The organism is Paenibacillus sp. 1A_MP2 (assembly GCF_052244825.1).
Lineage (GTDB): Bacteria > Bacillota > Bacilli > Paenibacillales > Paenibacillaceae > Paenibacillus > Paenibacillus vandeheii.
Map to the genome: position 1 here is coordinate 805,046 of NZ_JBQQCS010000001.1, position 57,671 is coordinate 862,716.

Genomic DNA, 57,671 nt, shown 5'->3' on the forward strand with positions numbered 1-57,671 from the left:
GTCTGGCAGCGTGAATTCCCTTACGTAGCTACCCGTTGGATTATCATTAGGTACATGAGGAGGATCGACAGGGAATGGATAGTACAGGTCCGTGTAATGCGGATTTCCGTAGCCTTGCAACTGCCAGTGGCCAGGGACAGGGATATCATCCCAACCTGAGGTGTCGTATTCATTTTGATGAAAATCCGGGGGTGCCAGCTCTGGCCCCTCAGCAAATTGGAATTTCCAAATGCCATTCAACGATTTGAACCACGGAGAGCTTCCTCTGTCATAGCTCAGAGCACTTTCTGCATTAGAATGAGGAATAAAATAGGAGCGACTCTTCGCACGGTTTCTCTCCAGCACGCTGAGGTTATCCCAGTCGCGCTCAATGTTTATAACATTCATGATCGTCATCCCCTTCATCTATCTATGTGTCCTATCCTTTAATACCTGTCGTGGCAATTCCGCCGACAATGTAACGCTGGGCGAAGAAGAAAATGGCAAGCGGAGGAATCGAAATTAAGCAGGTGATGGCCATAATGGACTGCATATCAACACCGTACATGCCCTTGAATTGAGATAGGCCAAGCGTTAACGTATATTTCGTCTGATCATTCAGGAAAATGAGCGGTCCCAGATAGTCATTCCAACAACTCATGAACTGGAATACGGAGACCAGAATCAGTGAAGGTCCCATTAGAGGCACGATGATTCGAAGCAGAATCGTCATTTTACTGGCGCCGTCAATCGTCGCTGCTTCATCCAGCTCCCGGGGCAGGGTCATAATGAACTGCCGTAACAAAAAGATATAATAGGCAGAGCCGAACCACGACGGAATAATCAGCGGTTTGAGTGTGTTGATCCAACCCAAATAGTTGAACTCCATATACTGCGGAATCATCGTTACTTCCCACGGGATCATCATAGTCGCCAGGACGACAAGAAACAGGAAATCACGCCCTTTGAACTGGAATCTGGCGAAGCCGTAAGCGACGAGTGTGCAGGATATCAGCTGACCTATGGTGGATAAAACCGTAACGAGCAGTGTATTTTTCAAAAATAGATTAAAGGGCTGGATGTTCCATGCTTCTGCGAAGTTACTGAATTTCCATTCGGACGGAATCCATTTGGGAGGAAACAGATAAAGCTCCTGCGGTGATTTCAGCGCCGTGGTCACCGCCCAGAAGAGTGGGGCGATGAACAGCAGTGAGAACAAAATCAGCAACGCGTAAGCAAATACTTTTTTCATCAGGACCGCCCCCTTTTACTGGCTTTAAGCTTCTTCTGCGGATTCTTTTTCATTTCACCTTCATAGAACACCCAGGCTTCCGAAGATTTGAATACCAGAAACGTCAAGGTAAGCACAATCAGGAACATAAACCAGGCGTTGGCGGCAGAGTAACCCATCTTGAAATATTTGAAAGCGTTCTCATACATATACATCGCATAGAAATAGGTTGATTTCATTGGCCCGCCTCCCGTGAGTAGAAGAGCCAGGGTTAGCTGCTGGAATGCTGCAATAATCGATGTGATGAGATTGAACAGAATGGTTGGCGTAATCATCGGAATGGTTACACTCAAGAACTTTCGGATTTTACCTGCTCCGTCGATTGAAGCCGATTCGTACAGGTCCTTAGGAATGCCTTTAAGTCCAGCTAGGAAAATAAGCATCATGGATCCTTGTCCCCAGAGACTGGCGACGACCATCGCAACGAGTGACCAGTTCGTATCATTTAGCCAATCGGGCCCCTGAATGCCAAGGACAGATAAGAAATAGTTCAGGATTCCATAGTCTCCGCTGTATACCCAGGACCAGATCATAGCAAGCGCCACACCTGAGATTACAGAGGGGAGATAAAATGCCGTACGAAAAATGGCGCTTCCTCTAACCCTTTGATTTAGCAGCATGGCAAGTCCTAGTGCAACTACAATATTGAGCGGGACGAAGAGGGCTGCAAATTTCAGTGTTACAAATAAAGATTTCCAAAAAAGTGGATCATTCGAAAACATCTCTACGTAGTTGTCTATCCCGATAAAAGTTACTTTACCGACAATTGGCCAATCAAAAAATGAAATGACCAGTGAAAATAGCAGAGGTCCTAAAGTGAAGAAAACAAATCCAAATATCCATGGGAAGATAAAGAGGTAGGGGCAAGCCCACCCCATTTTCGTTTTTTTAAGGCCTTAAGGGTAGCTGTCGGTTCCGATGTATTCTGCAGGTAGGTCTGAGCCATCTCCCAACCTTCTTTCTACAAGTGTTATTTCAAATATCGCTCGCTGTCCTTAACCGCCTGATTCAGCGCTTCTTGGGCATTGCTACCGTGCATGACGGCTTCCACCGCAGCCGACAGCTGTCGGTTCACTTCATTCCACTTCGGATTGAGTAGAAATGCAGGTGTGTTGTCCGAACGCTCAAGCATCGTGTAATAAGGTTTGTAGAGTGGGTCCTGATCCTTCTTGAGCTCATTTACAACACTTTGTCGTACCGGCAGGTCAGCAACGCGCATTTTGATTGATTCATTAGAGACATAAAATTTAACGAATTCCCATGCTAGATCTTTGTGCTTGGAGTCTTTGGCAATAGACAGCGCAGATTCGGCCAATACACCTTTAACCGGTTTGCCTGGGAAAGCTGGAATTTCGACCGTACCTACATCAATTCCCGCTTGTTTGAAAGATTCGAGCGGCCAGATTCCGCTCTCCCACATAGCAATCTTACCGCCTTTAAAAATATCATCACCGCTTTGCTGGCCTTTACCACCTGTGAGCACGGCGGTGCCGTTCTTCACCATATCACCAAACATTTGGATAGCTTCAGCAGTTTCCTTACTGTTCATGTAGCCTTCAATGGTTTTACCATCCGGGGAAATAAAGGAGCCACCGTTGCTCCAGACGAAGCCCTGCAAGTCATACGTATCATTCTCGGCACGGGCACCAAAGCCGTACTGCTTCTTGGAATTGTCCGTCAACTTCTTCGCGATATCCTGAAATTCACTCCATTCCCATCCGTCTTTGGGATAAGGGACACCAGCAGCATCAAAGAGCTTCTTGTTATAGTAGACGACACGAGTCGTGAAGCCTGCCGGAATGCCGTACAGCTTATCGTCAATTTTTCCGTAGTTGAACAATCCTTTGTAAAAATCATCTATCTTCAGGTCTTTGTCCTTTTCTGCGAAGCTATCCAGGGGTTCAAGAGATTGATGGTAGGTAGGGAAGTCCCACATATACATGACGTCTGGCGGGTTACCGGCTCCAAATCCTGCGGCAAGCTTCTGGTCAAATCCGTCCGCATAGGCCTCAACCTGCACCTTTGTGCCGGGATGTTCCGCTTCAAACTTTTTGGCGATATCCTGCTCAATCTTGAGCGCGTCCCCGTATCCCAGGTTGCAAAACGAAGCGTCTTCGTCTGATCCGAACCGCCGTTCTCCGGATTGGCTGTTCCAGCGTTACCGCTGCATGCAGACAGCATAGATACCATCAGCGTCGTTGCAAGGACAATGAGTAAAGTTCTCTTTTTCATATTGTCAGCTCCCCTGTCAATGAGGTTTATAATAATTGAACCGCTTTCATCGTAACTCGAATGAAAGCGGTTCAAAACGTGTATCTATTTGAATGTTGTTGTGATTTTGTTCGATTTATTGAAGCAGGTGTCAATCTGTTCGGGACTCGTCGTCTTTTTGTTGGGCACGGTAATGGCTCGGGGTCTGACCCGTACAGCGTTTGAACCATTTGCTAAAATATTTGCTATCTCCAAGTCCTGTCCGCTCCGCAATTTCCTGCATGGTTAGATGTGTATCCCGCAGTAAACCATAAGCAAGGCGCAATTTACGTTTATATTGGAAGGCAATGAAGCTATCACCGACAGCCTTCTTAAACAGAATGGAGAAATGACTGCGGCTGAGCCCAACCTCTTCCGCCAGTTCGCTGGCTGACCAATCTGCTGCGGGATTAGCATATAGTAGATTCACGGCTTTCCAGATCGGATCTGGCCAATGATTTACGGATATCCCATACAGCCTCTCTAGCTCAGCTTCTTTATGAAGGTTCTGGAACGCCTGCTTCAGATCATCACTGTGGAGCAACGATTCTTTGCGAGTCCATTTCAGCTGACTGAATTTGCTCTTGCTCTCTACCAAAAGGCTGTCTGCAGACCCTCGCAGCGAATCAGGAACGATCCAATAACAGTATTCTTCTCCATATGGAATGATCGTACCCTCGCACATACTACGGTCATTCTTCTCAGCACCCTGTAGTAGACCGGTCCAAGAGGCTCCGCATTCTATTGTTCGAATCAGATATATCAACAGCGGCTCACCATTAAAATGCCATGGACCGCCATGCAGCTTCTCCAGCTCCTCTGGAAATTTACAGCTATGCCCGTTCAGCCATGCAAAGAGCAGCGTTTCCATGCGTTCTTGATCCTTTGGAGAGGGCGGAGGGGAGACCGACAGCTCCTGCTGGAACTTATTTAACATTTCTTCAAGTTCTTCGTCCTCAAAAGCGGTCTTCAAGAGATATCCGGATGCCCCAAGTTGAATTCCCTGTTGCGCGTATTCAAAATCCCGGTGGCAGCTGAGCAGAATTATTTTGGTCTTTGCCGCTATCTCCTTTATCTTGCGAGACAGCTCAATGCCATCCATCTCTGGCATTACAATATCTGTAATGACAATTTCAGGCCTATGCTCCAGAAAGGCTTCCCAGGCTTTTTGTCCATTGGGTGCGTCAGCTACAACTTCCATCCCGAATCTCTCCCAAGGTACGGTCGAGCGTAGACCTTTTCGTACAATGCTCTCATCATCTGCAATCAGCACCTTAATTTTCTTTGCTGTATCCATCCGGACGCTCCTCCTCTTTGGGCCAATGAATGACAATCGTTGTACCCTCACCCTTAGTCGAATGTACCGTAAGCCCGTACTGTGGGCCGAAATGCAGTTTGAATTTCTGGTCTGCGTTCTGTACGCCTAACCCTCCGCGTCCACGACGATTCGGATCTGGCAAAAGCAACCGCTCCCGTTTTTCTTCCGTCATCCCCGCTCCATCATCCCTGAGAGTCAGCAGAAGCTCATCCTTCTCTACGATGACATCCAGCTTGATTGTACCTATCCCATCCGTGAAGCCGTGGAAAAATATATTTTCAAACAGCGGCTGCAGCGTCATACGCGGGATCAGATATTGCTTCAGCGAGTCTTCACAACTTAGCTCATAGCTAAAAACATTTCCGTACCTGATCTCCTGAATTTTCAGGAAATGCTCAATCATGCGTAGCTCTCTGCCCAACGTGATCAGTTCCTGCGATATATCCAGATTTCCTTCCAGCACCATCGTTAAGTGATATAACATCTGACGAATATCATCAGCACCTTCCAGACGGGCCTTCCACTGAATGGAGTTCAACGTATTGAACAGCAGATGGGGGTTAATCTGATAATGGAAAGCCTTCAGCTCCGCTTCCTTCTTGAGTCGTTCGCTCTGTTCCACTTCTTGCACGAGCGATTGGACACCGCTTACCATCCGGTTAAAGCTCATATCAAGGCTGCCCAGCTCATCTCTACCTTCGATTGGCATTCGTGTATCCAGTTTACCGAAGCTGACCTTCTGCATTGAATCCTTTAGCGTACGAATACGCGCTGTAAACCTCGATGAGAACAGATAGGCGAGTCCAAAAGCAAGCAGACATGAAATAACTGCCACGACAATGGTATTCGACCGAATAATGCTCGAGGACAGGTAGAAGGCTTTGGCAGGCAATCTTGCTTCTATGGTCCACTGGTTCACGGCAAGGGTCCGGTTCCATGTAATGTCACTATCCTGCTTCGTAAAAGCTGAAGCGCTCTCATATACAAGCCTTCCGTCCGAAGCTTTAATGGTCAGATGTGACTTCGTATCTGTCTCAAATAGTTTGAACATATGAATCAGTTCCTGCGCATTCTCCTCTATGAGTATGGTACTGCCGTTTTGCGTTCCGTTGGAATTATGGATCGGAACAGCGAGACCAAGGACGGGGAGATTCGAATCGCCTGAGCTGCTCATTTCATGATTTTGCATATAAAAGCCGAGCCAGTATATTCCTTTATAAGAAGCGGGTTTTGTTTTCCATTCTGGAATATTTTTTAGTTTCTCAACATTCAAATTGTTCTCTCCATAATAATAGCCGGAGGGTGTAATGATATAGATTCCTGCGGTTAGATCCGTCCGCAGCGATTTGAGTAGGGCTTCAAAGTCATTCTTCTCAATGATTTCACTATAGCTCACAGGGGCCTGATTCCTTAGATCTGTATGGGCGGGATCAAGTAAATACGAGTAGATCGTTTCACTCATTTGTTTCATTCGGCTTAAAGATGAACTTGTTTGTTGCTCCAACTGTGCTACGGCATTTTCTCCATATTTGCCAAACTGGGAATTAATAATTTTGGCAGATTGGTAATAGGACAACGCACCAAGAGAGAGTAGAGGAATCAGAGTGACGATGAGAAAACAGAAGAGCAGCTTGGTCCGTATACTGCGGTAGGAACCAGAGAAAATACGTTTATTAAGCTGCCTGAACCACTGGACGTTCATAAACGACTTCCCCTCTCGCTATAACTATATCTACCTGCATTCTAGCATGGACAGGGAGCCTATAGAAGAATCCAATCATTTCATGGTAACGCTTTCAAATTACTGTGTGCAATAAAATTTTTCGGGGAAAAGGGAAAAGCACCTCCCCGGAAAGCTGTTTAAAACAGCAGCCGAAGACGTGCATTATTCGTTTTAGGTTGTGTACTCGTGCCCAAGGATCAGGAACACACTTGATGTCCATGTGAATGCCCTGTCGCGTAGGCCTTCACCACTCAGCGCGTCGAAGTTCTCCGCCATACCACTCCGGCTAAGCATATTGCAGAAGCGGCGTGATACTTCCTGAGCAAGCTCCAGGTCGCCAGCTGCGGCTACGCCTTCCACGAGCAGCATGGTCGAGGGTGCCCAGATCGGTCCGCGCCAGTACCCGTCTGGTATATAGTAAGGGCTGCTTATGCTCTCGGTCGCCCAACCATTTTCCGTCAGGAAGCGATTCTCCTCCCCGAGCCCTTTCAGAAGAACATCTCTGATTGGTTCCGGCAGGCGTTTACCAAGTAGAATCGGAACGAATAACAGCAGACTGTCTCCAGCTGAAGGCTCATGTGTACCTGAACGTAAGGAGATAAATCTTCCATCTTTCCAGAAGTGGCTGATCATCTTCTCCAATGTATCATCCGCCAGCTTTCTCCATTCAGAGGATTCCTCGGTAAGCCCAAGCAACCCAGCAATTTCAGCAAGAAGCTCTGTCTGGATAATCAGAAAGGCAGCTAAATCCGGACTTTCTACGGGAATTCCATTATTAAATGCTGTACTGTTATCCCAGCCGGAATCATTACCGTGGTTATATTGGGGAATCCCATCACCATCATCATCACGATACCGGAACCACCATTTCGTCCACTTGGACAATGGACCATACACTTCACGAAGCTGTGCCTCGCGGATATAATCCGTACGTTTCATCATCCAGGCCAGTGTCCATCCATGAATAGGAGGTTTGTTGCAGTTCCAAAGTTCATATTTATCGTTCACAAAGTCAGGAATCAAGCCGCTCTCATCTTGTCGATCAAAAAAGATCATGAATTGGTCCCATGCAAGCTTTGGATCATGGCGAACAAGCGCCATCGCATTGAAGCAGTGGTCCCAGCTCCATATATTCGTCATCCAGTTCTTCGACATATACATGGCAGGACGCGTCAGACATCCCTCCGCCGGAACAAGGCAAGACCAAGTAATGTAAGCCGCGAGCTCCCGTGCATCCTGCCAGCGATCAGGGATCGCAAGACTACTGTCAAGCCACTGGCTAAATTCAGTACGGATCGCCTCTACGTCATCATCAAAGGATTTCCATTTTGGCCGAGGCTCCCATACTGTGCGGAACTCCTCAACGGCAAACTCCGCCGTATTTGTGTCCATATCTACGGTGAACTCTGCAATCACACGTGAGCTCTTGATCTTATCCCACGGCACTTCCATCTTCATTCCGCCCACAAGTCCAGTCAGCATAAAACGGCATTCATGGGTAAAGCTGTTCACTTCCCAGCTATTCTTATTCACTTCATATGCATAATCATAGGCTGCCGGGATAAAGGTTAACCGGATCCCGCAGCCTATTGAACGGAATCGGACGGTATGACTATCCGAAATACAGATTTCGGCAAAGATCGGCGTCACTGGTGAATTCAGCCGGACGATTTCGGGAGAAGCTTCTGCCGTGAATGGAATCGTCTGATTCTGCTGATCCAACAGTTCAATACGGAACGCCTCACCAAATTTATCATCTCCACCCCGCACAGTTCGTAGGTAGAGGCCCTGCTGTCTATTCTTGCTTTCAGGCAGAAGAGAGACAGCAAGGAACGATTCTCTGCGGCTGAAAGGTACAAAGTTGAGGTCAAATTTCATAATGCTCCTCCTTCAACAAGGAATAATACGCTTTCATTGTAAACCGCTGCTCAAGGAACAGGAACGTCCAGGTGTCTTCACTAAAGAGGGGAATTTGTTGGCAATGGATAATTCGGGTGATTATAGGTGTCTTTTTGTTAGAGGATTGGGGGAGGAAGTGTTAGATTATAAAAAAATAGCTGACCAACTGGAATTATTTCTGAGGTTAGATGGAATGGAAAGAGCCCATGAATCAGGCCGTATCAGACCTTTCCATGGGCTCTTGTCTTTTTTTATCATTGATTGAATAGTAAAAAATAAGTTCATTATGCATGTTGGATCATTTTACTGTATTTTGATTCGGTAACTGACTCAGATAGCTGTTGGACAAGTGTAGAAGATCCAAAGCTCGTTCGTACTGTTCCTTCGTAATATATTCGGAAGAGGTCGATTTCTCGTTCTCTTCTGTTGGCATGACGGATGCAGGTACTGCGGGTTCATCCTTCAGATTGTTCGAATGTGTCTCCTGATCACGATCTGCCGAAACGAAATCCTGTCTCCCGGCATCGGCAAGAGAGTAATGCGTACCATCACCGTATCCCGTCTCTGGAACGAACAGTGAAGCATCGTTTAATACGGAACCGGAGGGCAGATAATAGCGCTCTGGCAGCAGATTATTTCCCTCACGCAGCAGATCCTGCCCAAAATACAGTTGGTTCTGGAGAGAGGCACCGGTTAACCCGGCGATCGTTGGCAGAATATCCACCTGTCCTCCGATCTGCTCCAGCTGAGCTGCCGGCGTGATGCCAGGAGCCGTTACAATCAGTGGAATATTGATCATGTCTGCGGACGTGTACTCCCGACCGTAAATTTCCTGCATCAGTGTCTCATCGGTCCGATCCAGTGAGTAGATGGGCAGACCCAGATGGTCACCGTAAACAACAAGCAAGCTATTTTCCCATAATCCGCGTTCTTTCAGTCCCTCAATAAATTGCCCCACCGCCTGATCGGCATAGTGCTGGGATACAAGATAATCCCCAGGCAACGTATTATTGAACCGTTCTGGCAGCGTCAGACTGACCTTATCTTCTGGTAAATGGTAAGGGTGATGCGCCGACATGGAAATAATTTGTGCATAGAAGGGTGACCCTGTGTCCTGCATGGCCTCGAGTTTATCGAGTGTCTTGCTGTACAACACCTCATCCGATGCTGAGAAAGCGATGGAATCCTCTGTTCCGAAATATTTAATATCATAATAATGGTCGAATCCAAGCGCCTTGTATAACTGATCGCGATTCCAGAAGTGCACATCATTCGTATGGAATGTGGCTGTCTGGTAACCGTTTGCGGACATTAGTCTGGGCAGACTTGGAAGCTCCTTATTGGCATAGACGGTAGTTGCGGCTCCGTTGGGTGGTGTATAAAACGACGTATTCACCACAAACTCGGCATCCGACGTATTTCCCTGTCCCACTTGCTGATAAAAGTTGGGGAAATACAGGCTTTGTCCGGCCAGCTCATTCAGATGGGGTGTAACTTCCTGGCCGTCCACCTGCAATCCGATCAGAAAGTTCTGGAATGATTCGAGCTGGAGGACAATGACGTTGCGCCCCTTGGCTGCGCCCTGCTCCACAACAGAAGGTAATGCGGTCGTTTGTTTAATTTCGTTGATATGATTCTGATCAATTTGATCAAGGGGCACGGGTTTATCCGGCCGATCCGCCAGGATGGTGTATGCTTCATATCCGAGAATCCCCATTTGCTCCGCTTGTGTGATCTCGCTCATGCTTGCGCGATTGGGGTATATATTGAGCATGCACAGTACCATCGACAGGATCAGAATGACCGAGGCAATTCGTCTTCTGGCGCTTCGTTCAAGCGGCACTCTTCCTGGACGTTCAGTCCCGCCGAGCTTGATCCGGCGACGAATCAATATCCCTGCGATAACCAGAATATCTGCAAAAATAAACAAATAATACGGATCAAGCAAAGAGAACATGCTGCTCTTGACTGAAGTTACCTGATTAACCTGTGCAAGCGCGTGATAATTGACGATAACACCATAATATTTGTAGTACATGATGGCTGCGAAGAAGATGCCCGATAGCACCAGATTTAATCCGAGATATAGCCACATCCGGCGTTTGGCTGCGAACCACTCAATCAGACAGAAGCAGATCCAGATCAGCGGCAACTCTGTCAGCAGCGGTTTCCAGACGGGGATGTCATCGAAGATCACAATCCAGGCCAGAGAGCTTTTGATCATCATAATAACGGTGAACACTATAAACGGTCCGCTTAGAAACCGGGTGAGTGAATTGCGTGACAAGATACCGCCTTCCTTCCTTTCCGAAGTTTCATTTAACAAGTATTATGCTATCTCATGGCATGTCGTGTCAAAAGTAACGAACTTCTTAATTGCTTGTAGCTTGCAATTATTGGAATAAAAAGAGGTGGGCTTGGGTCATTCAGGACATAGCATATCCAAAAAAGCCCCTTCCTATTAAGAAAGAGGCGGGAAGGGCTGTCATTTTGAAGTGCAAATGAACCTTGCCCAAAGCATGATCACAATACATTTGAAACTTGTACATCGTGGAGCATCGTTTCAGGTTTGCTCCCCGTTCATTTACTCTATGGTGAATGTCGTGACGAATGATGGTCTTGGAAACATGGTGGGCTTCTGTGCTGTCAGCCCTTCACTACTGCTGCGGTTGCGGTGAGCATGGTTATAGGCTTGGGACTGCTGCCAGTTTTTGAAATGATCTTCGGACTGCCAAAGAGTAAGTACGACATACGTATCATCCTTCAGCGGACGAAGCACACGAATACCGACAAAACCGGGTTCGTCTTCCACTTTGCGTGCACGTTTTTTGAAGCGTTCCTCGAAGTCGTTCCGTCCATCTTCGGTTACGGGTATGTTGTTCAGAACAGCGTAACCGCCGCCTGTCCAGGAGCCTGCCGTATCGAAGGCCTCATATGCCGCTACGTTGTCATCGGACTCGATGTTCATCAAACGTTCTGTTGATTCAATGGCCAAACGAACCTGTTCCTCGCTGCGCAAAGTCAGATGCGGATATGCAGCAAGTGCATCCGGAATCGGTGAAGGGACCAAATAGATATACATAGAAGCTGCCTCCTTATTTACGTACATTCTTCCTCAAGATAGCATATGGGAGGGGGCGAGTCCAATCCGCTGATTGGCTGGTTTGAGCACGGCTTTTCGTGATAAAGTATAGAGACTACAAACAGAACGGGTGATCGCATGACAACCGCAATTCGAATATCAGTCAGGCCTTTGGTGGAATATGTGTACCGCAGTGGCAGCATACGTCCAGGGTTTCGCACCAATGCATCAATGCAGGAGGGAACCCGGATACACCAGCGGGTGCAGAAGGATTACACAGAAGAGGATCTGAAAGAAGTGGTTCTCGAAGTGGAGCTGCAGCATGGAGACTTGACCTACGTGGTAGAGGGACGTTGTGACGGGCTGATTCGTCTGGATGGTCAGCTGACGGTGGATGAGATCAAATCCACTGCGGGAAATCTGGACGATCTGGGCGATGGAGCCCCGGTACACTGGGCTCAAGCCATGATGTATGCCTATATGTACGCGGTTCAGCATGATGAACCCCGTATGCAGGTACAGCTTACGTACGTGCACACAGTGAACAATGAAGAAAGACGTTTTCGGCGGATGCTGGAACGGCAGGAGCTTGAACAGTTTGCAGCAGAGCTGGTTGCTGGTTATGCGCCATATGCTGAGATGATTGTGGCTTATGAAGAGAAGCGCGATATAAGCGTGCGAGAACTGCCTTTTCCTTTTCGCAAATACAGGGAGGGACAGCGCAAGCTGGCAGGAGCGGTATATAAGACGATTCGCGAGGGGCAGGGACTGATGGCGAAGGCGCCAACGGGTATTGGCAAAACGATGTCGGTACTCTTTCCCACCGTCAAGGCGATTGGTGAAGGGGAAGCCAAACGATTGTTCTATCTGACCGCAAGAACAACGACGCGTGTTGCGGCAGAAGAGGCTTTTGCCCGGATGCAGGCGGAAGGGTTGAAGATGCATGTGATCAGTCTGACCGCGAAGGACAAGATCTGTTTCAAGGAAGAGGAAGCTTGTGATACGGGACAATGCGGCATGTGTGAAGGATACTATGACCGTATTAATGGAGCTGTGCTGGATATGCTGGAGCATGAAACGTTGATGACACGCCCGGTTATTGAACAGTACGCGCGCAAGCATCGGGTGTGTCCGTTTGAATTTTCACTGGATGCTGCGTATGCAGCGGATGCGGTGATCTGCGACTATAACTATATTTTTGATCCGCGCATCTCTCTCAAACGCATGTTGGAGGAGCAGAAGCGTAAGACGGTTCTACTGGTCGATGAGGCGCATAATCTGGTGGATCGGGGCCGAATGATGTTTTCGGCAGAGCTGGAGAAGGCGGTCTTTCTGGATGTCAAAAGGGAATTCCAGACGCTGGGCAGCAGTGTGACCGCTGCTAAAGCTATTGCTGATCGTACGGGTGCCATCGACAAATATTTGATCACGCTTCGCAAGAATGGCGGGGAAGAGGGCAAATTGCTGCAGCAGGAGGCGCCAGAGGAGCTGATTGAACTGCTGGAGCCTTTTGTCATGGTTGCGGAGCAATGCCTTGTCGAAGGCGGTTCGGGAAATGCGGAGACGGATGAATTGCTCCTGGAAGCCTATTTCACCGCACAGAATTTCCTGCGCATTGCCAAGCTGTACGATGAACGCTTCATTACCTATGCTGAATGTGTGCGAAGTGAAGTACGAGTGAAGCTGTTCTGCCTTGATCCATCCGTGCTGCTGCGACAGACTGCCAAAGGGTTCCGTTCCACGATTCATTTCTCTGCGACATTGTCACCCCTTGGTTATTACCGGGATATGCTAGGTGCGGAGGAAGAAGATTATACTCTGCGTATTCCTTCGCCTTTCCAGCGGGAGCAGCTGGATGTGAGATTGCTGCCATTATCGATTCGCTATCGGGACCGTGAACGTTCCAGACAGCCAATTGCCAATATGCTGCGCCAGTTGGTTGCGGAGTGGCCTCATAGCAATCTGCTCGTCTTCTTCCCTTCCTATCCGTATATGCGAGAAGTACATGGGACGTATATGGAACAGCCGGGGGAGGCAGAAGTCGTGATGCAGGAGCAGGGTATGAGTGAAGAGGAACGGGAGGCGTTTCTGAACGCGTTCCAGCCCCATCCTGAACGAACACGATTGGTGTTTGCCGTTATGGGCGGTGTGTTTTCTGAAGGTGTGGATCTGCCGGGTGATCGTCTGAATGGAGTTGTGGTCGTCGGGGCCGGACTTCCCCAGATTGGTCTGGAGAACAACGTACTCCGCGATTATTATAGTCGGACAGGGAGAAACGGATTCAATTATGCCTATGTTTTCCCGGCATGAATAAGGTATTGCAGGCAGGCGGCAGGCTGATTCGTACGGAAGAGGACAAGGGCGTGTTGGTGCTGGTGGATGATCGTTTCACCGAGGAGCCGTATCGCTCATTGCTGCCTGAGGAATGGCAGGACTACACACGGATTTCACCCCAATAATTCATGATATTTATATGAATTGAACTAAACATTTACACGAGAACGGAGAGGGCAGAAATAACCTGAAGAAGCGAAGCTACAAGCTTTCTGTAAGAAAGCTACTTCGGAAGCAAAGGCTTCGCCTTTATCCCCGGATTTTCCCCTTGAAAAAGGAATCCAAAAAATCTGGGGATAACAGCGATCAGAGGGTTGTTCTGTCATCGGAGTGGCAAGTGTAAATATTCTTTAGTTCGATTTATAGCTAAAGAACGATCGCAGACTTTTTCAGCTTTCTTTTCTGTGCATGATTGAAGCATAGGCCGAAAAGGGTATTACTTGGATAGCATACGAAGAACGAACAAGGACGATAGAGATCCGTGCCATGGTCCGCTTCGAAAGCAATCAAGGAGGTCGGTTGGGAATGAAGAGAAATCATACGATGATGCAATTTTTTGAATGGCACCTGGCCGCAGACGGAAACCACTGGAAGCGATTAGCTGAAATGGCGCCAGAGCTGAAAGCCAAAGGCTTCGACTCCGTGTGGGTGCCTCCGGTGACCAAAGCCGTATCTGCCGAGGATACTGGTTATGGCGTCTATGACCTGTACGATCTAGGTGAATTTGACCAGAAAGGCAGCGTACGCACCAAATATGGCACCAAGCAGGAACTGGTCGAGGCGATTGCCGAGTGCCAGAAGAATGGTGTTGCCGTTTATGTGGATCTGGTAATGAACCATAAGGCGGGTGCGGATGAGACGGAAGTCTTCAAGGTGATTGAGGTCGATCCCAATGATCGATTGAAGGAAATCTCCAAACCGTTCGAGATTGAGGGCTGGACGAAATTCACTTTTCCGGGCCGTGGGGATCAATATTCCTCTTTCAAATGGAACGCTGAACACTTCAACGGCACTGACTATGATGCCAAGGAAGAACGGAGTGGTGTGTTCCGCATTGCAGGGGAGAACAAGAACTGGAATCAAAATGTCGACGATGAGTTCGGCAACTATGATTACCTGATGTTCGCCAATATTGATTACAATCACCCGGATGTCCGGCAGGAAATGCTCCAATGGGGAAAATGGCTCATCGATACGCTGCAATGCAGCGGTTTTCGTCTGGATGCGATCAAGCATATCAACCACGAATTCATTAAGGAATTCGCTGCTGAGATGCTCCGCAAACGGGGCAGGATTTCTACATTGTAGGTGAGTTCTGGAACTCCAATCTCGATGCATGCCGTGAATTTCTGGATACGGTGGACTATCAGATTGATCTGTTCGATGTGTCCCTGCATTATAAACTTCATGAAGCCTCTCTGGCTGGCCGGGACTTCGATCTTTCCAAGATTTTTGATGATACCTTGGTGCAGACGCATCCAACACATGCCGTAACGTTTGTTGATAACCATGATTCCCAGCCGCATGAAGCGCTGGAATCCTGGGTGGGCGATTGGTTCAAGCCGAGTGCATATGCGCTGACGCTGCTGCGTCGCGACGGCTACCCTGTAGTCTTTTACGGTGATTACTACGGCATTGGGGGTCCCGAACCTGTTGAAGGCAAGAAGGACATTCTGGACATTCTGATGTCCGCCCGTTACGACAAAGCGTATGGAGAGCAGGAGGATTACTTCGACCACGCTAACACGATTGGATGGGTACGTCGTGGGGTGGAAGAAATCGAAGGCTCCGGTTGTGCAGTAGTTATCTCGAATGGTGATGATGGTGAGAAAAGGATGTTTGTTGGCGAACACCGCGCTGGCGAAGTCTGGACCGATCTGACGCACAGCTGTGAAGATAGCATTACCATTGAGAAAGATGGCTGGGCAACCTTTCATGTATGTGGCGGGGGTGTTTCCGTATGGGCTCTCCCGGATCAGGGTGAGAAATCTGCCGCTCAATAGAACGCTAAGGGTCATTAAGTTTTCATATTGACTAGTATACCACCTGAACTGGCAATCATCTGCCAGACAGGTGGTTTTTTATGTTAGGTGGACTGATCTTTTTCGTGTTATCCTTATATGGAATAATAAACCAATATATCGAATGCTAATAACATCGAATATTGACCATCTTAGATAGATAATACCGAGGGGGAAATCGGGTGAATAGATTACTACATTTGGGGTTGTGGCTGCTGTTGATATCGATTTGTCTGGGGGCTTGCAGTTTCGGAACAAACAAAGGGCCAAGGGGCGAACCGAAGCGAACGGATAATTATACGCTGAATACTGAGCGAAGAGATCTGACCCAGCGTTTGCTGAAAAACCCGGATTCCTTTCAGAAGCGTTTGCCAGATGACTATAGCTTGACTGCTACTGTTAGAGTTAATCATGAATCTGATCTGGACCGCATTATATATGAGATTTCTGTTAAAGAGGCCCGGGTACCAATGGTCAATGTGATACAGTCTTTTACACTTGATCCATCCTTGATGAATAGCATCAATGCCACAGAGCTCCTTAACTCCAATACTGCAAATACGCACGAGATTACACTGGGGCCTGGAAAAGAACCGTTGGGATTGAGTTTACTCAGAGATTATATTTTGAAGCCAAAGGCGGAGATCCACAGCAATATCATTAAAACCTATCAGGATATGTATATCAAAATTTCCTACGGACCAAATGATCAGCGAACGGAAGATTACATTCATGTTAAAGCTGACCCATCTCCTGAAACTATTGAATTTATGAAGTCATGGAGCGAAGATCAATAAAAAGGCAGCACCCGATCAACTCTTTCAAAGGAAATTGAATGGATGCTGCCTCTTCATTTTGGAGCTACATATGGCTCAAGTTGCGTGTTACACTCCCAATTCAAATGACTCCAGCGTGCCCGCCATTCTTAGATCATGCTCTTGATTGAACTGTGCCCGTTTGTCCGCATCGGCGTATTCATCATGATAATGCATGAGCACGGTTTTCTGTCTTATTTCGGCAGGCAGCTGTTGCAGATCTTTTAGTGAGGTGTGTGATTTGATCACCAGATCATGCATATGACATTCATGGAAAATCAGCTGTACGTCTGCGGTGGCCTGCTGCACCCGCTCCTGATCCAGTGTGCTATCCGCGCTATAGTAGAAGTAGGGCTTCGCAAGCAGGCCATTGCTGATCATGCCCGGCACGTGTTGTGTTCGAAAAGTCTCAAACGTCAAGCCCCCAGCTCAAATATGCCTCCATCCGGTAAAGGTACGATATCGTAATAGTCGTTCATCGTACGCTCTCCATCGGTTGTATAACGCATGCCTGGGGATAAAATATTCCATAACGGATCAACCAGTTCTTCGTGGATAAACAGACGTGGCTTGCGGTCGCCCACAATCTGTGAATAATATCCAAGCATCTGTACTCCGTTAATATGGTCTTCATGCAGATGGGTAATAAACACATTGTGAATATTCGTCATTGGAAACCCGTATTCTTTCAATGCTTTCGCATTCGACTCTGGAAAATCAATCACCAGATGGGTATCGCCGAATTCAGCCAGCATACTGTTGTGGTGCTGCTCTACGCTGAACATGTCTCCTGTACCGAGAAATGTAATTTTCATTGAATTCATCTCCTTCTCACAATCTTCAAATCAGCATAATTGCAATTAAAAACAGTATACCTTGTTCCAGGATATATGCCTAAATCAACCTTTTGTGATAACGCTATCATTTTATATTGAACTTTGTGGGCAAACAGTGTAGCGTAAAGATCGGGAAGTGAACCCATATGAACGTAAACTCACCTAAAGGGAGCGTGCGAGGCGAATGAAATCTTTTCTGGATGAACAATTTTTACTGCATAATGAAACGGCGATCAAGTTATATGAAGATTATGCGAAAGACATGCCGATTATTGACTATCATTGCCATCTCAGTCCACAGGAAATCTACGAGAATAAGACCTTTGGCAATATTACAGAGGCTTGGTTATACGGTGATCACTACAAGTGGCGGCTGATGCGCGCAAACGGAATTGAGGAGCAATACATTACGGGAGGAGAAGGCGTAACGGATTACGATCGTTTTCTGGCGTATGCCAAAACCGTACCCATGATGATTGGTAACCCGCTGTACGCGTGGTCTCATCTGGAATTACAGCGTTATTTCGGTGTCTATGAAGTGTTGAATGAGACGAGCGCCCCCGCCATCTGGGAAAAAGTAAATGCAAAATTGAACAGTGCCGGGTTTGGTGCACGTGATCTCATTACCAAATCCAATGTCACCGTGGTATGCACAACCGATGATCCATGTGATTCCCTGGAATATCACCTGAAGATTCAGGAGATTGAAGGATTTGATACGGCCGTACTGCCTTCATTCCGCCCAGATAAAGGGCTCGAATTGAACCGGGATACCTTCTCGGAATGGGTGGGCAAGCTATCACAGGCAGCTGGAACAGCGATCTCCGATTATGATTCATTCCTTGCTGCCCTTGAATCACGGGTGGAGTTCTTCCATTCTGTAGGAGGCAGAGTATCGGATCATGCACTGGATTATGTACCTTTCGGTGCGGCTACACAGGAGGAAGCAGGGGCTATATTTGCCAAGGCTCTCGCGGGGCAGAAGGTTAGCCGGGAAGAAGAGGACAAGTACAAGACGGTAACGTTGACTTTCCTCGGCAAACTGTATGCAGATCGTGGCTGGGTGATGCAGTTCCATATTAATGCTGCCCGCAACAATAACAGTCGGATGTTCGCCCAGCTTGGCCCGGATACCGGATATGATGCGGTGAATGATACGCCACTTTCCTCGGCAGTCATCGGCCTGTTGGATGCACTTGATCAGGAGCAGGCGTTACCAAAAACAATCCTGTATTCCCTGAATCCTCGGGACAATGAAGTGCTCGCAGCGATTATGGGCAGCTTCCAGGGCGGCGGCATTCCAGGCAAAATCCAGCTTGGTGCGGCCTGGTGGTTTAACGATACGAAGGACGGCATGCTGGCTCAAATGAAGGCGCTGGCGAATGTAGGTCTAATCAGCCGCTTTGTTGGCATGCTGACCGATTCCCGCAGTTTCTCTCGTACACAAGACATGAGTATTTCCGCCGTCTGGTCTGCAACCTCATCGGTGAATGGGCCGAACAAGGCGAGGTACCCCATGATATGGAACTACTTGGACAGATCGTACAGGGCATTGCCTACAACAATGCGAAGGAGTATTTCCCTTTTGCATCTGCATTGAAAACGGTCTCTGCTTCGCAGTCCTGATTTGTCTATATTGGGTTCGAAACCGTGGCTTTCAAGTCACGGTTTTTTGGTGTGAATTTGTTGTTTGACTTTCAATTTGCACAGGAATATACTTAGTGCACCTAATTAATTGATTGGCTATTTAATTGGAATACTATTTAATAGATATCCTATGATGTTGGGTCTCTATGGAATGATAATAAAAAGGGGGGGACATCGATGACTGGTATAAATCCGGTCGCCCAGAAGGTTTTATACTCCATCATGCAGTTTAGTAAAGGCAAATGGAGGCAGCATAAACCTCATGGGCGCAATCATAATGAAATTATGGTACTGGGCAGTTTGCTTCACGGCATGCATCCGGGAGAACGGTTGAACTGGAAGGACAATCCGCCTGATTTCAATGACACAATCCAATCGAATCATCCAGGATTGAAAGTATCGGAAATTAGTGCTTTATTGCGCGTGAAATCACCGACGATTACTCCTGTCATTCGTGGGCTTGAGGACGAGGGATTGGTTAAGCGAACCATGGACCCGGAGGATCGCCGCGCAGTTCGCATTACGATTACTGAAGCAGGCCGTGAAATTATTCGGGCGGCTCATCAGGAGCGCATGGAGATTTTCAATAAGCTTGTTGAGCATCTGGGTGAGGAAGACAGTCTTCAATTAGCAGAGTTGTTAACCAAGGTGTACACCTTTTTTGATACACGAGTTTCTCAACAGACAGATACGTCTACAGAAGGAGATGATAAGCCATGATGAAACTGTTTCGCATGCTTAAGCCATACCGAATCCCCATTTTCTTCATATTGGGTCTGGTGCTGTTACAGTCATTAGCTGAACTGTACTTGCCGACCCTGATGGCGGATATCGTGAATCACGGTATAGTAAAAGGGGATGTGCCATATATTTGGCAGATTGGCGGCTGGATGCTGTTGATCGCGATTGCAGGTACAGCCTGTTCCATAACAGCCAGTTATCTTTCTTCCCGCACAGCGGGCGGATTTGCCAAAAAACTGCGCAGCAGAGTGTTCCGCCATGTGGAGAACTTTTCACTGCAGGAATTTGATAAATTAGGTACAGCCTCGCTGATTACCCGTACCACAAATGATATTACACAGGTTCAGAACGTATTAACGATGATGCTGCGCATGATGGTTATGGCTCCAATGATGTGTATCGGTGGTATCTTCATGGCGGTATCCCAGGATGCCAAATTATCGACCATCTTCCTGGTTGTTTTGCCTGTGCTGGCGGGAGCCATTGCACTGATTGGTGCGAAGGGTCTGCCTTTGTTCAAACAAATTCAGAAAAAGCTGGACCGACTCAACCTGGTCCTACGTGAGCAATTAACAGGGATTCGTGTCGTTCGTTCCTTTAATCGTGGGGAACATGAACGTGCCCGCTTTAATGGAGCCAATACGGATCTGCGAGACGTATCCATTAAAGTGAATGTGCTCATGGCGACATTAATGCCTGTCATGATGCTGGTCATGAACTTTTCGATGATAGCCATCCTTTATTTCGGTGGACAGCGTATCGACAGCGGGCATATGGATATCGGTTCACTGATTGCGTTTATTCAGTATGCGATGCAGATCATGTTCTCTCTCATTATGGTCTCCATTATCTTTGTCATGATTCCAAGAGCATCAGCTTCGGCAGAGCGGATCAACGAAGTCTTGGATATGCAGCCGGATCTGAGTAACCCTGAGCAGCCTCGCAGCATGAGTGCACTGCAAGGTACGATCGAGTTCGATAACGTGACATTCCGTTACCCGGGTGCAGAAAATGCTGCATTGTCAGGCATTTCATTTACAGCACGTCCAGGTGAGACCACGGCCATTATTGGGGGTACGGGCTCAGGGAAATCTACATTGCTCAGTCTCATCCCACGTTTCTATGATGTAACAGAGGGCAGTGTACGGTTGAATGGAACAGATGTCCGTGAGCTTCGGCAGGAAGATCTGCGGGCCAAAATCGGGTTTGTACCGCAAAAGGCGGTCCTTTTCACCGGAACAATTGCGGAGAATATCCGCCACGGGAAGGATGACGCCACGATGGAGGAAATTGTTCATGCCGCTCAAACGGCCCAGGCAGAGAACTTCATTACGGAAATGAAAGACGGTTACGACAGCGTCATTGCGCAGGGAGGCAACAACGTATCTGGTGGACAGAAGCAGCGTTTGTCCATTGCACGCGCACTTGTACGCCGTCCGGAAGTATATATTTTTGACGACAGCTTCTCGGCTCTCGATTTCAAAACGGATGCCAAGCTTCGTGCTGCCCTGAAGTCCGAAACGACGGAAGCAGCAGTGCTTATTGTGGCACAGCGCGTAAGTACGGTTATGAATGCCGATCGCATTCTGGTTATGGATGAAGGACGGATTGTCGGTTCAGGAACACATAAAGAGCTGCTGGAGCACAATGAAGTGTATCGCGAGATTGTATCCTCCCAGCTGACAGAGGAGGAGATCGCATGAGTGAACGTACAGAACGCAAGTCACCTCGTCCCCCTGGCGGACCGGGTCATCCGGGAGGCGGAATGGGCATGCGGCCTCCGGTGGAAAAAGCGAAGGATTTCAAAGGTACACTGCGGCGCTTGATGCGGTATCTTCAGCCCCACAGCTATCGTTTGCTGGGTGTGCTGGTCGCAGCCATTCTAAGCACCGTGTTCAGCATCATCAGTCCGAAGGTGATGGCGGAAGGAACGGATATTCTCAGTCAAGGCGCTATTGCCATCCTTCGGGGTGTGCAGGGGGCCGGAATTGATTTTCCTGCGTTGATGAAAGTCTTGTATCTGCTGGTGGGGCTCTATCTGTTTAGTGCAGCTTTCATGTACATTCAGCAGTACCTGATGGCTGGTGTAGCACAGCGAGTTGTGTATGACATGCGTGAGCAGATCAGTGCCAAGGTTGGGCGTCTGCCACTGAAATATTTTGACTCCCGTACCCACGGGGAAACATTGAGCCGGGCAACAAACGATGTGGACAATATCAGTAATACGCTCCAGCAAAGTTTGGCGCAGTTCATTACATCTGTCGTCACCATTGTCGGGGTTATCATCATGATGCTGACGATTAGTCCATGGATGACCCTCATTACCATTTTGACACTGCCGTTAAGCGTAGTTGTTGTGATGTTGGTGGCATCCCGTTCGCAAAAACACTTTGCCGGCCAGCAGAAATCACTTGGTGAATTGAATGGTCATGTTGAGGAAATGTACACCGGACACAAGGTGGTTAAAGCCTTTGGCCGGGAAGAACATTCGGTAGAGCAGTTTGAAAAAGTGAACGAAGAACTGTATGAGTCCGGTTGGAAAGCCCAGTTTATCTCGGGTATTATCATGCCACTGATGACGTTTGTAGGTAACATTGGTTACGTGCTGATCTGTGTGGTCGGCGGGATTTTTGTTACGCGTGGTGCCATCTCCATCGGGGATATTCTTGCATTCACTCAGTACTCCCGTCAGTTCACGCAGCCGATTAACCAAATTGCCAACATCTCAAATATCATTCAATCCACGATCGCTTCGGCGGAGCGGGTATTTGAATTGCTGGACGAAGAGGAAGAGGTTCCAGAGTCTTCGAAACCGGTACAATTGCAGCAGCCACAGGGTGCGGTTGCATTCCATGGTGTGAATTTTGGATATAAAGCGGATGAGTTACTCATTCAAAACATGAATATTGATGTAAAACCGGGGCAGACGGTAGCCATTGTTGGGCCGACTGGAGCGGGTAAAACAACGCTGATCAATCTCCTGATGCGTTTCTACGAAATTCAGGATGGTCAAATTACGATTGACGGTGTGAATATCGTGGACATGGAACGCGGCAAGCTGCGCAGCCTGTTTGGGATGGTGCTTCAGGACACCTGGCTGTTCAACGGAACGATCCGTGACAACATTGCCTACGGCCGAGAAGGCGCAACGGAAGAGGAAGTCATCAAGGCAGCCGATGCGGCCCATGCCGATCACTTCATTCGTACCTTGCCTGATGGATATGACACGGTGCTGAATGAAGAAGCATCGAACATTTCCCAGGGTCAGAAGCAATTGTTGACGATTGCGAGAGCGATTCTGGCGAATCCGGCCATTTTGATACTGGATGAAGCGACGAGCAGTGTAGACACTCGGACCGAAGTGTTCATCCAGAAAGCGATGAATGATCTGATGAAGGATCGCACCAGCTTTGTCATCGCCCACAGATTGTCTACCATTCGCGGAGCCGACCTGATTCTTGTCATGGATCATGGTAACGTAATTGAGCAGGGCAATCATGAGGAACTGATGGAGAAACAGGGCTTCTATGCTGATCTGTACAACAGTCAGTTTAGTGAGCAGCAGCCACAGGCGATCTGATCGCAGTTGATGGTGAAATAGTAAAAAAAGCCGGGCACCCTCTGGGTGATCCCGGCTATTTGTTTGTGAATGGTGTGATTTGTGGGCAGCAGGCAGTGTATCATGCGATGCAATGCACGGTGCAAGGTATGGTGTCTTGTCTCCCGACGCTAACGAATCGAGGACACCTTATATCGGGGAAAAGCGTGGAATGTCAAAGCAAACTGGAGACACGCTAATTCGCAGAAGAGTAGTAAAAAGCAGCGAAAGTCGCACCGAATGAGGAAATAAAGTGTCTGAGGTTCGTTACAACACTGGAATGGTGGAATTGGACGAAATAGAGCGTGCTCGATTCGTTAGATGCTTATCCACTGCTATCACAAATCATTTATTTATTTCTTACTGATCGTCAGTCTCTTTCGCAGGTGCATCTGCGTTGTCGCCGGATGACGTCTTTACTTCCAGCTTCGCATCTTCGTCTGCTTCCTCAAGCGCAGAAGGTGCCGGCTCACCCGGTATCAGTTCACGCTGCTCGATCATGCGTTTCACGACCTCATAACAGTCATCAACATGTTTGTTGCCGACATAACGCATGGCTGTGAAGCTGAGCGCGGCAGCCAATCCCTGCCCTGCAAACGGAACAAATTTGGCGACCGATTTGGTGGCTACGCGTATCCCGACTCTTTTCAGTACCTGTACCACCAATTCCTTGGTGACCATACGTCCGATGATTTTGCTTCCAATCGACATGACGAATCCGTAAATCATGGATTTGGTCTCAGGGTCCATACCATCGAGCTGCTTTTGAGATAATCCGAATTTATTATTTATGGCAGGCAATAGCTGCATGAGCATCCCCACATCGGCCAGTACGTCTGTACCGGGAAGAGGAACGAGTGTTGTACCAGCGGAAGCGGTGGCTCTCTTTTTGACCATGGTGCGGCATTCCTTGCGAACTTGCTCCAATTGTTCCAACGTTGCCGGAATCATAGGGAATCCCTCCATTCGTATATGGTATAGATATAACCGTTTTGAGTCGTTTTGAATGGTGTTTTCTACAGTAGAAATTGATGACCTTGGCATATGAATGTAAAGTAACCTTTTTTCTCAACCGTACGTCTAGTAAAAAAAGGAAATAAATATCGCTATGACAGGTATCTTGAGTATTACGGATGAGGGGGGATTACGATGCATACAAGGTTAGGAGCGCTACTGTTAGTATGTTGGATATGTGGGCTAATCATTACAAGCTGTTCGGCAAAGGAGGACCCGAATAAGATGCAATTCAATTCGGATCAGGAGCTATCCGAGTCAGAACGAAATGCTGCTCTGAAAGAGATCGAGCCCGAAAGAATCCAAGCGATGAACACCATGGGGCTGCACATCCTTCAACAGATGAGCGCAAAAGAGGAGGGTGACGGAAATAATCTGCTGATCTCCCCTTACAGCATTTCGGCGGCGATTGGCATGGCCTATAACGGTAGCGTAGGTGAGACTAGGCAAGAGATGGCGGAGGTGATGGGTTGGTCGGGGCTAGAAATGGAGCGAGTGAATGCTTCTCAGGCTGCTTTACAGCAGTTGTTGACCCATCCGGGTAATGGAATTGAGATTGGCATCGCCAACTCTATGTGGATGAAGGACGGAATTCCAGTAGAGGAAACGTACAAAACTACCATACAGCAAACTTATGAAGCTGAGCTCAGGACACTCAATGGACAACCAGCACAAGCAAAAGAAGAGATCAATCAATGGGTGAAGCAGCACACCGAAGGCATGATTTCAAACCTGATGCAGGAGCCGCCTGAAAAAGAATCTCTAATCTTTCTGGTGAATGCTATTGCATTTGATGGAAAGTGGATGGATGAGTTTGACCCGGAGTACACGACGGACGACGAGTTCAAGCTGGTAAATGGAAAGGCACTATCTGTGCGGATGATGCATCAGAAGAAGCAGTTCCAATACTCGGAGAATAAGGACTGGCAGGCGGTTAGGCTGCCTTACGGAGAAGGGCAGATGCATCTGCTCGTTGTCTTGCCGCGAGAGGGACGTACGCTGGATCAGGTTCAGCAGCAGTTGCTGGAAGACCCGAAACGGCTTGATCGTGGCTCCGAATACAGCCTAGTTGATCTGTCCTTGCCGCGTTTTCGTGCGGAGTATGGCGTGAACCTGAGAGAAACGCTGCAACAGCTGGGTATGGAAATGGCCTTTGACCCTTATGCTGCTAATTTCACGGGAATGATTTCTCCCGGGCCGAACTTGCAGGCATACATTGGTCAGATACAACATCGCGCCGTGATGGAGGTTAACGAGCAAGGTACCGTAGCCGCTGCTTCAACAATGGTGGGAATGGCGGCTGGAAGTGCTCCGCCAACAGATCCGGTGAAGATGAATATGAATCGTCCATTTATGGTCGCTGTAGTAGATGAGGCTACAGATGCATGGGTATTTGCAGGATCTATTTACAACCCGGACCCGCTTGAGGAGAATTAAGCGCAGCCCGAAGCATTCCTTCCAAATCGTTCTTTGATAAGATGGATGGGACGGGGGCAGACAATATGAATGGGACTTGAATATAAAGACACCCGCCCGCCGAGCTTTGATGCAGGCGGGTCATCTTTTCTAACCGGGGATGGTTGTTGATCCGCGGTTTTTTCTTTTTGAACAGGTAAATGGACTAATCGTTAGCTCTCCGCTACCTGATTGCTAGCAATACTGACGTGCCGTTCCCGGAATTCATCCTCCAGTATGCTCATCTGAATGGCATCGTGATATTGATGATTGTAAAACAAGGCATCTCGCCGTACACCTTCGCGTTGAAATCCGAGCTTCTCATATGTACGAATCGCACGCGGATTGAAGGCATACACTTCAAGCTCGATTCGGTGCAGATTGCAGATACCGAAACCATAATCCAGCATAAGCAGAAGTGCCTCGCTTCCATAGCCTTTGCCTTGGTGCTCTGTGTTATCGATAGTGATCCGAATGTGCGCACTCCGATTTTTGGTATGCATGTCCATTAGGGCAATATCCCCGATGACCTGGTCATTTTCCTGCAAGGCAATTAGCAGCATTAGTCGCGAGTCATCTTGTGCTGCGTTTTCAATGTAACGTTCTACTTGAGGACGGGTGAAGCTGTTTTGTGTCCCGGTGAGTCTGCGCATCTCGGCGTCAAACAATCCGGGGAAATAGCCATCAACGTCTGTCGATTCAAAAGGACGCAGATAGATGCGCTTCGTTTCCATTAGACGTGGAATGCGTGGGGATGGTGTGGGTTGGGACATAGGTTATTCCTCCTGTGAGTACAAATTGCTGCCGAGACGCGAGACGATCGAGCGGATCGCCGCATTGGCAAAAGCCTGGAAAGATGTTTACACCTTGTGAGCGGCTCCGTCCAGAAATAAAGCGACCAGCTCACGTGCCAGATCGGCAATCGTTTCATGCATGTCGCGCACGCCTTCTCGATTTGCCAGCATCAGCAAGGACGTGAATGCGTGAGCAAGCAGCATGGGATTGGCAGAACGTAAATATCCGCTATCCATCTCCCGTTTGAAGTGGGTGGCGAGGACTTCATAGATGCGGACCTCGGCTTCCCGGATCTGGGCCAGCTGATCTGCATCCAGATACATATTGGCTTCACGCATCATGGTCTCGGTATCGACATGGGATTGCTGCATCCGTCCTTCCGCGACTTTCTCCAGCCTCTCTTGCAATGTACCGGGTGCATCCATACGAAGAGCTGTTTGCTGCATGCCCATGGCCATCATGCTGGTGATGGCGACGGTGAATAACTGTGGTTTGCTGGAAAAATGATAATAGATCGATGCCTTGGTCACACCGCATAGCGAGGCAATTTGCTGAAGGGAGACGGGTTCATATCCGTATTCCATAAATAACCGCGAGGCGGTCATCAAAATTTTTGACTGAGCTGATGCCTGATCGGCACCGGCTTTGGGTCTGCCCGGCGAGCGGGGAGGGTTCGTTTTATTGCTCATGGCTGCATACCTCTTCACTTATTCATGTTGGCTGTACTAAAAGTGTTCACAAAATTAGTATTTGCAATATTAACCTTCCGGTATATATAATTAAATCAATTATACTATGACCCGTGGTTCATTTCTATATTTATCACATAAAAACGGCTTCATAGAACCAGAGTAGGGAGATGAAGAGACAATGCAAGAAGGTTCGGGCTACGGCCGCTGGGTTGCCGGCAAACGAAGCAAATGGATTACACTGTTGGTATGGATCATCATCGCGGTTGTTCTTGGTGTGGTGTGGCCTGCAGTAGGTGAACGTGAAACGAATAACGCGCAGGATCTGAGTGATTCCAAGCCATCGGTGCAGGCGGCAGCAGTTGCCCAGAAAGAATTTCCCGGCGGCGAAGGCGTTCCTGCTCTCATCGTATGGCGTCAAGCCGGCGGGCTGACGGATGAACAGATCGAGAACATTCAAGCGTTAACCGAGCGACTGGATCAGGATCCGGTCGAGCAGCAGCAATCTGTGGTACCTCTATATCAGCTGCCGCCACAGGCTCTGAAAGGTCAGCTTTCGGAGGACGGAAGCACCTTGGTTATGCCGCTCTTTTTAATAAGGAAGCTGATTCGTCACAGTTGAAGGAAGGCATTGAAGCACTGGAGCAGAAAACGAAAGATATTTTCGGTTCCAACCCATTTGACGTTGCCATCGATGATGCCAGCGCACTAAGTGCACGGGTCACGGGTCCGGTTGGGATATCGATTGATGCGAGCGGACTGTTCTCATCCGCGGATGTATCCTTGCTGATTGCAACCGTTGTGCTGGTACTTGTGCTGTTGCTGCTGATCTATCGTTCGCCAGTACTGGCGATTATCCCGATTATTGCAGTTGGGTTCGCCTATATGGTCACCAGTCCGATTCTCGGATTTATGGCGGATCAGGGCTGGATTACAGTGGACGCGCAGTCCATTTCTATTATGACTGTATTGTTATTCGGTGCAGGAACGGACTACTGCCTATTCATGATCTCCAGATTCCGTCAAATTCTCTATCATGAGCCGGATAAAAAGAAAGCACTCTTCCAGGCGATTACCGGATCGTCCGGTGCGATCGCCATGAGTGGATTTACAGTTGTAGCAGCGCTGCTGGTGCTGCTGTTCGCTGAATACGGTGCATATCACCGTTTTGCCGTACCATTCAGTTTATCCATCTTCATCATGTTTATTGCGAGCCTGACCCTGGTTCCGGCATTGCTGGCAATCTTCGGTCGGGGTTCCTTCTATCCGTTTGTACCGCGTACACACGACATGGAAGTGGAGCGTGCCAAGAAAAAGGCAAACCGGCTCCTGCACCGCGCAAAATCAAGGAAAGCTGGATTGGACGTACGGTGGTAACCAAACCTTGGACAGTTCTTGCGATTACGCTGGTGTTGTTGGGTGGGCTGGCTGCTTTCTCTAGCCAAATCAAATTCACGTATGACTTGCTATCATCCTTCCCCGAGAATGTGTCTTCTCGCGAAGGCTTTAAGGTCATTGGGGAACAGTTCTCGGAAGGTGAATTGGCTCCTGCCAAAGTAATGATCGACACCGAGGGCAAAGAAACGGATCTGAAACAGCGTCTGGAGTCGCTGGATTATGTAAGCAAGGTAGGTGAAGCGCAGCAGGGTGCCGAGAATGCGAACATCACTGCTTACGATGTAGAGTTCAATCTCAATCCATACTCCATGGAAGCGATGCAGCATATCCCGGATCTGCGGGCAACGGCTGAACAGGCGTTAACAGATGCAGGGATTACAGGTGTGGACAGCCATGTCTGGATCGACGGTCAGACGGCTGAGCAGTATGATATCGAAGTCACCGGAGAGCGCGATGCAAGCATCATTATTCCAGTCGTAATTGGGATGATCACGTTGCTGCTCCTGTTATATTTGCGCTCGGTTGTAGCGACGGCGTATCTGATTGCCACAGTAGTCCTGTCCTACTTCTCCGCACTGGGTCTGGGTTGGCTCATTATTCACTATGGACTGGGAGCAGACGCCATTCAGGGAGCGATTCCGCTGTATTCCTTCGTATTCCTCGTGGCGCTGGGTGAGGACTACAACATCTTCATGATCTCAAGCATCTGGCAAAACGCAAAACGATGCCCCTTCGCCAAGCGATCAAGGAAGGTGTGGGCGAAACCGGGTCTGTTATTACTTCCGCAGGTCTGATTCTTGCAGGTACGTTTGCCGTACTGGCAACACTGCCGATTCAGGTGCTGGTGCAATTCGGTATCATCACGGCTGCGGGTGTTTTGCTCGATACGTTCCTCGTTCGACCATTTATGGTGCCTGCAATTACAGCTTTACTGGGCAAATGGGCTTTCTGGCCAGGCAAATATGCGCCTGTAGCAGAGAAGGCCAAAGACAAACAAAATCAATCCATGTAATCAATGGATGGATTCAGACAAGGACAGTGAGGCCACAAGCCACTGTCCTTGTCTTTTTACCATTTTCAATAGTGTAGATGGGGCGGCAAGGTCTGAGATGGAATGGTTAAAATGTAAAATATCCGTAGAATCAGGCGTGTTTCCTGCTTTCTTTGTGTGTGGAAGGTTTACGTAGCCAAGGGTTATGGGACATAATAGTGGTAACGTCAGCTACAAGCAGACGGACGGGATGAACATCAATGGGACAACCAGGGGAAGGATGAAAACAAGCATGACGAACCAACTTAATGTGTATTTTAACCATGACGGCGGCGTGGATGACCTCGTATCGCTGTTCATGCTTCTGCAAATGGACAATGTAAATGTAACCGGTGTATCGGTTATTCCGGCAGACGGATATCTGGAGCCAGCTACAGATGCCAGCCGTAAAATTATCGATCGCTTCGGCACATATTCCGTAGAGGTATCCAAATCCAACTCCAGAGGGAAAAATCCATTTCCTGCGGCGTGGAGATTGCACTCCTTCTATGTAGATGCACTTCCAGTACTGAATGAATCCGGCAAAATGGACGCTCCTCTGTCTGCTGTTCCGGCTCACCAGCATCTGATTGAGAAAGTGCGCAGCACCGAAGGCAAAACGCTGCTCCTGTTCACAGGACCGCTGACGGACCTCGCGCGTGCACTGGACGAAGCACCGGATATTGAAGAGAAAATCGACAAGCTTGTGTGGATGGGTGGCACGTTCGAAAGAGGGAACGTCGAAGAGCCTGAGCATGATGGTACAGCAGAATGGAACGTATTCTGGGACCCGGAAGCGGCTTACCGTGTATGGCAGAGCGGCATCCAGATTGATCTGGTTGCGCTGGAAAGTACGAATAAAGTACCTCTGACACCTGCTGTGCGTAACCGTTGGGCTGCAGAGCGTCGCTTCGAAGGCGTTGACTTCCTGGGCAACTGTTACGCAGGATGTCCGCCACTGGTGTACAGTGAAACGAATTCCACATACTACCTGTGGGATGTGCTGACTACAGCTTCGGTTGGGCGTGAGGACATCGTGAAGAAGAAAACGGTGAACTGTATCGTTATCCCGGATGGTCCAAGCCAAGGCCGTACAGTGGAACAAGCAGACGGACGTCCAGTACAGCTCGTGTATGATACTGATCCGGAAGCGTTCTTTACGTACATGACGGATTTGGGCAAAAAAGCTGCTCCGCAGCGCTACTAATTCAGGCAGCCGCGAGGCCAGCCTCCATTAAAGGTACAACATTAAAAAGCCGCAGGCAGTGTAGCCGGGATACCCGGTTTCCGCCATGCGGCTTTGTTGATGTTACCCTGGTGCCTATTAGCTCGCCCCGCTCTACAACGAGATGGCTGATTTCTCGTGTTCAAATGTTGAAGCAATCAGCGGAAGTGCTCGTTACATCGTTCCACCGCCCTGACGAATGGAAGCAGGAATCTTCTCAGGCCCCTGATTAATATATTTATTAATAAAAGTACCTACTTTGGCATCATCGAATTGGTCCAGCTTCATGGTTTTGGTCCATGCCGTCACAACGACCTCACTGCCCTCGGGGATGTCCTTGTTCGGTACAGCGAGGATACCTGATCCAGCTTTGCGGAACTTGGCAAGGTATTTCAGATGCTCTTTCAGCTCATCACTTGCATTCTCACGGTAATAAATGATGATATCCCCATGCTCCAGATTATGTACTAGGTAAGGATATCCGGGGAAATCGGTATAAAATCCAAACTTGATATCATGCGGGTTATGAGGTCCAGACGTCGGAATGGTCATCTCATATTGGATCGGTTCTTCCGTATGATCTGCCCCGTAGTATTTATCGTTGGTCACGTCGATCGCAGCACCAGCATTCAGATCTGCTACATCATACTTGGTAAGTGCGCCCTGCATGAAGAAAAGAACAAATGCAATGATCGACACCCCAAGCAGTGCATGTGCAGCCAGGCGGATGGAGCGGGTTTTCTTTTTAATCACAGCTCGTTCATTCTTCTTCATATGTGCCAGTGCAGACTTCTGGGTGCGTGAAGACCAGATATAAGCTGCAATGGAGAGCAATAGAACGACTGCACCGACGATAAGCCACAGGTAGGATGGGCCTGCTTCGTGCTCCATTTGCATATGATTCATATTCATATTCATATTCATATCCATATCGATTTTCTCTGCCTTTCTTAGTAAAATTGGATGAATAAAACACTACATAGTATAGTGTTGATGGCAATAGTAAAGGTAATAGTCCGTGTGAGTATGGAGTGTTTCTTGCCATCGATCCTTACGTAAAAAAGAACATACCTTTTACACTACACATTATAGTGTATAAAACACAACGAGTGCAATCTGCGACGGTGTAAACACAAAAAAAAGACCCTCCTTGGAAAAGCAGGGAGAGTCTTTGTAAAAGCTTTTTGAACTAGATACTACATACGACCGTATGGAGAAAACATCAGGCTAATCAATCCAATGATCGTACTGCCGAGCAAGCGAGAAAGCATATAAAACAAAACAACGTTGGCAATCAGCACGCTGTACATGCTGTCGATGGCTGCCTTGGTACGATTCAGCGGATACTGGAACAGCACCGCGTTAAGAGATACAAAGATAATTACATACGAAACAACAAGGAAGAAGATGGCGATGGAATACGAGATAACAATAAACAGGTTCGCCAGAACAAGCGACGCTATAGCAGGTACGAGTAATGTACCGAACTGGGCAACCAGTATTTTGGGACGAAACGTTATTTTTTCAATCTTCAATATGGCATAGATCAATGCGACAGCTACGACCAGAGAAATGGCGGTGAACAGCAACGGTCTGATAAACCCGCCAATGAACAATCCGTCCATTTCCATCCGGCTAAATGTGATCAAAACGTATGTAGAGGATAGAACTGCGATCAGAGCCATCGTAATCCAACCATTAAGTGAATGCTGTTCTCCAACGGTTTTCATGGTTTGATAAGGACGGGTGAGAACGCTAAGGAAATAGGATAGATACTGTTTGCTTACTTCTTTGGCTTGCTGAACTTTCTCATTTTGTACGATGTTGTTCCACTGATTGGTGTTGTTGTCTTCCGAAGACGTATGGCCGTCTGTGCTGGAAGAGTCAGATACGTGCTGTACAGGTCTGGGAGGAGAAGGGGTGCTGGATGAAACGGGAGTATGGGACGGTGTCGCCTGTGTGCTGGACCAACGGGTATATTCAGGTTCGGCAGCAGCAGAATGTTGATCCTGAGCGGTATTTGTATTAGGGGAGGAAGGGGTTAGATTAGAGCCGCACCTCTCGCAAAAACTGGCATTTCCATTTTCATGATTACATACTGGGCATTTCATGACATGAGCCTCCAATTTCATTAATTAAGATCATATAGACATTTTGTCTCATTTTAACGGTTGATGACGAAGTTTGTCTATGTTTCCAAAGGAAATAGTATCTTGTATTTTCCACATGAGTATGCGGCTAAACCGGTCCCTTATTTTCATATTGACATAAGTATACGCTGGAATTATGATGTCATTACCGAAATTGATAATCATTATCATAAAATGAACGTTAATCCAAGCTTTGTACTCATCGACATAATATGTGCTGTGTACGTATAGGCAAATCAGTTTAACCAATAAGGAGTGTATCGTGTTGAAAAAAATATTGGCATTGCCAGCTGTTGTGCTGGCAACTTCGGTTTTACTCGCCGCTTGCGGCAACAATGAAACAGCTTCGGAAGAAACACCTGTTGCTCAAAGCGGAAATCAAACGTCCACAGAAACTGCAGATGCAGCAGATCAGGAAGCGTCCGGGAACGATTATACAACCGCAGTGGATGGCTATCGCGCATTTGCAATCGAGCAGATTGATGAATTCGTGAAGCAAACGGAGAAGTTCACGGATGCAGTGAAAGCCGGTGATCTGGAGACTGCCAAATCATTATATGCACCAGCTCGTATGTATTATGAACGAATTGAACCGGTAGCCGAGGCGCTTGGGGATCTGGACCCGAATATCGATGCGCGTGACGGAGATGTGGAGGCAGCCGATTGGCGCGGATTCCACCGGATTGAGAAAGCACTTTGGGAAGACAAGACGACCGAAGGCATGACTGACTTTGCGGATAGCTTGTTGAGTGATGCGAAGCTGCTGCGTGCCAAAGTTGAGACGATGGACATTGATGCAAGCCTGATGGTAACGGGTGCGGTAGAACTGCTGAATGAGGTTTCCTCCAGCAAGGTAACAGGTGAAGAGGAACGTTATTCCCATACGGATCTGTATGATTTTGCGGCGAATGTAGAGGGAGCACGCGAGATTTATAACCTACTCAAGGATGATCTGGCTGCCAAGGACAAAGATCTGAATCAACAGATTGCGGACCGATTCGATGCGCTCGAGAAAGAGCTTGCTCCATTCAAGGATGGAGACGGGTATGTTTCCTATGAGAAGCTGAAGGATGAGGATGTGAAAAAACTGAGCCAGAACCTGGATGCATTGGCTGAGCCACTGTCGAACATGGGACAGGTACTGGGAGTGTAGAACGATGACTGAGCAGAAAAAGGATTCGCTGAAAAAGCCGTTGTCACGGCGTGAAATGCTGAAGCTGACCGGCGTGGCCGGGCTGGGTCTGCTCTTGGGTGGAGGCGGTGCCAGCGGTCTGATGGCGCTGGGCCGCAAAAGCAGTCCGGCGACATTGGATGTGGACATTAACACGCCGGACAAAGGACTGCCCTTCTATGGCAAGCACCAGGCGGGCATTATTACCCCGGCTCAGGATTTCATCTGCTTTGCCGCCTTTGATGTAACGGCGGGAAGTGCGGATGATCTTCGCCGCCTGTTCAAGAACTGGACGGCGGCTTCCGCTGCCATGGCCGCCGGAGAGATGATCGGCGAACATAATACAACGCTGAATACGCCGCCCACCGATACGGGTGAAGCGGCAGGCCTGACACCGTCACGAACTACGTTGACGTTTGGTGTGGGGCCCTCTTTGTTTGACGGGCGCTTCGGGCTGCAGGGCCGGAAGCCCAAGGGCCTGCGCGATCTCCCGGCATTCACCGGAGATGCGCTGGACCCGCAGTGGTGTGGTGGCGACCTGTGCGTACAAGTCTGCGCAGACGATATGCAGGTCGCCTTCCATGCCATCCGCAATCTCGCGCGCATCGCTCGCGGGCATGCGGTATTGCGCTGGACGCAGGAAGGCTTCCAGCGCACGGGCCGAGCTGACCCTGCGGGTGGAACACCGCGCAACTTGCTCGGCTTCAAGGATGGCACCGGCAATCCGGATACCACGGATGCGGTGCTGATGGACCAGACCGTCTGGGCGCAGCCGGCTGACGGTCCGGGGTGGATGGCCGACGGCAGCTATATGGCCGTCCGCCGGGTTCGCATGCGTGTGGAGGTGTGGGACCGCTCCACACTGAAAGATCAGGAGGCGACTTTTGGACGCCACCGGGACAGCGGAGCGCCGCTCGGCAGCCACGGCGAGTTCGATCCGGTAGATCTGAAGGCCAAATCCGCAGATGGACAGCCTGTCATTCCGGCAACGTCACATCTGCGTCTAGCGAAGGGTGATGGCAGCCAGCAGATTTTACGCCGCTCCTACTCGTATTCGAGTGGACTCGATGCCAAGACCGGACAGCTGGATGCAGGCTTGCTGTTCATTAGTTATCAACGGGATCTGGAGAAGCAGTTTATTCCGATTCAGGAACGACTGGCAAAGAACGATAAGCTGAACGAATATACCGTGCACACAGGTAGTGCTGTATTTGCCTGTTTCCCTGGGACTTCCAATGGGGGATATATTGGGGACACCTTAATTTAATAGAAGGTTAGATGGCAATGAACGGTTTCAGAGGAATGGGGAGGATGAAATGATGGGCAGGATCACAGATCGGAAGGCGCAAAAGCGGCAGTACAAAGGAGGGCTTATGCGTTCCTTGCTGATGCTGCTGGTGTTCCTGATGGTGGGGTCCGGGGTGATTCGTTTACTGGATGTCCCACACGCTTCTGCCGAGGGGTTGCAAAACCATGAGCTGTCTGTGCAAAAACAACTGGATGGTCTATTACCGCCTGTGGGCAGCGCCTTGGTTGAAGCGGGACAAGGCAAGCTGGCAGAAGCCACGGAGGACGTTGCCGAATTCCGGCAACTATGGGATAGTGCCAGCACGTTGGAGCCGGAGCAGAACGCAGATCAGGTTGACACGGCCGTAAGTAGTGTAGGCGATGCCTTGTCCAAAGCGGAACAGGCACTGTCTGGCAATGATTCTGATGCAGCCAAGAAAGCGCTGGCCGATCTGGCCCGTGCGACCAATCAGTATATTGAGGCGTTTCAGGGTGCGGAAGAGAGCAGTGGCGCAGGCCGTAAAGCAGCCGAAAAGCTATTGTCGAATGCACGTAAAAGCTTGAGTACAATGGAACAGGGTGACTGGACACAGGCAGAGCTTGCCTATAAACGGATCGTTACAGCCTGGAAAAGCACCGAAGCTCCGATCCGTCAGGATCATTTTGGTGTATACAGCCAGTTGGAGAAAGACATCAGCCTGGTTCGTATATCCATGCAGGCGGAGCCACGCAAGGAAGAGCAGGCAACAGAGCGTATGCAGGATCTGGTTACGTTGCTTACAGACTACAGTGCAGGGACGCTCAAGGAAGGGGAAGTTGAGGATGCGGCGGCATCGTCAGGTGCTTCTTCATTGTCCGACCTGCTGAAATTGTTGGAGCAAATCCAGCAGCAAATTCAGGCGGGGGACACCACTTCTGCTGCAACGGGGCTGGAGCAGTTCATTGTGGCCTGGCCTTTGGTTGAAGGTCAGGTACAGATATCATCTCCGGCCTCATATACGGCCATTGAGAATGAAATGGCGGAAGCATCCGGATACGTCGTCTCGAACCCGCCAAACACGGCGAAGGCAGCCGAGGTTGTATCCCGAATGATCAATCGTCTGGAGCCGTTAACGGCTAGCACCTCATATACGGCATGGGACGCAGCTTTGATCCTGCTTCGCGAGGGATTGGAGGCCATTCTGGTACTGGCTGCATTGTTAGCTTATGCCAAGAAGAGTGGAGAGTCTGCGGCCCGGCGCTGGATCTGGGCTGGAGCGGGTAGTGGTCTGCTGCTCAGCGCGGCGCTGGCCATTGTACTGTCGCTGACCCTGGCTGTGGCATCTTCGGGCAGCACACGGGAGATGATTGAGGGGTATACAGGGCTTGCAGCGGTTGTACTGATGTTGTCGGTTGGACAATGGATGCATAGCAAATCGAATACCCGCTCCTGGAATAGCTATGTACAGCGACAGGTAGGCGGTGCACTGGCCCGGGTAGTCTGTGGTCACTCTTCGCTGTGGCGGGTCTCGCCATATTGCGTGAAGGTGCGGAGACAGCAATCTTTTATATCGGTATGGCGCCTGCAATTGAGACCTCGCAGATGTTAATCGGTATGGGGGCAGCGTTGCTCATCCTGATTATATTGGCTGTGGCGATCATTCAGTTCAGTGTACGTCTGCCTGTACGTTGGTTCTTCCTGACCGCTACGCTGCTGATTTATTATCTGGTCTTTCGATTCCTTGGTGAGAGCATTCATTCTCTTCAAGTCTCGGCAACGCTCGGTGCACATGTCGCTCCGAGTCTGCCGACGATTGGCTGGCTTGGCATGTATCCGACATGGGAGACATTCATCCCACAATTCGTTGTGCTGATTTTGATGATCTTCAACCTGATTCGTACGGAGGTACGTTCAGCTAGAGTGGTAACTTCAAAAATCTCCCATTGAGGTAAAGGTGCTAATGAACCGACCGCGCTTTAAACGGCGAATGATCATGGAATGCAAAATGTAAAGGAGTTCAGTGACGTTATTCTGGTGCAGACGTGCGAGAGGGTCTACAATCTAAGGAAATAGCATCGTTATGATTCTTTAAACCCCAGATCAGTGGGCATTCGTCGTAATAATGTTATATCGGATCGTTAGGACTGACGCTAACTAACACAAGTAACACATACTACGCAAAAAAGGGGAACCTCGTCATGTTATGACTTATTGAGTTCCCTTTTTTGTATTGAATGCAAACCTGATACATAATTGTTTAGAATAGAAGTTGAACTTCAGAGGCATAATTTCAAACATATTATTGTTTAAATGCATATGTAATCCTTTATTATTAATGAATGATTTTGTGTTCAATGTTCGCTTTTATGTGTTATTTTCATGTTAACTATATCTTTTGGGTTGCCTAAAATCGTAGATATATGTATAATCAATCGTGTTAACACGTCGAACGTACGGTAGTAAATGATGTGGGTGAGTTCATGGAACTGCTGGACAGCAATGAGAGTAAGAAGAAGATGTGCCAGTATTATAACGAAATTTCGAAGGAACTGTTCGGCTTTGGGACCACTCTCCTGAGAGTGACCATTGATCAGAACATCGTGACCTTCTACGCGAAGCACCGCCGTTCACCGCGCTCTGACGCCCTGGAAGGGGAGGCCCCCGGCTTGAAGCTGGAAGTGGACTTCCGTATGTCTGTCTTGTATAAGAAGAAATTCAGGGAGAAGTTGGAGCAGCACATGGGTTTGCCAATCGAAGCTGTATTACGGGATTATGATGCGTCCACGCAGTGGGCCATTACGAATGTGATTTTGGAACAAGCATAGGATGGATCGACAGGTTCGATTCATGCGTTGCACACGGTTCTAGTCCATGATTCGGATTCCGAACAATTTCATATGATGGCGTCTGTCTTCGGATTGATTCTGGAGCAGAAACCGATGATGTACCGGCAGCGGGTGTCGCTTTCCTTTGTTTACGAAGAAAAGTGTTCTTGTTTATACAAGAATGCTTTTCTTTTTGTTTTTTTTAATACACATCACACATATCAGGGGGAATCAGGATCATGATGAAGAAGTGGATTAGCGGTTTGGCGGCAGTGGCAATGACATCGGTATTACTAGCAGGTTGCGGCAGCAGTACAGAGGACGCTACAGGCGGATCAGGAAGCGGAGGCACGGCGTCAACCAAGCTCGTCATCTCCACTTGGGGGTTCTCGGAAGATTTCTTTAATGAAGAAGTATTTGGTCCTTTTGAAAAAGAACATAATGTAGACATCGTGCTTGAAGTGGGTAACAACGCTGAGCGTTTGAATAAAATCCGCCAGGGTACGTCCAACGTCGATGTAATCTACTTGTCTGATTACTATGCACAGCAAGGTATTGACGAAGGTTTGTTTGAGAAAATTGACCGCTCCAAAATTCCGAATGTGAACGATATTTATGATATTGCCAAAGCACCGCTTGGCGAAGATTATGGCCCGGCCTACACGGTGGGACAGCTCGGAATCGCTTATAACCCGGACCTCGTTTCCAAAGAAGTCACTTCATGGGCGGATCTGTGGGACCCGGCGTTTGCCAATAACCTGACGATTCCAAACATTACGGCAACAGCAGGACCAATGGTATTGGATGCTGCTTCCCGTGTAGCTGGAAACGATACGTTTAATGAAGATGCTGCATTTGCAGAACTGAAAAAATTAAGCGGCAACGTGGTTAAATTCTACACGCAAACTTCCGAATTCGTGAACATGTTCTCCCAGGAAGAGATTGCTGGCGGACCGATTATGGAAATGTACTTCAAGGATCTGAAAGCGGCAGTGCCGAATGCAAAGTTTGTTACACCTAGCGAAGGTGCATATGCAGTTATGAATACGATCAACGTCGTGAAAGGCAGCAAGAACAAAGAACTCGCTGAAGAATTCATCAACTGGCAGCTAAGCCAGGATGTACAAGCCAAATCCGCCAAAGCCAAAGTGGATTCCCCGGTAAATACCAAGGTTGAATTGAGTGCCGAAGAAGCTGAGGGCGTAACGTATGGCGCAGACGTGGTTGGCAAGCTGAACAAGCTGGATATGGAATTTGTGAATCAACAGGCCAAAGCATGGACAGATCGTTGGAACCGTGAGATTGCACAATAAGCGTAATCAACGTTTGAACGATAAGGTTGATCCGCAGTAATGATATCGATTGAGCTCGACAAATAACATTTGCAGCAAGCAATCATTTAACGGCAGAGGAGTTGGGAATGCATGAGTGAAACAGGAAATCGCATCATTCTGGATGTGGATACCGGTATTGATGACGCGCTGGCGATCTTGCTGGCCGTCAAGAGTCGGAAGCTGGACATTCTCGGAATTACCACGGTCTGTGGGAACGTATCGCTCCAGCAGGCAACGGATAACACATGCAAAATACTCGAATTGGTGGGAGCACCTTCCATTCCGGTCATAGCCGGAGCGGCTGGCCCACTCACACGCAAGTCTCATTATGAGCACCGGGTTCACGGACAAGACGGATTGGGTGGTGCGCTGCCTGATCCGGCCGTATCCAAGCAGGCGGATGAAGGCTTTGCCCCGGACTTTATCATTGAACAGGCGAAGTTATACCCAGGCGAATTGACACTGATTATGACCGCACCGTTAACGAATCTCGCGCTGGCTCTGATGAAGTGTCCTGAACTGCCTACATTATTGAAGGAAGTCATCTTCATGGGTGGCGTCGTTCGTGGACATGGCAATGTTACACCTACTGCGGAGTACAACACGTACGCCGATCCCGAAGCCGCACGCATTGTACTGCATGCAGGTTTCGAGAAGCTCACGCAGGTTGGCTTGGATGTTACCCGTCAAACGCTGCTGAATGAAGAAGCCATCAGACGATTGACTGATCCCGTGCTTCGCGATTATGTGGCACAGAGCACCGAGATTTACATCAATCGTTACGAAGAAATGAACGGCATCCGAGCTTGTGCTCTGCATGATCCACTGGCAGTGGGTGTCGCACTTGCCCCGGATTTGGTTGGACGCAAATCATATTACGTCGATGTCGAGACAGCAAGCCGCTTGTGCGATGGTCAGATGGTGTGTGACTTCCAAAACCGTTTGGGCGAACAGCCCAATACCCTCGTTTGCGAAACGGTAGACGCCGAGGCTTTCCTTGAACTGTTTATCAACGCGTTAAATGCGTAGCTATGACCGTTAAATTCATTTTTTACACAAGAACGAAGTGACAGAAGAAAGCTGGAGAAGCGAAGCGCTCGCCTTTATCCCCGGATTTTTACCCTTTAATAAAGGATCAAAAAAATCTGGGGATAACAGCGATCGAAAGATTCTTCTGGCACGGAGTGAGATAGTGTAAAGTTGTGATTTTAACATGTGAATAAAACCATTTTATAAGTCAGGAGTACCGCGATGAAGAAATCAGTATACTGGCTATTGCTGCCAGGATTCATATTTTTGGCGGCATTTATGATCATTCCGATTGTCCTGACGATCGGATCGACATTTTTTCAGGAAAGCTCCTTCACGTTTGAAGGATACATGCATTTTTTCAGAGACCCTTACTTTTTGAAAATATTGCTTACGACGCTGCAAGTCAGCGTGGTCACCACTATCGTCTGCGTGGTGCTCGGATTCCCGACAGCTTATTATATTTCACGGAAAGCGCCGCGCCGCAAAGGCATTCTGCTTGCGCTGGCCATCTTTCCGCTGCTAACGAGCCCGGTTGTGCGCTCGTTTAGCTGGATGATTATTCTCGGACGCAAAGGGCTGATCAACAACACCCTCGTTGGACTGGGGATCGTGGACAAGCCGCTGGATATTCTGTATACGCCGGCTGCCATGATGATCGGTTTGACCCATCTGTTCCTGCCACTCATGATCATTTCCCTGGTCGGTGTGCTTGAGAACATTGATGGTGATCTGCTCAAGGCGGCACAGAGCCTGGGTGCATCACGCTTCACGGCATTCCGCCGGGTGGTATTCCCGCTGGCCGTGCCAGGGCTTGTGATCGGAGCCGTACTTGTTTTTGTTGGAAGCCTGACGGCTTATACGACGCCTGCACTTTTGGGAGGCAAACAGCGCGTCATTGCGACGTTCCTCTATCAGAACGCTATGACCCTGAACGACTGGTATCTGGCCTCGGTCGTTGCCGCGATTATGATTGTCATTACATTTGTCGTGGTCGGTGTCATGAACAAAATGGCCAAAACTTTAAATCCGAAGGGGTAGACATATGCGGGAGAAACATATCGGGCTGGGCCTGTTCAGTCTGCTGGTCTTTATCTTTCTGCTGGGCCCGCTTCTGATCATCTCGGTGACTTCGTTTGAACCGGGGACGGTACTCAAATTTCCGCCGGAGGGCTTCTCTCTCCGCTGGTACGAAAATATTTTTAACACAGGCGGTTTCCTTCGCACGTTCCAGACGTCCATCATCATTTCCCTGCTGGGAAATTTGCTGGCGCTGTTGCTCGGGGTTCCGGCTGCGTATGCACTTAGTCGTTACGATTTCAAAGGCAAGTCGGTGCTGAATGCATTGTTCCTGTCCCGGTACTCATTCCGGGAATCGTGCTTGGTTTTACGTTGATGAAGTACCTGATCGTGATCTATCATTTGCCGATGTATCTGGGTCTGCTGATTGGTCACACCATTATCATGCTGCCATTTATCATTCGCGTTATTGCATCGAGTCTGTCGAGCTTTGACTTTGCAGTGGAAGAAGCGGCCCTGAGTCTCGGCGCGGGACGGGTTAGAACGTTCTTCCAGATCGTGCTGCCCAACATTCGTTCCGGTATTCTCGCGGCGGTGCTGATTGCGTTTCTGGAGTCGTTCAACAACGTGGACATTTCCGTGTTTATGACCGGACCGGGGTAAGCACATTGCCCATTCAGATGCTGACCTATGTGGAAAATTATTTTGACCCAACCATTGCAGCGATTTCCGTACTGTTGATGGTATTGACTAGACTTTTAATGTTCGTGATCGAACGGATCATGGGCGGATTCTCATACTTTACTAAACGTTAATTGGAGGCGCAGAACGCTATGGCATTGCTGACATTGGATCGCGTATCGGTGGCTTACGATAACCAGACGATCCTGAAGGATTTTCAATTGGAGCTGGAAAAAGGTAAGCTGCTCTCCCTGCTCGGACCGAGCGGTTGCGGCAAAACAACTACGCTGCGCCTCATCGCCGGATTCCTGGAAGCAACACAGGGCAAGTTTATGTTCGGCGGCAAGGATTATACAAAAGTTCCGGTAAATAAGCGGAATTTCGGATTTGTATTTCAGAGTTATGCGCTATTCCCGCATCTGTCTGTCTATGACAACGTGGCCTTCGGCCTGCGGATGCGCAAGGTGAAAGACAAGGATATCTCATCACGTGTGATGCGCATCCTTGAGGTGGTTAACCTGAACGGGTTTGAGAAACGTTTTCCAACAGAACTGTCTGGTGGTCAGCGTCAGCGTGTGGCAATTGCCCGCGCACTGGTTATTGAACCGGATTTGCTATTGTTCGATGAACCACTCAGTAACCTGGATGCCAACCTGAGACTCAATATGCGGGTGGAGATTCGCCGCATTCAGCAGGAACTGGGCATTACGACGCTTTATGTCTCTCATGATCAGGAGGAGTGCTTCTCCATCTCCGATCAGGTAGCGATTATGAACAAAGGCGTTGTCGAGCAGCTCGACCGCCCGGAGACGATTTTTAAATACCCGGCAACGGAGTTTGTAGCCCAATTTATCGGATTTCACAATTTCATTGAATTCGCAGAGCGCAGTGATGCAGGAGAGGTGATCACGCTAAAAGCGGGTGGTCGCTTGTTCACGGCAACTGCGCATCCCGGAACGGCACGTCCCGGTGCACGCAAAGGCGCGATTCGCCCGGATGATCTGATGGTTAGTGGAGATACCTCTGGGGACATGGCTAATGCTTTGCCAGGGATTATCAAAGTAAGCACATACCTTGGACGCAGCTATCAATACGTCATTGAGACAGAACTTGGCGACTTCACAGCCAATCAGGAGATGGAGACACCTTATCTCAGCGGACAGCGGGTGAATCTGATTTTCCCGCAGGATAAGCTTGTCCTTGTGGAATAGCAGCAGGAAGCAGAAGCAGTAAAAGAGGCGTTTTATTAGTTGAATCCAGATGTGGCATATCGAAAATAGCTGTCTCCACTCAATCTGGCTATCGTAAACTACCGCTCTGGATCGCTGTAAAATGCTCATGAAGAAGGAGATTATGCCCCATGCGTGCAGATCAACTAATTAAGAATGTACATGTGTATAACAGTTATTATAAACGATTCGAAATGAACAACGTGGCTGTACTGGACGGCAGATTCATGTATGTTGGGTCAGGCGGACCGGAAATGATTGAAGCCGATGAAGTGATTGATGCACGGGGACGTTACATGATTCCAGGCCTCATTGATATTCATCTGCACATCGAGAGTACGATGGTGACACCGGCAACCTTTTCCCATGGCCTAATCCGTTGCGGGGTAACGTCCATTGTGGCGGAACCGCATGAGATGGCGAATGTGTTTGGTTTGGAAGGTGTGCAGGAGATGATGTCGGCCAGTCGCGAGACAAACGTAGATATGTTCTACGCCATCCCAAGCTCCGTTCCGGCGACACCCATGGAAACAACAGGTGGTTCAATCGAAATCGAAGACATGGATGTGCTGCTGGCTACTGGAGAGATCATCTGTCTGGGTGAGATCATGAACTATGTGGACGTCATCCGGGACCCGGAATGCAAGACCAACCAGATCCTCCAGCATATTCGCCAGAACTATCCCGATCTTGTGATCGAAGGTCATACACCGAAACTGCTTGGGCTGGATCTGCACCGACTGATCTATGCGGGCGTGGATTCCGATCATACGCATCAGAGTATTGAAGGCTTGCAGGCGCGAATTGCGGCAGGCATGTTTATAGAAATTCAGGAAAAATCGATGACGCCAGAAGTTATGGAGTACCTGATTCAACATGATGTTGCTCAGCATTTCTGCTTTGTAACGGACGATGTTATGCCTGATTCGCTGGTGGAACGGGGGCATTTGGATCATATCGTGCGTAAAGCCATTCGGATGGGTATGCGCCCTGAAGATGCAATCTATGCAGCAACCTCGACCCCTGCATCCCGAATGAAAATGACTGATCGCGGTAGCATTGCCCCAGGCAAAGTGGCGGATTATGTGCTACTGTCCAACTTAGATACACTTGCAGTAGAGCAGGTATACAAAAATGGCCGTAAAGCTTATGACGACTACGAACCGTACAAGCAAGACCGGATCAGTGGACAGTTTCCACCTCACTTTTACAAGAGCGTGCAGTTGGATCTGCTGGGAGCCGAGGATTTCGCAATTCGTTTGTCTGATCCGAAGGTGAGTGGGAAAAGTGAAGCATCAGCCTCAGACGCGCAGTTATCTGAAAATGGGATAAACAATTGCCGGGTTATGATTGTGAAGGACGGTTCAACCTTTGTGGAAGAGCATATTGCCCAAGTTCAGGCTGTGAATGGTGAACTGCTCTGGGAAGAGAGTGAATATGGACAGATTGCGACCTTTGAACGTTATGGTGTGAACGGTAACCGGGCACATGGTTTGATTGGTGGAGACACGATTAAGCGTGGGGCCATTGCGACAACGTATTCCCATGATAACCACAACCTTTTGGTCGTAGGGCGCAATCGTGAAGATATGATATTGGCAGCTAACACGGTAATTTCGAGCCAGGGTGGATTCTGTGTGGTGGAAGACGGTAAAGTGTTGTCTCATCTCGAACTCCCTGTGGGTGGCATTCTGACGGAGGAACCGCTGGCGGTAGTATCCCACCAAGTGAAAAAACTACGTGCAGCGATGTTGTCTCTTGGTTATGTGCACTATAACCCGATTATGTCGATCAGTACCCATTCCCTAGCGGTAAGTCCAGCTCTGAAAATTACGGATCACGGCCTGATTGATGTGAATGCAGGCAAGGTTGTACCGTTGATCATCTAATTTAAATACACACATTTCGTGATGTACCTCCAATTAGATTGTTGATCGTGGAGTAGTGTTAATTATAAAAAGAAAAGTCCAATACCCCGTATCGCCACGATGAGTCGCGTTACGGGGTATTGTTGTATGACCAAGGATTTAAAATCATAATTCCTATGTACTGAGCCTGGCAAGAGGAACATTGAGCTAGATTTTGATCATTCCTTTTAGCGACCATTCCAAATATTTGGATACCGAAGGCGCGACCCATTTTCGGCTATCATTTTCATGATTCCATACAAAGACGTCTTCTTTACAAATTCCATCCCCCGTCACTGGAAACGCGAATAAATCGCCAATTCCACTTTCACCGAAAAAGACCAAGTTATCAAATGGCATATAAAATTCTTGGAAGTGTCCGTCCCGATAGTGTTTGTTTTCATTCTTGATTCGGTCTATTGGCCATATTAGACCTAAATCATAAATGGCTTTTACCCCATTGGTTTCCAACAATATTTCCTTTAGTTCACGGGGCAGAGCGACATGGAACAAGCTCTCAACCTTTGCAAGTTCGTCTCCCGATGCAGGAGAACTGAACGTATACTCTTTTGAAATTCCCTGAAGATGCTCTCTCCACATGAATAAAGTCCTCCTCGCAATATTTAATTATATTAGGACATGTACGCAAACGACATTTACTCCAGTAAAAGCAGTCCTCCATAACTACACCGACTACGATCTTAAAATAGAGTAGGCAAAGTTATGTAAGGACTACTCTTTCTAACTTCGGTTTACCAAGTAAGCCAACCACTCGTTCGTATATAATTGTGAAGGAGATCGTATTGCTCGGTGTACATCAATCGTTTCATTTTGGTTCTATACAGACGATAATCTTGTTTACGAGCCGGTTTACTTTCTTTGTTAAAATGAGTGCTCTTGATTCCTTTGCGGAAATCTTTGAGCTTCTCTTTTCTTGGATCAATGAACTTCTTGTTGTTTTTCTGATTATGCGATTGTTCATTTTCCCAAGATTGAATCTCTTCCTGTGCAAACATCTTCATCCCCGTTGTGCCGGGTTAGATTTTGGCTTCGGGAGCCATGGCCTTAGACACAACTAATAGAAGAAGACTTTCGGATTGAACATAAGCATCACCTCTGAGATAATAGATAATTCATCCTTATTTTAACATATATAATGGATCTTTATGCTACTCCAAGTACGGGGTAATCATGTTTAAGCACGCATACTTGTTTGGACTGGCCAACTCAATGCATATATAGTAAGAAGAGAATGTTTGGAGCCAACACCAGGAGGATAAGTAGCAATTATGGAAAAAACAAATAAAACGAGAGCTATCTTTTTCGATGTAGACGACACCTTGTATGACCACTTGCAGCCGCTGAAAGGAGCACTACAGGAGGTTCTTGGTCTGCCATACGATTTCCCGTATGGCGAGGCATACCATCGTTTCCGTTATTATAGCGACTGGCTGTCTGCCCAAGAAGACTTGTCTGCTGTACCCGAACCGGAAGCGGTGGAACGGATGCGTCATCGCAGATTTGAGCTGACCATGGCGGAATTTGGACTACCCCTGCAATCGGGACAGGCTGAAGAATTGCAAGCACAGTATTTAAATAGACAGTTTCAGATCCAACCCTTTGAGGGGGCATATGAACTTATACGGAGACTTCTTGCAGAAGGGCATACAGTAGGGTTAATTACCAATGGAGAAGGAGCGCATCAGCAAAAGAAGCTTGAAGCGCTTGATGTTTCCAGCCTTATCCCTGAGGAACGGATTTTTATTTCGGTACACTTGGTTACGCCAAGCCGGATCGCAGATTGTTTGAGCATGTAAGCAGGAGGACGGGATCGGATTCCAGCTCCAGTTATTACATCGGCGATTCTTGGCGCAATGATGTTGTCGGTGCAGTGGATGCCGGATGGAAAGTGATCTGGTTCAACCATCGTAATGCTTTGCCAGAATCAGAGCATCAGCCTCATCATGTTGCGCGTAGTTATGAAGAGGTAAGCCGTATCCTTACATCCGAGTTGGTTCAACAATAAAGCATGCGCTATGTGCATTGGTGCAGTCCTGATTACTCACTTGAGGATCAGGGCTTTTTTTGTTGTTGGATACGGAGTGAGGATTGTCATTGTATATCGGCGAAAATCGCGGTATAGATACTTTATGTAAAGGTGTTGGAAGAGTCTTTCCGCATGAGTCAAAGATGAAGCACAGCTTCATGGAATCTTCATTTGAAAGAGTAGTCTAAAGCCTTCACAAAGGATATGGTCAATGTTATAATTAAAACAAGATTTAGATTAAGTCTAAATTAAATAAACCAAATTAACTTATGCTACTAAATTCAAAACTATATCGTATTCGAGAGGGGATAAATTCCATGAGCACAATCCAGACTAGAAACAACACTTTTGCAAATCAAGCCACTGAACTTCACAATGTCCTGAACCGCCAGATCGCAGGCTGGTCTGTACTGTACACCAAACTGCACCACTTCCACTGGTATGTCAAAGGTCCTCACTTCTTCACACTGCATGCCAAATTCGAAGAGTTATATAACATGGCTACAGCGAATATGGACGAAGCCGCAGAACGCCTATTGGCCATTGGTGGACGCCCGGTCGCAACGATGGCTGAACAACTGCGGTTGTCACCAGTTGAGGAAGCACAGGGACAGTTCTCGGCTGAAGACATGGTAGAAACAGTAGTTTCCGATCTGAGAGCCATGGTGGGTGTAATTAATCAGGGTATTCAAGCAGTGGGCGAAGCCGAGGATAACGCAACTGAAGATATGCTGATTGGATTCACCGCTTCATTGGATAAAGAGATCTGGATGTTAAACGCATTTCTGGGCAAATAAGCTAAGTTCCCCTGCATCCGCTGACAACGATATGTAGAGTCCGTGAACAAAGTGCCCGTTCGCTTACAAATCCGGTGTTCTTGCCGTATAATGATGGCATTCAAGATGTATAGATTGGTGGAATGAATAATGCGGACAGACCTGGAAGAATTGCGGGATGAAGCTGAACGGTTTATATATAGATGTTATGAGGAGCTGGGCCATTCGCGTGAAGACGCGCAGGCCCGGCTTGTTGCAGTTCTGAATGAGATTGAGCACACAGGCACATATGTGCATACTGCGGATGAACTGGAGCATGGCTGTAAAATGGCATGGCGGAACAGCAACCGCTGCATCGGACGGCTGTTCTGGGATAAACTGCGCATTATCGATGCACGGCATGCAGATACCGTTGGAACAGCAGCGGATGCTGTGCTGACGCACATCCGAGCGGCCTCCAACGGAGGTAAGATCATTCCAATGATTACGATCCTTCCACCTGATGGACCGAATGGAGCACCCGTACGGATTTGGAATCACCAGTTGATTCGTTATGCAGGATATGAGACGACGGATGGTATTGTAGGCGACCCTGCATCCGTTGAGCTAACGAAGACAGCAATTTCGCTTGGTTGGAAGGGGAAGGAACACCATATGATGTGCTGCCTATGATTATACAGGCACAGGGACAAGCTCCAGAGTGGTATCCAGTGCCCGAGGAAGACATCGTGGAAGTGAGGATTGAACACCCGGAACGTCCCGAGATTGTTGAATTGGGCATGCGCTGGTACGGTGTGCCGATGATTGCCGATATGCGGCTGGAGATTGGCGGCATATCCTACCCGGCAGCTCCATTCAACGGCTGGTATATGGGTACTGAGATCGGTGCGCGTAATCTGGCGGATACGTTTCGGTATAACAAACTGCCTGCGGTAGCGGCAGCCCTTGGCCTGAATACGTCGAGTGAAACGACGCTATGGAAAGATCGGGCTCTGGTAGAGCTGAATGTAGCTGTACTGCATTCGTTCAAGAAAGCAGGCGTGAGCATTGTGGATCACCACACGGCGGCAGCGCAATTTGCCTTGTTTGAGCAGCGGGAGGAGAAGGCTGGGCGCGAGCTGACAGGCGATTGGGTTTGGCTGATTCCGCCCGTGTCTCCGGCGACGACGCATATTTTCCACAGCTCCTACCGCAATGAGATTGTGAAGCCAAACTTTTTCTATGGAGATCATTCCTATAAGCTGGATTCAGAACAAGCAGAAGCTGAACTTCAGAACAGGGAAAGCCAACAACTCGTGGGGGATCACCAGCCTAAGGCGGAGAATCCACCAATGAAATGCCCGTTTGCACACTGATGTGCGAGCGGGTTATTTTTTTGAAGTGTTTTCATCAAAGCACAGGCTCTAAAATAGGAAATGAAGCTAAATATTCTTTCTCTATATGGAAATTAATTGCACTTCTATAATAAGGACCATGACTTTATATAGGAGGGGTTATCCATGGGTTACATTGAATCGCTTCGAGAAATGGTTGGCAATGCACCTGTTATTCTGGTGAGACCGAGTATTTTAATATTGAATCAATCAGGTGAAATTTTGTTGGTTCGAAATGCAGATGATACGTGGGGAGTACCAGGTGGAATGATGGAGCTGGGCGAGTCGGTGGAAGAATGTGCGATGAGAGAGGTAAGGGAAGAGATTGGGCTACAGATCAAGAAACTTAAGCTATACGGCGTCTTTTCCGGGAAAGAGTTATATACGAAATTAAGAAATGGACATGAATATTATAATGTGGTCATTGGTTACATTTGTACGGAATTTGAAGGCGAGTTGAAGCCCGATGGGGTGGAAGTCCTTGAAGCAAAGTTCTATAAACCGACGGAATTGCCTGAGAAAACAGACCCTTATTTAAAAAGTAAAATTGAAGAAAATGCACTACATATAGCAACTTTATTAGGAATAAATAAATGATGGAGGCTGCCCACTGGTGTGGGCAGTCTTGTGCGTCTACCCCCGTTTGGATCTGTAACGGCTGCGCATCACCGCCTGAACAGCGATAGCGGCAGCGATCAGAAGCAGATTGAACACGAACACAGTATACAGCGATCCATACTCCACAAGCAGCGCAGCTACCAGAGGGGAGACGATAGAGCCAATCTCGGCGGCAGAGACAATTTTGCCTATGACGGAGCTCCTACCCTCGTCCGGGATATGATCTCCGATATGAGCAAAGAACGAGTCCATGTAACATGCACCGCCAACACCGCCGATCAGCATGCCCACGTAAACCCACACATAAGAAGATGTGCTCAGAAAAACGACCACTTCGATGCCAATCATCAGCATGCCGAACATGCAGAGCAGCAGGCGATCCCCCATCCGATCAGACAAGTAACCTGCTACAGGGGCAGCTGCAAGTGTAGAGATTCCGGCAACGGTAAAGGCAAGGCTGGTCGCAAACGGGTCCCAGTGCATGATATGAGCAGCATATAGTGCAAAATAAGTCAGAAACACGGCATAGGCGCTCATCTCCAGAAAATGCACCGTACCGTAGCCAATCAGTTGTTGCCGCCGGGTAAGTCCGGTGGATGGTTCTGGAATGGTTGGGCTAGGTGTATCGTTGACTGTAGAAACGGTGTAATCCGTATCCATAGGCGTTTGCGTTTGTTTTACAATACTTGAAGACTCGCTTGAAGTCTGACCGTTCACCTCACTTTCAGACACTTGATCTGCTTTTGATGCCGACTTTATCCCCATTGCCGCAACGACAGCCATCAGACAGCACACGGTAACGAGTAAAAAAGGCACGGACAACGGCCAGTGCAATGAGAGCCAGCCGCTGATGACCGGACCCAGCACCATACCCCCGCCTTCACTGCTGCTGATATAACCGTTGAACAGCCCCCGGTTGTCGACATTGCCTTCATCCCCGATGATGGAACGCACGACGACCGTAAGTCCGGTAGAAGCGAGCCCTTGCAGCAACCGTAGCAGGCCGAATAGTAGGGCGGCAGAAGATACAGCGAACCCGCCCATACAGACAGCGAGCAGCAGCAGCATGGCAATTAGTGCCCGCTTGCCCCCGATTTTCCGATAGAGTGCCGCAGCGGGCACCCCGCCAATCACTTTTCCGACATAAAAGAGTGCAAAAATAACCCCCATCATCCAGCCGGACAGGCCAAATTCCTCAATAAACAAGGGGAACAGGGGCAGGATCATGAAACCGCCCATCTGACTGAGAAAACAAATGATCATCAGTAAAGGCAGGTTACGGCGAATATCCACCAACAAGACTCCTTTCGCACAGAAACTGAACTCCGAAATCTTCCTTCAATCACTCTACATGGATTGCGTAGATATCGACATATACCCGTAATGTATGCTGTATTTGTGAGAATAAGAAGAAATAACACAGGGCGTTTACATCAAAACCATTGCGGATATAGCTGAATCATATAAAGGAGCGTGTAGGATATCCATGGCTACATAAAGGGCAATCAATAAGGCCAGAGATTATAAATAGATGGAGGTTAAACCAAAGCAGAATCTTATAATCAGTATAATGAGATGCAGGGATGCGTTGGAGGGGGCTCCTGTTGGCTTTGAATAAAAAAAGACACCCAAGTGGTGTCTGTAAAAAAAGTGCAATTGAAATTTAGAGCTGTTAACCTGATCCTACATCATGTGTCATAAGTGTAAGCAGTACATTAGAAATAGGTGTAGTAACACTGTAAGCAGTATACTACTTACTAACAGCGTTGAAAGGATTTTTTTCATGTGAGGAATATATTTTATCATTCAGACTATTGAATTTCTCTCGCTTGTCCTCATCTTCCCATTCTCTGTGTTGATTAAATACCGTTAGACATTTGATCGTATTAGAGTCACTGCTTATATTACCGGCAAATTCTAATCCCTCAAGTAAAATATCGATGCCTTGGGTACGTTCACGATGTAAATGGTACTTCCCCAGATTAGCTAAAAATGTCGCGTATTCCTCCGCCTTGATTGGTTTATTGTATTCTCCAAACGCGCTGTTATATGTCTTGTAAGGGATATGTTCCTGGAAACGATCCAAAATGGCATCAATGTTGATATCAAACATGTTGGCTACCTTGACAATATGGCACATTCCAGAGAAGATTTCATCAGGCTGCGATGCAATATATTCGATGTAGTCTGGCAAGATACTCAGATCTCCCGCAAGCAATCGATATAGATACTGGTTAGCTTTTGAAAAGTCATTAAATTGATTAATAATGAGCTTGGCCTCATCGGAAGAATCATGAATCCAGTCATCTGCATTGGTATACAAAACGGTGTATTCAATTGCTCTCTGATAATCTTCATATTGTTCATATACTGCAGCTTGGAGCAGGCGCGCATACAACATGTAGAAGTAAAAAGGGCGAACGGGCTGTTTAGCTTTAGAATCTTTGCGTTTGGCGCGAAGGGAAAGTTCGTACTGAATGGAAGCGAGACGGAACATCTCTTCCGAGAGTTCACCCACCTTGTGCCATTCATGCAGCGAAACATAGACGTGAGCCAGATGTTTGAGTGCTTCCAACTGGTCGGACTCCTCCAGGCGATTCGCATAGGGCTCGAACAATGTGGCGGCCCGCAAATTTTGGGTCAGGTTATCACTTAATGAAAGAAGGAACAATCGATATCGACACAGGGCTAATCGCTCGGAATGCTGGTATTTCTCGATTACACTAACGCCCTCATATAGCAACGCGGCGGCCTCGTTGTACTGATCATGGAACAGCTCCTCTGCAACCTCAAAAATCAAAGTTCCGTAGTTAGTATTATCCAGAAGATTGCTCAAAATTAATTTGATGCAATCCAGACGCTCCACCTCTGCACAGCGGATGATAAAAGGGCGCATTCTTCGCCAATCCGGTGCAGTCAGAGTAAAGCATTCTCCCACAAACCGCGAATAGAAATGGTCTTCCTTCACACCCATGGCTCTTGTAATACCATCAAGCTGGCTCATGGAGAACGGTTTATTCTGATTGATGAGGCGACTGAAAGAGCCTGGATTTATGTTTGCTCGTTGTGAGAACTGGCTTTGCGTTAAATGGTGATTGTTTATGTATTGCAACACTTCCGCTCGTATAGTCTTATTTAGCATGCATGACACCGCCTTTATCATCACCCAAAATTTAGTGTAAAAAACCATATATATGAATTATAATCCTATAATTTTACAGTGGTCAATATTTTCTTTGGCAATTCATAAAAGTTTATACAGAATATCTTTTGGAATGAAAGAAAAAAGGATATAAATTACGTTATAAGAAACAAGGCTGGGACAAAGTCGTGTATAATAGGTTGGGTTTGTAATGGAAGAGGCCTGCAAGAAGAATAAGCAATAGAGGTATACCTCAAGTTTAAAGGGGGCGAAATGAAGCATGTCAGAACAACAACCGATTATCCGGTTCGACCGGGTGACTCAGCAATACGATCAGGATGAAGCCGTATTGAAGGAAGTCAGCTTCGAGATTGAGCGGGGTAAATTTTATACGCTACTCGGCCCGTCAGGCTGCGGGAAAACAACGATATTGCGCTTGATCGCCGGCTTTGCGGAGCCGACACAGGGCAGTATTTATTTTAACGGTGCAGTGATTAACCAAGTGCCTGCCCACCAGCGGCAGGTGAATACCGTATTTCAGGATTACGCGTTATTTCCACATTTGAATGTATTTGAGAACGTAGCTTTTGGTTTGCGGATCAAAAAAATGAAAACCGCTGAGATTCGCGACAAAGTGCTTGAAGCACTCAAGTTCGTCAATCTCTCCGGTTATGAAAACCGTGAAATTGGCGAGATGTCAGGCGGACAACGGCAGCGTGTCGCGATTGCGCGGGCGATTGTCAATGAACCCGAGATTCTGCTGCTGGACGAGCCGCTCTCTGCACTCGATCTGAAGCTGCGGACCGAAATGCAGTATGAACTGCGTGAGCTGCAACAGCGATTGGGTATTACGTTTATTTTTGTCACGCATGATCAGGAGGAAGCCCTGGCGATGTCGGATGAGATTTTTGTCCTGAACGGTGGCGTTATTCAACAGAGCGGCACGCCCAATGATATTTATGATGAGCCGATTAACCGCTTTGTGGCGGACTTTATTGGCGAATCGAACATTGTATCCGGCAAAATGAAGCAGGACTTTGTCGTGGAATTCGCTGGCGCACAGTACGAATGTGTCGATCAGGGTCTGCAGAAGGACGAGCCTGTGGAGATTGTGATTCGTCCAGAGGATATGGAGATTACAACCGAGGAACAGGGCAAAATGCAGGTCAACGTGGACTCCCAGCTGTTCCGCGGGGTGCATTACGAAATATCCACCTACGATGACGCAGGCAATGAGTGGCTGGTTCATTCCACCAAGAAAGCTGTGGTAGGCGATCGTATTGGTCTGTATTTTGACCCGGAAGCGATCCACGTCATGCGCTTTAACGAGACGGAAGAAGAGTTCGACAAACGTCTGGAAGCCTACCAAGAGGCCGTTCATGCAGACTAAGGCGAGTACACGCAATGCGTATCTGATTCCATATGTGTTATGGATGGTGTTGTTTGTAGTTGCTCCGGTTCTGCTGGTGGTGTATTACTCGTTCTTCGATGTGGAGGGCAACTTCACGCTGGGTAACTATGCCCGGTTCTTTACACCTGTGTACATGCAGATGACTCTGAGCTCGTTCTGGTATGCTTTTCTGATCACGGTGTTCTCACTGTTGGTCTCGTATCCAACGGCGTATTTACTGACTCGTACGAAGCACAAGCAGCTGTGGCTGCTGCTTATTATTTTGCCAAGCTGGATCAATCTGTTGTTAAAAGCGTACGCCTTTATCGGCCTGTTCGGCACGTATGGCCTGACCAATTCCCTGCTTGAAGTGGTGGGTATTGGCACGCAACAGATTTTGTTCACCGATTTCAGCTTTATCTTTGTCTCGGTGTACATCTTCATTCCGTTCATGATCCTGCCGATCTTCAACGCGCTGGAAGAGATGAATCCGTCGCTGATCTATGCGGCACGGGATCTTGGGGCATCGTCATGGCTGACGTTCCGCCGGGTCATCTTTCCGCTGACACTCAGCGGAGTGAAATCCGGCTGTCAGGCCGTATTTATTCCGGCGTTATCCTTGTTCATGATTACCCGCCTCATTGCGGGGAACCGGGTAATTACGCTGGGAACAGCGATTGAGCAGCATTTTCTCGTCACCCAGGACTGGGGGATGGGCTCGACGATTGCCGTCTTTTTGATTATTGCGATGGCGATCATTATGTTCCTGACCGGGTCAGGCAAGAAGGAGGTGCGTAATGGGAAGAAACGGAAAGCTGTCTAACGTCTATCTGGCCGTTGTATTCGCCATACTGTACGCACCGATCGCGTATCTGATCTTCTATTCCTTCAACAGTGGCGGTCATATGCGCGGCTTTGAAGGGTTTACGTTGGAATGGTACAGGGAAGTATTTGCCGATACCCGGCTGCTGATCATTGTACTGAATACGTTTATTATTGCGCTCCTGTCCTCGGCGATCTCGACGATGCTCGGTGTGGCAGGGGCACTGGCGATCTATCATGTACGGCGCAAACGGACCAAGAATACGTTGCTGTCACTCAATAACGTGCTTATCGTCAGTCCGGATGTCATCATCGGTGCCTCATTTCTCATTCTGTTCACCATGATTGGCATCAAGCTCGGATTCACTTCGGTATTGTTGTCTCATATCGCATTCAGCGTACCGATTGTTGTCATCATGGTACTGCCGAAGCTTCAGGAGATGAGTCCAACCTTGATGGATGCGGCGCGTGACCTGGGTGCGGGATCATGGCAGATCCTGACTCGTGTGGTGCTTCCATACGTCAAACCGGGGATTTTTGCCGGGTTCTTCATGGCCCTGACATACTCACTGGATGATTTTGCGGTAACATTCTTTGTCACAGGTAACGGCTACTCCACACTCTCGGTGGAGATTTATTCAAGAGCAAGGCAAGGTGTGTCATTGTCCATCAATGCGCTATCAACGCTGCTATTCCTGCTGACGGTGCTGCTGGTGGTTGGGTATTACTTTATTAACCGCCGCGCAACACGGATACCACCCGGAGGAAAGGGGCTGCGTCCATGAAGCAACTGGTACGGACATTTGCGATTGTATTCATCGCTGCCTTTGCCCTGATGATTCTGGCCTCGTATCTGAACAAGAGTCAGGGATATTCGGGCGGCAACACGCTGACCATCTATAACTGGGGCGATTATATCGACCCTGATCTGTTGAAGGAATTTGAGCAAGAGACAGGCATTAAGGTGATATATCAGACGTTTGATTCGAATGAAGCGATGCTGACCAAGATTGAGCAGGGCGGAACCACGTTTGATGTGGCGATTCCTTCCGAATATGCGATTAGCAAAATGAAAGAAGAGAACCTGCTCGTTCCACTGGATCACAGCAAGCTGCCCAATCTGAGCAACATCGACCCACGGTTTATGGACCTGTCCTTCGATGAGGACAATAAGTACTCCATTCCGTACTTCTGGGGAACGGTGGGGATTGTGTACAATCCTGAACTGGTCGATGGGTTAACGTTTGAGAGCTGGAACGATCTCTGGGACCCACGTTTGAAAAACCAGATTCTGTTACTCGACGGTGCCCGTGAAGTGATTGGCATGGGGCTGAACAGCCTTGGTTATTCGCTGAACGATACGAACGAAGACCATCTGCAGGAAGCTTTGAAAAAGCTATCCACCCTGACGCCTAACGTCAGAGCCATCGTCGGAGACGAGATCAAAATGCTGCTGGCGAACGAAGAAGCCGCGGTTGGACTCGTATGGTCCGGGGATGCGTCTGAAATTATGGATGAGAACGACAAGCTGGATTACGTCGTTCCTGAAGAAGGCTCGAACCTATGGTTCGATAACATGGTCATTCCAAAGACCGCAAGTAATATTGAAGGCGCTCATCAGTTTATTAACTTCATGCTGGTCCCGGATCATGCGGCACGTAATGCCGAATATGTCGGGTATTCCACACCAAACGCCGAGGCATTGAAGCTGCTGCCAGAGGATATTTCGGAGGATGAGCGATTCTATCCA

General features: G+C 48.2%; 43 protein-coding genes and 7 pseudogenes (2 of these 50 running past the window's edge). 30 read left to right on the plus strand and 20 right to left on the minus strand.

The genetic code is table 11. The annotated features are described in order from the left end of the window. From ebgA to ACTWJ7_RS04155, 9 genes and pseudogenes are all read right to left on the minus strand, one after another. A protein-coding gene (gene ebgA / locus ACTWJ7_RS04115) for a beta-galactosidase subunit alpha (protein ID WP_301880341.1) crosses the window boundary here: on the minus strand, positions 1-387 show its 5' end (the start). It extends 2,739 nt beyond the left edge of the window; the window shows 387 of its 3,126 coding nt (coding positions 1-387); the start codon lies at positions 385-387; the stop codon falls past the left edge of the window. A 31-nt stretch (positions 388-418) separates the two neighbouring features. Next, positions 419-1,231: a carbohydrate ABC transporter permease gene (locus ACTWJ7_RS04120; protein ID WP_024629878.1), complete on the minus strand. Its 813-nt coding sequence runs from the start codon at positions 1,229-1,231 to the stop codon at positions 419-421. Next, positions 1,231-2,148: a carbohydrate ABC transporter permease gene (locus tag ACTWJ7_RS04125; RefSeq protein WP_443145149.1), complete on the minus strand. Its 918-nt coding sequence runs from the start codon at positions 2,146-2,148 to the stop codon at positions 1,231-1,233. Before ACTWJ7_RS04125 ends, ACTWJ7_RS04120 begins: the two co-directional genes overlap by 1 nt. Positions 2,149-2,240: 92 nt before the next feature. Further along, positions 2,241-3,502 (minus strand): annotated as a pseudogene (locus tag ACTWJ7_RS04130) (ABC transporter substrate-binding protein). A 130-nt stretch (positions 3,503-3,632) separates the two neighbouring features. Then, entirely contained in the window at positions 3,633-4,817 is a 1,185-nt protein-coding gene (locus tag ACTWJ7_RS04135) for a response regulator transcription factor (protein WP_301880336.1), read from the minus strand. Next, positions 4,795-6,540, minus strand: coding sequence for a sensor histidine kinase (locus ACTWJ7_RS04140; protein ID WP_301880335.1), 1,746 nt, complete (start codon positions 6,538-6,540; stop codon positions 4,795-4,797). Before ACTWJ7_RS04140 ends, ACTWJ7_RS04135 begins: the two co-directional genes overlap by 23 nt. 192 nt (positions 6,541-6,732) lie before the next feature. Continuing rightward, the gene (locus ACTWJ7_RS04145) at positions 6,733-8,439 is read right to left on the minus strand and encodes an amylo-alpha-1,6-glucosidase (protein WP_301880333.1); all 1,707 of its coding nucleotides are present in this window, start codon (positions 8,437-8,439) and stop codon (positions 6,733-6,735) included. 319 nt (positions 8,440-8,758) lie between these two features. After that, a complete protein-coding gene (locus ACTWJ7_RS04150) occupies positions 8,759-10,687 on the minus strand; it encodes an LTA synthase family protein (protein WP_443146340.1) in 1,929 nt (642 codons plus the stop codon). A gap of 357 nt (positions 10,688-11,044) precedes the next feature. Beyond that, positions 11,045-11,542 carry an antibiotic biosynthesis monooxygenase family protein gene (locus ACTWJ7_RS04155; protein WP_301880331.1) on the minus strand — a complete coding sequence of 166 codons (498 nt, stop codon included), beginning with the start codon at positions 11,540-11,542 and terminating at the stop codon, positions 11,045-11,047. A gap of 138 nt (positions 11,543-11,680) precedes the next feature. On the opposite strand from ACTWJ7_RS04155, the pseudogene ACTWJ7_RS04160 reads away from it, so the two are divergent. The 3 genes and pseudogenes from ACTWJ7_RS04160 (at position 11,681) to ACTWJ7_RS04170 (ending at position 16,694) form a co-directional block, all read left to right on the plus strand. Then, positions 11,681-14,001, plus strand: a pseudogene (locus ACTWJ7_RS04160) (helicase C-terminal domain-containing protein). A gap of 400 nt (positions 14,002-14,401) precedes the next feature. Then, a pseudogene (locus ACTWJ7_RS04165) lies at positions 14,402-15,879 on the plus strand (alpha-amylase). Between the two features lie 200 nt (positions 15,880-16,079). Then, entirely contained in the window at positions 16,080-16,694 is a 615-nt protein-coding gene (locus ACTWJ7_RS04170; protein WP_143805439.1) for a hypothetical protein, read from the plus strand. Between the two features lie 87 nt (positions 16,695-16,781). Here the strand turns inward: ACTWJ7_RS04170 and ACTWJ7_RS04175 are convergent, their stop codons facing one another. Both ACTWJ7_RS04175 and ACTWJ7_RS04180 read right to left on the minus strand, forming a co-directional pair. Further along, entirely contained in the window at positions 16,782-17,132 is a 351-nt protein-coding gene (locus tag ACTWJ7_RS04175) for a hypothetical protein (protein WP_443145150.1), read from the minus strand. Continuing rightward, positions 17,129-17,527: an MBL fold metallo-hydrolase gene (locus ACTWJ7_RS04180; RefSeq protein ID WP_443145151.1), complete on the minus strand. Its 399-nt coding sequence runs from the start codon at positions 17,525-17,527 to the stop codon at positions 17,129-17,131. Before ACTWJ7_RS04180 ends, ACTWJ7_RS04175 begins: the two co-directional genes overlap by 4 nt. A 205-nt stretch (positions 17,528-17,732) precedes the next feature. Between ACTWJ7_RS04180 and uxaC the strand changes: the two are divergent. The 4 genes and pseudogenes from uxaC (at position 17,733) to ACTWJ7_RS04200 (ending at position 23,516) form a co-directional block, all read left to right on the plus strand. Continuing rightward, positions 17,733-19,174: pseudogene (gene uxaC, locus ACTWJ7_RS04185) on the plus strand (glucuronate isomerase). A 198-nt stretch (positions 19,175-19,372) separates the two neighbouring features. Beyond that, complete coding sequence (locus ACTWJ7_RS04190) at positions 19,373-19,915, plus strand: MarR family winged helix-turn-helix transcriptional regulator (protein WP_053782716.1); 543 nt, start codon at positions 19,373-19,375, stop codon at positions 19,913-19,915. Next, a complete protein-coding gene (locus ACTWJ7_RS04195) occupies positions 19,912-21,639 on the plus strand; it encodes an ABC transporter ATP-binding protein (RefSeq protein WP_024629894.1) in 1,728 nt (575 codons plus the stop codon). Before ACTWJ7_RS04190 ends, ACTWJ7_RS04195 begins: the two co-directional genes overlap by 4 nt. Next, on the plus strand, positions 21,636-23,516 hold the full coding sequence (locus ACTWJ7_RS04200; RefSeq protein WP_285075921.1) for an ABC transporter ATP-binding protein: 1,881 nt from the start codon (positions 21,636-21,638) through the stop codon (positions 23,514-23,516). The genes ACTWJ7_RS04195 and ACTWJ7_RS04200 overlap by 4 nt, the downstream gene beginning before the upstream one ends. A gap of 378 nt (positions 23,517-23,894) precedes the next feature. Here the strand turns inward: ACTWJ7_RS04200 and ACTWJ7_RS04205 are convergent, their stop codons facing one another. After that, positions 23,895-24,485, minus strand: coding sequence for a hypothetical protein (locus tag ACTWJ7_RS04205; protein WP_094939189.1), 591 nt, complete (start codon positions 24,483-24,485; stop codon positions 23,895-23,897). A 288-nt stretch (positions 24,486-24,773) separates the two neighbouring features. Here ACTWJ7_RS04205 and ACTWJ7_RS04210 point away from each other — a divergent pair, with 288 nt between their 5' ends. Further along, entirely contained in the window at positions 24,774-25,985 is a 1,212-nt protein-coding gene (locus tag ACTWJ7_RS04210; protein WP_443145152.1) for a serpin family protein, read from the plus strand. A 191-nt stretch (positions 25,986-26,176) separates the two neighbouring features. Here the strand turns inward: ACTWJ7_RS04210 and ACTWJ7_RS04215 are convergent, their stop codons facing one another. Both ACTWJ7_RS04215 and ACTWJ7_RS04220 read right to left on the minus strand, forming a co-directional pair. Next, on the minus strand, positions 26,177-26,776 hold the full coding sequence (locus ACTWJ7_RS04215) for a GNAT family N-acetyltransferase (RefSeq protein WP_079347864.1): 600 nt from the start codon (positions 26,774-26,776) through the stop codon (positions 26,177-26,179). A gap of 87 nt (positions 26,777-26,863) precedes the next feature. Continuing rightward, positions 26,864-27,487, minus strand: a complete 624-nt coding sequence (locus ACTWJ7_RS04220) for a TetR/AcrR family transcriptional regulator (RefSeq protein ID WP_079347862.1) — start codon at positions 27,485-27,487, stop codon at positions 26,864-26,866. 181 nt (positions 27,488-27,668) lie between these two features. On the opposite strand from ACTWJ7_RS04220, the pseudogene ACTWJ7_RS04225 reads away from it, so the two are divergent. Both ACTWJ7_RS04225 and ACTWJ7_RS04230 read left to right on the plus strand, forming a co-directional pair. Then, positions 27,669-29,897: pseudogene (locus tag ACTWJ7_RS04225) on the plus strand (MMPL family transporter). Positions 29,898-30,168: 271 nt separating this feature from the next. Further along, positions 30,169-31,122: a nucleoside hydrolase gene (locus ACTWJ7_RS04230; RefSeq protein ID WP_024629901.1), complete on the plus strand. Its 954-nt coding sequence runs from the start codon at positions 30,169-30,171 to the stop codon at positions 31,120-31,122. Between the two features lie 192 nt (positions 31,123-31,314). Here ACTWJ7_RS04230 and ACTWJ7_RS04235 read toward each other — a convergent pair whose 3' ends face one another. After that, positions 31,315-32,070, minus strand: a complete 756-nt coding sequence (locus ACTWJ7_RS04235) for a DUF3105 domain-containing protein (RefSeq protein WP_301880324.1) — start codon at positions 32,068-32,070, stop codon at positions 31,315-31,317. Positions 32,071-32,336: 266 nt separating this feature from the next. Beyond that, positions 32,337-33,251, minus strand: coding sequence for a hypothetical protein (locus tag ACTWJ7_RS04240; protein ID WP_301880323.1), 915 nt, complete (start codon positions 33,249-33,251; stop codon positions 32,337-32,339). 304 nt (positions 33,252-33,555) lie between these two features. On the opposite strand from ACTWJ7_RS04240, the gene efeO reads away from it, so the two are divergent. From efeO to ACTWJ7_RS04295, 11 genes and pseudogenes are all read left to right on the plus strand, one after another. Continuing rightward, a complete protein-coding gene (gene efeO, locus ACTWJ7_RS04245) occupies positions 33,556-34,443 on the plus strand; it encodes an iron uptake system protein EfeO (protein ID WP_301880322.1) in 888 nt (295 codons plus the stop codon). 4 nt (positions 34,444-34,447) lie between these two features. Further along, positions 34,448-35,728 (plus strand): iron uptake transporter deferrochelatase/peroxidase subunit, encoded by a 1,281-nt coding sequence (efeB, locus tag ACTWJ7_RS04250; RefSeq protein ID WP_301880321.1) that lies wholly within the window; start codon positions 34,448-34,450, stop codon positions 35,726-35,728. 49 nt (positions 35,729-35,777) lie between these two features. After that, complete coding sequence (locus tag ACTWJ7_RS04255; RefSeq protein WP_443145153.1) at positions 35,778-37,337, plus strand: FTR1 family protein; 1,560 nt, start codon at positions 35,778-35,780, stop codon at positions 37,335-37,337. Beyond that, positions 37,247-37,675, plus strand: coding sequence for an FTR1 family protein (locus ACTWJ7_RS04260; protein ID WP_443145154.1), 429 nt, complete (start codon positions 37,247-37,249; stop codon positions 37,673-37,675). Before ACTWJ7_RS04255 ends, ACTWJ7_RS04260 begins: the two co-directional genes overlap by 91 nt. Positions 37,676-38,208: 533 nt before the next feature. Beyond that, complete coding sequence (locus ACTWJ7_RS04265) at positions 38,209-38,553, plus strand: Na-translocating system protein MpsC family protein (RefSeq protein ID WP_024632855.1); 345 nt, start codon at positions 38,209-38,211, stop codon at positions 38,551-38,553. Positions 38,554-38,795: 242 nt separating this feature from the next. Further along, positions 38,796-39,866 (plus strand): ABC transporter substrate-binding protein, encoded by a 1,071-nt coding sequence (locus tag ACTWJ7_RS04270; protein ID WP_094939935.1) that lies wholly within the window; start codon positions 38,796-38,798, stop codon positions 39,864-39,866. Positions 39,867-39,977: 111 nt separating this feature from the next. Next, complete coding sequence (locus tag ACTWJ7_RS04275) at positions 39,978-40,916, plus strand: nucleoside hydrolase (RefSeq protein ID WP_079347850.1); 939 nt, start codon at positions 39,978-39,980, stop codon at positions 40,914-40,916. 222 nt (positions 40,917-41,138) lie between these two features. After that, complete coding sequence (locus ACTWJ7_RS04280; RefSeq protein ID WP_301880319.1) at positions 41,139-41,957, plus strand: ABC transporter permease; 819 nt, start codon at positions 41,139-41,141, stop codon at positions 41,955-41,957. 4 nt (positions 41,958-41,961) lie between these two features. Continuing rightward, positions 41,962-42,751 (plus strand): annotated as a pseudogene (locus tag ACTWJ7_RS04285) (ABC transporter permease). Between the two features lie 18 nt (positions 42,752-42,769). After that, positions 42,770-43,828, plus strand: coding sequence for an ABC transporter ATP-binding protein (locus ACTWJ7_RS04290; protein WP_079347846.1), 1,059 nt, complete (start codon positions 42,770-42,772; stop codon positions 43,826-43,828). Between the two features lie 149 nt (positions 43,829-43,977). After that, on the plus strand, positions 43,978-45,735 hold the full coding sequence (locus ACTWJ7_RS04295) for an adenine deaminase (RefSeq protein ID WP_301880316.1): 1,758 nt from the start codon (positions 43,978-43,980) through the stop codon (positions 45,733-45,735). A 186-nt stretch (positions 45,736-45,921) separates the two neighbouring features. Here ACTWJ7_RS04295 and ACTWJ7_RS04300 read toward each other — a convergent pair whose 3' ends face one another. Together ACTWJ7_RS04300 and ACTWJ7_RS04305 are read right to left on the minus strand one after the other, a co-directional pair. Continuing rightward, a complete protein-coding gene (locus ACTWJ7_RS04300) occupies positions 45,922-46,353 on the minus strand; it encodes an SMI1/KNR4 family protein (protein ID WP_301880314.1) in 432 nt (143 codons plus the stop codon). Positions 46,354-46,505: 152 nt separating this feature from the next. Then, the gene (locus ACTWJ7_RS04305; protein ID WP_285075900.1) at positions 46,506-46,769 is read right to left on the minus strand and encodes a hypothetical protein; all 264 of its coding nucleotides are present in this window, start codon (positions 46,767-46,769) and stop codon (positions 46,506-46,508) included. Between the two features lie 273 nt (positions 46,770-47,042). Here ACTWJ7_RS04305 and ACTWJ7_RS04310 point away from each other — a divergent pair, with 273 nt between their 5' ends. The 5 genes and pseudogenes from ACTWJ7_RS04310 (at position 47,043) to ACTWJ7_RS04330 (ending at position 50,546) form a co-directional block, all read left to right on the plus strand. Continuing rightward, positions 47,043-47,570, plus strand: a complete 528-nt coding sequence (locus tag ACTWJ7_RS04310) for an HAD family hydrolase (RefSeq protein ID WP_443145155.1) — start codon at positions 47,043-47,045, stop codon at positions 47,568-47,570. Beyond that, positions 47,555-47,779: an HAD family hydrolase gene (locus ACTWJ7_RS04315; protein WP_443145156.1), complete on the plus strand. Its 225-nt coding sequence runs from the start codon at positions 47,555-47,557 to the stop codon at positions 47,777-47,779. The genes ACTWJ7_RS04310 and ACTWJ7_RS04315 overlap by 16 nt, the downstream gene beginning before the upstream one ends. Positions 47,780-48,117: 338 nt before the next feature. Next, complete coding sequence (locus tag ACTWJ7_RS04320; RefSeq protein ID WP_301880310.1) at positions 48,118-48,597, plus strand: Dps family protein; 480 nt, start codon at positions 48,118-48,120, stop codon at positions 48,595-48,597. A 129-nt stretch (positions 48,598-48,726) separates the two neighbouring features. Continuing rightward, positions 48,727-49,931 (plus strand): annotated as a pseudogene (locus ACTWJ7_RS04325) (nitric oxide synthase oxygenase). Between the two features lie 144 nt (positions 49,932-50,075). Continuing rightward, positions 50,076-50,546, plus strand: coding sequence for an NUDIX hydrolase (locus tag ACTWJ7_RS04330; protein WP_024632844.1), 471 nt, complete (start codon positions 50,076-50,078; stop codon positions 50,544-50,546). Between the two features lie 36 nt (positions 50,547-50,582). Here the strand turns inward: ACTWJ7_RS04330 and ACTWJ7_RS04335 are convergent, their stop codons facing one another. After that, positions 50,583-51,860, minus strand: coding sequence for an MFS transporter (locus tag ACTWJ7_RS04335; protein ID WP_301880307.1), 1,278 nt, complete (start codon positions 51,858-51,860; stop codon positions 50,583-50,585). A 457-nt stretch (positions 51,861-52,317) separates the two neighbouring features. After that, positions 52,318-53,757 carry a transcriptional regulator gene (locus ACTWJ7_RS04340; protein WP_443145157.1) on the minus strand — a complete coding sequence of 480 codons (1,440 nt, stop codon included), beginning with the start codon at positions 53,755-53,757 and terminating at the stop codon, positions 52,318-52,320. Positions 53,758-53,989: 232 nt separating this feature from the next. Between ACTWJ7_RS04340 and ACTWJ7_RS04345 the strand changes: the two genes are divergently transcribed. The 4 genes in view from ACTWJ7_RS04345 to ACTWJ7_RS04360 are tightly spaced (each overlapping or abutting the next) and all read left to right on the plus strand, a layout consistent with a single transcriptional unit that may run on beyond the window. Then, positions 53,990-55,099 (plus strand): ABC transporter ATP-binding protein, encoded by a 1,110-nt coding sequence (locus tag ACTWJ7_RS04345; protein ID WP_094937570.1) that lies wholly within the window; start codon positions 53,990-53,992, stop codon positions 55,097-55,099. After that, positions 55,089-55,922: an ABC transporter permease gene (locus ACTWJ7_RS04350; RefSeq protein ID WP_024632841.1), complete on the plus strand. Its 834-nt coding sequence runs from the start codon at positions 55,089-55,091 to the stop codon at positions 55,920-55,922. Before ACTWJ7_RS04345 ends, ACTWJ7_RS04350 begins: the two co-directional genes overlap by 11 nt. Continuing rightward, entirely contained in the window at positions 55,897-56,706 is an 810-nt protein-coding gene (locus ACTWJ7_RS04355) for an ABC transporter permease (protein WP_024632840.1), read from the plus strand. The genes ACTWJ7_RS04350 and ACTWJ7_RS04355 overlap by 26 nt, the downstream gene beginning before the upstream one ends. Then, positions 56,703-57,671 carry the 5' portion of an ABC transporter substrate-binding protein gene (locus tag ACTWJ7_RS04360; protein WP_301880304.1) on the plus strand. It continues 105 nt past the right edge of the window, so only the first 969 of its 1,074 coding nucleotides appear in the window; the start codon lies at positions 56,703-56,705; its stop codon lies off the right edge, out of view. The genes ACTWJ7_RS04355 and ACTWJ7_RS04360 overlap by 4 nt, the downstream gene beginning before the upstream one ends.

What these genes read in the sequence shown, in the direction of transcription:
- ACTWJ7_RS04120 (WP_024629878.1), bottom strand. Translation starts at nt 1,231, where the DNA reads ATGAAAAAAGTATTTGCTTACGCGTTGCTGATTTTGTTCTCACTGCTG.
- ACTWJ7_RS04125 (WP_443145149.1), bottom strand. Translation starts at nt 2,148, where the DNA reads ATGGGGTGGGCTTGCCCCTACCTCTTTATCTTCCCATGGATATTTGGA.
- ACTWJ7_RS04135 (WP_301880336.1), bottom strand. Translation starts at nt 4,817, where the DNA reads ATGGATACAGCAAAGAAAATTAAGGTGCTGATTGCAGATGATGAGAGC.
- ACTWJ7_RS04140 (WP_301880335.1), bottom strand. Translation starts at nt 6,540, where the DNA reads ATGAACGTCCAGTGGTTCAGGCAGCTTAATAAACGTATTTTCTCTGGT.
- ACTWJ7_RS04145 (WP_301880333.1), bottom strand. Translation starts at nt 8,439, where the DNA reads ATGAAATTTGACCTCAACTTTGTACCTTTCAGCCGCAGAGAATCGTTC.
- ACTWJ7_RS04150 (WP_443146340.1), bottom strand. Translation starts at nt 10,687, where the DNA reads ATGATGATCAAAAGCTCTCTGGCCTGGATTGTGATCTTCGATGACATC.
- ACTWJ7_RS04155 (WP_301880331.1), bottom strand. Translation starts at nt 11,542, where the DNA reads ATGTATATCTATTTGGTCCCTTCACCGATTCCGGATGCACTTGCTGCA.
- ACTWJ7_RS04180 (WP_443145151.1), bottom strand. Translation starts at nt 17,527, where the DNA reads ATGAAAATTACATTTCTCGGTACAGGAGACATGTTCAGCGTAGAGCAG.
- ACTWJ7_RS04190 (WP_053782716.1), top strand. Translation starts at nt 19,373, where the DNA reads ATGACTGGTATAAATCCGGTCGCCCAGAAGGTTTTATACTCCATCATG.
- ACTWJ7_RS04195 (WP_024629894.1), top strand. Translation starts at nt 19,912, where the DNA reads ATGATGAAACTGTTTCGCATGCTTAAGCCATACCGAATCCCCATTTTC.
- ACTWJ7_RS04200 (WP_285075921.1), top strand. Translation starts at nt 21,636, where the DNA reads ATGAGTGAACGTACAGAACGCAAGTCACCTCGTCCCCCTGGCGGACCG.
- ACTWJ7_RS04205 (WP_094939189.1), bottom strand. Translation starts at nt 24,485, where the DNA reads ATGATTCCGGCAACGTTGGAACAATTGGAGCAAGTTCGCAAGGAATGC.
- ACTWJ7_RS04210 (WP_443145152.1), top strand. Translation starts at nt 24,774, where the DNA reads ATGCAATTCAATTCGGATCAGGAGCTATCCGAGTCAGAACGAAATGCT.
- ACTWJ7_RS04215 (WP_079347864.1), bottom strand. Translation starts at nt 26,776, where the DNA reads ATGTCCCAACCCACACCATCCCCACGCATTCCACGTCTAATGGAAACG.
- ACTWJ7_RS04220 (WP_079347862.1), bottom strand. Translation starts at nt 27,487, where the DNA reads ATGAGCAATAAAACGAACCCTCCCCGCTCGCCGGGCAGACCCAAAGCC.
- ACTWJ7_RS04230 (WP_024629901.1), top strand. Translation starts at nt 30,169, where the DNA reads ATGACGAACCAACTTAATGTGTATTTTAACCATGACGGCGGCGTGGAT.
- ACTWJ7_RS04235 (WP_301880324.1), bottom strand. Translation starts at nt 32,070, where the DNA reads ATGGATATGAATATGAATATGAATATGAATCATATGCAAATGGAGCAC.
- ACTWJ7_RS04240 (WP_301880323.1), bottom strand. Translation starts at nt 33,251, where the DNA reads ATGAAATGCCCAGTATGTAATCATGAAAATGGAAATGCCAGTTTTTGC.
- efeB (WP_301880321.1), top strand. Translation starts at nt 34,448, where the DNA reads ATGACTGAGCAGAAAAAGGATTCGCTGAAAAAGCCGTTGTCACGGCGT.
- ACTWJ7_RS04255 (WP_443145153.1), top strand. Translation starts at nt 35,778, where the DNA reads ATGATGGGCAGGATCACAGATCGGAAGGCGCAAAAGCGGCAGTACAAA.
- ACTWJ7_RS04265 (WP_024632855.1), top strand. Translation starts at nt 38,209, where the DNA reads ATGGAACTGCTGGACAGCAATGAGAGTAAGAAGAAGATGTGCCAGTAT.
- ACTWJ7_RS04270 (WP_094939935.1), top strand. Translation starts at nt 38,796, where the DNA reads ATGAAGAAGTGGATTAGCGGTTTGGCGGCAGTGGCAATGACATCGGTA.
- ACTWJ7_RS04275 (WP_079347850.1), top strand. Translation starts at nt 39,978, where the DNA reads ATGAGTGAAACAGGAAATCGCATCATTCTGGATGTGGATACCGGTATT.
- ACTWJ7_RS04280 (WP_301880319.1), top strand. Translation starts at nt 41,139, where the DNA reads ATGAAGAAATCAGTATACTGGCTATTGCTGCCAGGATTCATATTTTTG.
- ACTWJ7_RS04290 (WP_079347846.1), top strand. Translation starts at nt 42,770, where the DNA reads ATGGCATTGCTGACATTGGATCGCGTATCGGTGGCTTACGATAACCAG.
- ACTWJ7_RS04295 (WP_301880316.1), top strand. Translation starts at nt 43,978, where the DNA reads ATGCGTGCAGATCAACTAATTAAGAATGTACATGTGTATAACAGTTAT.
- ACTWJ7_RS04300 (WP_301880314.1), bottom strand. Translation starts at nt 46,353, where the DNA reads ATGTGGAGAGAGCATCTTCAGGGAATTTCAAAAGAGTATACGTTCAGT.
- ACTWJ7_RS04305 (WP_285075900.1), bottom strand. Translation starts at nt 46,769, where the DNA reads ATGTTTGCACAGGAAGAGATTCAATCTTGGGAAAATGAACAATCGCAT.
- ACTWJ7_RS04310 (WP_443145155.1), top strand. Translation starts at nt 47,043, where the DNA reads ATGGAAAAAACAAATAAAACGAGAGCTATCTTTTTCGATGTAGACGAC.
- ACTWJ7_RS04320 (WP_301880310.1), top strand. Translation starts at nt 48,118, where the DNA reads ATGAGCACAATCCAGACTAGAAACAACACTTTTGCAAATCAAGCCACT.
- ACTWJ7_RS04330 (WP_024632844.1), top strand. Translation starts at nt 50,076, where the DNA reads ATGGGTTACATTGAATCGCTTCGAGAAATGGTTGGCAATGCACCTGTT.
- ACTWJ7_RS04340 (WP_443145157.1), bottom strand. Translation starts at nt 53,757, where the DNA reads ATGGTTTTTTACACTAAATTTTGGGTGATGATAAAGGCGGTGTCATGC.
- ACTWJ7_RS04345 (WP_094937570.1), top strand. Translation starts at nt 53,990, where the DNA reads ATGTCAGAACAACAACCGATTATCCGGTTCGACCGGGTGACTCAGCAA.
- ACTWJ7_RS04350 (WP_024632841.1), top strand. Translation starts at nt 55,089, where the DNA reads ATGCAGACTAAGGCGAGTACACGCAATGCGTATCTGATTCCATATGTG.
- ACTWJ7_RS04355 (WP_024632840.1), top strand. Translation starts at nt 55,897, where the DNA reads ATGGGAAGAAACGGAAAGCTGTCTAACGTCTATCTGGCCGTTGTATTC.